General features: G+C 46.8%; 63 protein-coding genes, 4 tRNA genes and 1 pseudogene (1 of these 68 only partly in view). 57 read left to right on the top strand and 11 right to left on the bottom strand.

Annotated features, from left to right (window positions below):
* Positions 1-569, bottom strand: partial view of a YhgE/Pip domain-containing protein gene (locus PPA03S_RS23370; RefSeq protein WP_062326381.1) — the 5' end (the start) only. Its footprint begins 2,107 nt before the window's first position; the window shows 569 of its 2,676 coding nt (coding positions 1-569); it begins with the start codon at positions 567-569; its stop codon lies beyond the left edge, outside the window.
* Between the two features lie 709 nt (positions 570-1,278).
* Between PPA03S_RS23370 and pyrR the strand changes: the two genes are divergently transcribed.
* From pyrR to PPA03S_RS23270, 22 genes are all read left to right on the top strand, one after another.
* The gene (gene pyrR / locus PPA03S_RS23365; protein ID WP_062326380.1) at positions 1,279-1,842 is read left to right on the top strand and encodes a bifunctional pyr operon transcriptional regulator/uracil phosphoribosyltransferase PyrR; all 564 of its coding nucleotides are present in this window, start codon (positions 1,279-1,281) and stop codon (positions 1,840-1,842) included.
* Positions 1,839-2,753, top strand: coding sequence for an aspartate carbamoyltransferase catalytic subunit (locus PPA03S_RS23360; RefSeq protein WP_062326379.1), 915 nt, complete (start codon positions 1,839-1,841; stop codon positions 2,751-2,753). Before pyrR ends, PPA03S_RS23360 begins: the two co-directional genes overlap by 4 nt.
* 125 nt (positions 2,754-2,878) lie before the next feature.
* Positions 2,879-4,183 (top strand): dihydroorotase, encoded by a 1,305-nt coding sequence (gene pyrC / locus PPA03S_RS23355; RefSeq protein ID WP_062326378.1) that lies wholly within the window; start codon positions 2,879-2,881, stop codon positions 4,181-4,183.
* Positions 4,184-4,591: 408 nt separating this feature from the next.
* On the top strand, positions 4,592-5,734 hold the full coding sequence (carA, locus tag PPA03S_RS23350; RefSeq protein WP_062326377.1) for a glutamine-hydrolyzing carbamoyl-phosphate synthase small subunit: 1,143 nt from the start codon (positions 4,592-4,594) through the stop codon (positions 5,732-5,734).
* 1 nt (position 5,735) lies between these two features.
* Positions 5,736-8,954: a carbamoyl-phosphate synthase large subunit gene (carB, locus tag PPA03S_RS23345; protein ID WP_062326376.1), complete on the top strand. Its 3,219-nt coding sequence runs from the start codon at positions 5,736-5,738 to the stop codon at positions 8,952-8,954.
* Positions 8,955-9,065: 111 nt separating this feature from the next.
* Entirely contained in the window at positions 9,066-9,806 is a 741-nt protein-coding gene (gene pyrF / locus PPA03S_RS23340; protein ID WP_062326375.1) for an orotidine-5'-phosphate decarboxylase, read from the top strand.
* Complete coding sequence (gene pyrE, locus PPA03S_RS23335) at positions 9,803-10,444, top strand: orotate phosphoribosyltransferase (protein WP_062326374.1); 642 nt, start codon at positions 9,803-9,805, stop codon at positions 10,442-10,444. Before pyrF ends, pyrE begins: the two co-directional genes overlap by 4 nt.
* Positions 10,445-10,720: 276 nt before the next feature.
* On the top strand, positions 10,721-11,659 hold the full coding sequence (locus PPA03S_RS23330) for an ABC transporter ATP-binding protein (RefSeq protein ID WP_245683708.1): 939 nt from the start codon (positions 10,721-10,723) through the stop codon (positions 11,657-11,659).
* Complete coding sequence (locus PPA03S_RS23325) at positions 11,622-12,743, top strand: efflux RND transporter periplasmic adaptor subunit (protein ID WP_062326373.1); 1,122 nt, start codon at positions 11,622-11,624, stop codon at positions 12,741-12,743. Before PPA03S_RS23330 ends, PPA03S_RS23325 begins: the two co-directional genes overlap by 38 nt.
* Positions 12,743-15,664, top strand: coding sequence for an ABC transporter permease (locus PPA03S_RS23320; RefSeq protein ID WP_062326372.1), 2,922 nt, complete (start codon positions 12,743-12,745; stop codon positions 15,662-15,664). The genes PPA03S_RS23325 and PPA03S_RS23320 overlap by 1 nt, the downstream gene beginning before the upstream one ends.
* A 2-nt stretch (positions 15,665-15,666) precedes the next feature.
* On the top strand, positions 15,667-16,530 hold the full coding sequence (locus tag PPA03S_RS23315; RefSeq protein WP_062326371.1) for an ABC transporter ATP-binding protein: 864 nt from the start codon (positions 15,667-15,669) through the stop codon (positions 16,528-16,530).
* A 21-nt stretch (positions 16,531-16,551) separates the two neighbouring features.
* Positions 16,552-18,003, top strand: a complete 1,452-nt coding sequence (locus PPA03S_RS23310) for an ABC transporter substrate-binding protein (protein WP_062326370.1) — start codon at positions 16,552-16,554, stop codon at positions 18,001-18,003.
* A gap of 131 nt (positions 18,004-18,134) precedes the next feature.
* Positions 18,135-18,299 (top strand): hypothetical protein, encoded by a 165-nt coding sequence (locus PPA03S_RS33420; protein ID WP_167666091.1) that lies wholly within the window; start codon positions 18,135-18,137, stop codon positions 18,297-18,299.
* A 74-nt stretch (positions 18,300-18,373) separates the two neighbouring features.
* Positions 18,374-18,447: transfer RNA gene (locus tag PPA03S_RS23300), tRNA-Met, on the top strand.
* Positions 18,448-18,503: 56 nt separating this feature from the next.
* Positions 18,504-18,577: transfer RNA gene (locus PPA03S_RS23295), tRNA-Ile, on the top strand.
* A gap of 158 nt (positions 18,578-18,735) precedes the next feature.
* Complete coding sequence (locus tag PPA03S_RS23290) at positions 18,736-18,924, top strand: hypothetical protein (RefSeq protein WP_062326368.1); 189 nt, start codon at positions 18,736-18,738, stop codon at positions 18,922-18,924.
* A 138-nt stretch (positions 18,925-19,062) separates the two neighbouring features.
* Entirely contained in the window at positions 19,063-19,485 is a 423-nt protein-coding gene (locus PPA03S_RS23285) for a hypothetical protein (protein ID WP_062326367.1), read from the top strand.
* Between the two features lie 249 nt (positions 19,486-19,734).
* A complete protein-coding gene (locus PPA03S_RS23280; RefSeq protein ID WP_062326366.1) occupies positions 19,735-21,285 on the top strand; it encodes a hypothetical protein in 1,551 nt (516 codons plus the stop codon).
* Between the two features lie 87 nt (positions 21,286-21,372).
* Positions 21,373-21,540 (top strand): hypothetical protein, encoded by a 168-nt coding sequence (locus PPA03S_RS33020; RefSeq protein ID WP_157284336.1) that lies wholly within the window; start codon positions 21,373-21,375, stop codon positions 21,538-21,540.
* 171 nt (positions 21,541-21,711) lie between these two features.
* Positions 21,712-22,407, top strand: coding sequence for a carbon-nitrogen hydrolase family protein (locus tag PPA03S_RS23275; RefSeq protein ID WP_062326365.1), 696 nt, complete (start codon positions 21,712-21,714; stop codon positions 22,405-22,407).
* Positions 22,408-22,502: 95 nt separating this feature from the next.
* On the top strand, positions 22,503-22,628 hold the full coding sequence (locus PPA03S_RS32490; RefSeq protein WP_082704285.1) for a sporulation protein YjcZ: 126 nt from the start codon (positions 22,503-22,505) through the stop codon (positions 22,626-22,628).
* A 166-nt stretch (positions 22,629-22,794) separates the two neighbouring features.
* Positions 22,795-23,124, top strand: coding sequence for a DUF1904 family protein (locus PPA03S_RS23270; protein ID WP_062326364.1), 330 nt, complete (start codon positions 22,795-22,797; stop codon positions 23,122-23,124).
* A gap of 63 nt (positions 23,125-23,187) precedes the next feature.
* On the opposite strand, the gene PPA03S_RS23265 is transcribed toward PPA03S_RS23270, so the two are convergent.
* Positions 23,188-24,426, bottom strand: a complete 1,239-nt coding sequence (locus PPA03S_RS23265) for an MFS transporter (protein WP_062326363.1) — start codon at positions 24,424-24,426, stop codon at positions 23,188-23,190.
* A gap of 144 nt (positions 24,427-24,570) precedes the next feature.
* Entirely contained in the window at positions 24,571-24,759 is a 189-nt protein-coding gene (locus tag PPA03S_RS23260) for a DUF6199 family natural product biosynthesis protein (protein WP_062326362.1), read from the bottom strand.
* Between the two features lie 302 nt (positions 24,760-25,061).
* Here PPA03S_RS23260 and PPA03S_RS23255 point away from each other — a divergent pair, with 302 nt between their 5' ends.
* Positions 25,062-26,210, top strand: coding sequence for a sensor histidine kinase (locus tag PPA03S_RS23255; protein ID WP_062326361.1), 1,149 nt, complete (start codon positions 25,062-25,064; stop codon positions 26,208-26,210).
* Positions 26,211-26,314: 104 nt separating this feature from the next.
* Positions 26,315-26,797, top strand: coding sequence for a NucA/NucB deoxyribonuclease domain-containing protein (locus PPA03S_RS23250; RefSeq protein WP_082704284.1), 483 nt, complete (start codon positions 26,315-26,317; stop codon positions 26,795-26,797).
* A 172-nt stretch (positions 26,798-26,969) separates the two neighbouring features.
* Here the strand turns inward: PPA03S_RS23250 and PPA03S_RS23245 are convergent, their stop codons facing one another.
* Positions 26,970-27,206, bottom strand: a complete 237-nt coding sequence (locus PPA03S_RS23245; RefSeq protein WP_062326360.1) for a hypothetical protein — start codon at positions 27,204-27,206, stop codon at positions 26,970-26,972.
* A gap of 206 nt (positions 27,207-27,412) precedes the next feature.
* On the opposite strand from PPA03S_RS23245, the gene PPA03S_RS23240 reads away from it, so the two are divergent.
* From PPA03S_RS23240 to PPA03S_RS33740, 8 genes are all read left to right on the top strand, one after another.
* Positions 27,413-27,862, top strand: a complete 450-nt coding sequence (locus tag PPA03S_RS23240; RefSeq protein ID WP_062326359.1) for a general stress protein — start codon at positions 27,413-27,415, stop codon at positions 27,860-27,862.
* A gap of 247 nt (positions 27,863-28,109) precedes the next feature.
* A tRNA-Leu gene (locus PPA03S_RS23235) sits at positions 28,110-28,195 on the top strand.
* 267 nt (positions 28,196-28,462) lie between these two features.
* A complete protein-coding gene (locus PPA03S_RS23230) occupies positions 28,463-31,384 on the top strand; it encodes an insulinase family protein (protein WP_062326358.1) in 2,922 nt (973 codons plus the stop codon).
* Positions 31,385-31,522: 138 nt separating this feature from the next.
* A complete protein-coding gene (locus tag PPA03S_RS33745; RefSeq protein WP_217998967.1) occupies positions 31,523-31,690 on the top strand; it encodes a hypothetical protein in 168 nt (55 codons plus the stop codon).
* Between the two features lie 84 nt (positions 31,691-31,774).
* Positions 31,775-32,443, top strand: coding sequence for a uracil-DNA glycosylase (gene ung / locus PPA03S_RS23225; protein WP_062326357.1), 669 nt, complete (start codon positions 31,775-31,777; stop codon positions 32,441-32,443).
* Positions 32,444-32,448: 5 nt separating this feature from the next.
* Entirely contained in the window at positions 32,449-32,883 is a 435-nt protein-coding gene (locus PPA03S_RS23220; protein WP_217998966.1) for a hypothetical protein, read from the top strand.
* 232 nt (positions 32,884-33,115) lie between these two features.
* A complete protein-coding gene (locus tag PPA03S_RS23215) occupies positions 33,116-33,700 on the top strand; it encodes an LOG family protein (RefSeq protein WP_062326355.1) in 585 nt (194 codons plus the stop codon).
* Positions 33,701-33,796: 96 nt separating this feature from the next.
* Positions 33,797-33,925, top strand: coding sequence for a sporulation protein YjcZ (locus tag PPA03S_RS33740; protein WP_217998965.1), 129 nt, complete (start codon positions 33,797-33,799; stop codon positions 33,923-33,925).
* A 169-nt stretch (positions 33,926-34,094) separates the two neighbouring features.
* Here the strand turns inward: PPA03S_RS33740 and PPA03S_RS23210 are convergent, their stop codons facing one another.
* Complete coding sequence (locus PPA03S_RS23210) at positions 34,095-34,433, bottom strand: hypothetical protein (protein WP_062326354.1); 339 nt, start codon at positions 34,431-34,433, stop codon at positions 34,095-34,097.
* Positions 34,434-34,972: 539 nt separating this feature from the next.
* On the opposite strand from PPA03S_RS23210, the gene PPA03S_RS23205 reads away from it, so the two are divergent.
* The 8 genes and pseudogenes from PPA03S_RS23205 to PPA03S_RS23165 all read left to right on the top strand — a co-directional run bounded on the left by PPA03S_RS23205 (position 34,973) and on the right by PPA03S_RS23165 (position 41,495).
* The gene (locus tag PPA03S_RS23205) at positions 34,973-36,028 is read left to right on the top strand and encodes a FecCD family ABC transporter permease (RefSeq protein ID WP_062326353.1); all 1,056 of its coding nucleotides are present in this window, start codon (positions 34,973-34,975) and stop codon (positions 36,026-36,028) included.
* Positions 36,029-36,030: 2 nt separating this feature from the next.
* A complete protein-coding gene (locus tag PPA03S_RS23200; RefSeq protein WP_062326352.1) occupies positions 36,031-37,062 on the top strand; it encodes a FecCD family ABC transporter permease in 1,032 nt (343 codons plus the stop codon).
* Between the two features lie 45 nt (positions 37,063-37,107).
* A complete protein-coding gene (locus PPA03S_RS23195) occupies positions 37,108-38,823 on the top strand; it encodes an ABC transporter ATP-binding protein (RefSeq protein WP_062326351.1) in 1,716 nt (571 codons plus the stop codon).
* A 309-nt stretch (positions 38,824-39,132) separates the two neighbouring features.
* A complete protein-coding gene (locus tag PPA03S_RS23190; protein WP_062326350.1) occupies positions 39,133-39,447 on the top strand; it encodes a hypothetical protein in 315 nt (104 codons plus the stop codon).
* 128 nt (positions 39,448-39,575) lie between these two features.
* Positions 39,576-40,154 carry a DUF3221 domain-containing protein gene (locus PPA03S_RS23185; RefSeq protein WP_062326349.1) on the top strand — a complete coding sequence of 193 codons (579 nt, stop codon included), beginning with the start codon at positions 39,576-39,578 and terminating at the stop codon, positions 40,152-40,154.
* Positions 40,155-40,202: 48 nt separating this feature from the next.
* Positions 40,203-40,588, top strand: a pseudogene (locus PPA03S_RS23180) (DUF5071 domain-containing protein).
* A gap of 288 nt (positions 40,589-40,876) precedes the next feature.
* Positions 40,877-41,056: a ribbon-helix-helix protein, CopG family gene (locus PPA03S_RS23170; protein WP_062326346.1), complete on the top strand. Its 180-nt coding sequence runs from the start codon at positions 40,877-40,879 to the stop codon at positions 41,054-41,056.
* Positions 41,057-41,201: 145 nt separating this feature from the next.
* Positions 41,202-41,495 (top strand): DUF6809 family protein, encoded by a 294-nt coding sequence (locus tag PPA03S_RS23165; RefSeq protein WP_062326345.1) that lies wholly within the window; start codon positions 41,202-41,204, stop codon positions 41,493-41,495.
* A 201-nt stretch (positions 41,496-41,696) separates the two neighbouring features.
* Here the strand turns inward: PPA03S_RS23165 and PPA03S_RS23160 are convergent, their stop codons facing one another.
* The gene (locus PPA03S_RS23160) at positions 41,697-42,599 is read right to left on the bottom strand and encodes a manganese catalase family protein (protein ID WP_062326344.1); all 903 of its coding nucleotides are present in this window, start codon (positions 42,597-42,599) and stop codon (positions 41,697-41,699) included.
* Positions 42,600-42,865: 266 nt separating this feature from the next.
* Between PPA03S_RS23160 and PPA03S_RS23155 the strand changes: the two genes are divergently transcribed.
* From PPA03S_RS23155 to PPA03S_RS23140, 4 genes are all read left to right on the top strand, one after another.
* Entirely contained in the window at positions 42,866-43,165 is a 300-nt protein-coding gene (locus tag PPA03S_RS23155) for an ABC transporter permease family protein (protein WP_157284334.1), read from the top strand.
* Positions 43,166-43,222: 57 nt separating this feature from the next.
* Positions 43,223-43,543, top strand: a complete 321-nt coding sequence (locus tag PPA03S_RS23150; RefSeq protein ID WP_062326342.1) for a DUF3889 domain-containing protein — start codon at positions 43,223-43,225, stop codon at positions 43,541-43,543.
* A gap of 213 nt (positions 43,544-43,756) precedes the next feature.
* Entirely contained in the window at positions 43,757-43,969 is a 213-nt protein-coding gene (locus PPA03S_RS23145) for a hypothetical protein (RefSeq protein WP_062326341.1), read from the top strand.
* Positions 43,963-44,244, top strand: a complete 282-nt coding sequence (locus tag PPA03S_RS23140; protein WP_062326340.1) for a hypothetical protein — start codon at positions 43,963-43,965, stop codon at positions 44,242-44,244. The genes PPA03S_RS23145 and PPA03S_RS23140 overlap by 7 nt, the downstream gene beginning before the upstream one ends.
* Positions 44,245-44,312: 68 nt before the next feature.
* On the opposite strand, the gene PPA03S_RS23135 is transcribed toward PPA03S_RS23140, so the two are convergent.
* The 3 genes from PPA03S_RS23135 to PPA03S_RS23125 form a co-directional block, all read right to left on the bottom strand.
* A complete protein-coding gene (locus PPA03S_RS23135; protein ID WP_062326339.1) occupies positions 44,313-44,549 on the bottom strand; it encodes a DUF3892 domain-containing protein in 237 nt (78 codons plus the stop codon).
* A gap of 119 nt (positions 44,550-44,668) precedes the next feature.
* On the bottom strand, positions 44,669-45,112 hold the full coding sequence (locus PPA03S_RS23130; protein ID WP_062326513.1) for a GNAT family N-acetyltransferase: 444 nt from the start codon (positions 45,110-45,112) through the stop codon (positions 44,669-44,671).
* A gap of 235 nt (positions 45,113-45,347) precedes the next feature.
* On the bottom strand, positions 45,348-45,608 hold the full coding sequence (locus PPA03S_RS23125; protein ID WP_062326338.1) for a hypothetical protein: 261 nt from the start codon (positions 45,606-45,608) through the stop codon (positions 45,348-45,350).
* A 142-nt stretch (positions 45,609-45,750) separates the two neighbouring features.
* Between PPA03S_RS23125 and PPA03S_RS23120 the strand changes: the two genes are divergently transcribed.
* The 10 genes from PPA03S_RS23120 (at position 45,751) to PPA03S_RS23080 (ending at position 51,183) form a co-directional block, all read left to right on the top strand.
* Positions 45,751-45,823 (top strand) — tRNA-Val (locus tag PPA03S_RS23120).
* Between the two features lie 229 nt (positions 45,824-46,052).
* A complete protein-coding gene (locus PPA03S_RS23115) occupies positions 46,053-46,457 on the top strand; it encodes a GNAT family N-acetyltransferase (protein ID WP_062326337.1) in 405 nt (134 codons plus the stop codon).
* A gap of 225 nt (positions 46,458-46,682) precedes the next feature.
* Positions 46,683-47,102, top strand: a complete 420-nt coding sequence (locus PPA03S_RS23110; RefSeq protein WP_062326512.1) for an organic hydroperoxide resistance protein — start codon at positions 46,683-46,685, stop codon at positions 47,100-47,102.
* A gap of 219 nt (positions 47,103-47,321) precedes the next feature.
* Positions 47,322-47,882 (top strand): YdhK family protein, encoded by a 561-nt coding sequence (locus tag PPA03S_RS23105; RefSeq protein WP_062326336.1) that lies wholly within the window; start codon positions 47,322-47,324, stop codon positions 47,880-47,882.
* Positions 47,883-47,952: 70 nt separating this feature from the next.
* Positions 47,953-48,132, top strand: coding sequence for a hypothetical protein (locus tag PPA03S_RS23100; RefSeq protein ID WP_062326335.1), 180 nt, complete (start codon positions 47,953-47,955; stop codon positions 48,130-48,132).
* 188 nt (positions 48,133-48,320) lie between these two features.
* Complete coding sequence (locus tag PPA03S_RS23095) at positions 48,321-48,935, top strand: TetR/AcrR family transcriptional regulator (protein WP_062326334.1); 615 nt, start codon at positions 48,321-48,323, stop codon at positions 48,933-48,935.
* Positions 48,936-48,941: 6 nt separating this feature from the next.
* Positions 48,942-49,682, top strand: coding sequence for an SDR family oxidoreductase (locus PPA03S_RS23090; RefSeq protein ID WP_062326333.1), 741 nt, complete (start codon positions 48,942-48,944; stop codon positions 49,680-49,682).
* Between the two features lie 100 nt (positions 49,683-49,782).
* On the top strand, positions 49,783-49,983 hold the full coding sequence (locus PPA03S_RS32480) for a hypothetical protein (RefSeq protein WP_082704281.1): 201 nt from the start codon (positions 49,783-49,785) through the stop codon (positions 49,981-49,983).
* 230 nt (positions 49,984-50,213) lie between these two features.
* A complete protein-coding gene (locus PPA03S_RS23085; RefSeq protein ID WP_062326332.1) occupies positions 50,214-50,768 on the top strand; it encodes a stalk domain-containing protein in 555 nt (184 codons plus the stop codon).
* Between the two features lie 97 nt (positions 50,769-50,865).
* Complete coding sequence (locus tag PPA03S_RS23080; protein ID WP_062326331.1) at positions 50,866-51,183, top strand: DUF1292 domain-containing protein; 318 nt, start codon at positions 50,866-50,868, stop codon at positions 51,181-51,183.
* A 241-nt stretch (positions 51,184-51,424) separates the two neighbouring features.
* Here the strand turns inward: PPA03S_RS23080 and PPA03S_RS23075 are convergent, their stop codons facing one another.
* Positions 51,425-52,900 carry an aminotransferase class I/II-fold pyridoxal phosphate-dependent enzyme gene (locus tag PPA03S_RS23075; RefSeq protein ID WP_062326510.1) on the bottom strand — a complete coding sequence of 492 codons (1,476 nt, stop codon included), beginning with the start codon at positions 52,898-52,900 and terminating at the stop codon, positions 51,425-51,427.
* A 291-nt stretch (positions 52,901-53,191) separates the two neighbouring features.
* Here PPA03S_RS23075 and PPA03S_RS23070 point away from each other — a divergent pair, with 291 nt between their 5' ends.
* A complete protein-coding gene (locus tag PPA03S_RS23070) occupies positions 53,192-54,484 on the top strand; it encodes an MFS transporter (protein ID WP_062326330.1) in 1,293 nt (430 codons plus the stop codon).
* Between the two features lie 187 nt (positions 54,485-54,671).
* Here PPA03S_RS23070 and PPA03S_RS23065 read toward each other — a convergent pair whose 3' ends face one another.
* Positions 54,672-55,298, bottom strand: coding sequence for a YktB family protein (locus PPA03S_RS23065; protein WP_062326329.1), 627 nt, complete (start codon positions 55,296-55,298; stop codon positions 54,672-54,674).
* Positions 55,299-55,515: 217 nt separating this feature from the next.
* Between PPA03S_RS23065 and PPA03S_RS23060 the strand changes: the two genes are divergently transcribed.
* Both PPA03S_RS23060 and PPA03S_RS23055 read left to right on the top strand, forming a co-directional pair.
* Positions 55,516-56,115 carry a YkzI domain-containing protein gene (locus tag PPA03S_RS23060; protein WP_062326508.1) on the top strand — a complete coding sequence of 200 codons (600 nt, stop codon included), beginning with the start codon at positions 55,516-55,518 and terminating at the stop codon, positions 56,113-56,115.
* A 170-nt stretch (positions 56,116-56,285) separates the two neighbouring features.
* Positions 56,286-56,820 (top strand): NAD(P)-binding domain-containing protein (locus PPA03S_RS23055; protein WP_167666089.1); only part of this gene is annotated, 535 nt, incomplete at its 3' end.

Here is a 56,820-nt window from a genome sequence, read left to right as displayed (position 1 = left end):
AAAGTTGGAAGCTGGGCATTGATTTCAACCCCGGCTTCTTTCAACTTGGTTAGAACAGCCTCACTGACAGCTTCAGTGAAATTTTCATTGATTTGTGTTGTTATTGCAGATACACCGGAGCCTGTAATTTTTGGAGCTATGGCATTCACCTTCTCATTAACGGTATAGATTACTTCTGGACGTTCCAGCTTCCCGTCAACGATACCTGTAATTTTGGATGAAAAATCCCCGGGAATGAGTAGGCTTGCATAATATTCACCTGTTTGCACACCCCGATCAGCTTCAGCCTGATTGACAAAAGTCCATCCCAGCTTTTTATTTTGCTTCAGGCTGGATACCAATTCGTCTCCGATATTCACATTCGTCCCTGCAACAGTCGCACCCTTGTCTTGGGTTGTCACCGCAATTTTGATCCCCTGGGTGTTACTGTATGGGTCCCATACGGATTTCACATTAACCCAGTCATATACACCGGGTAGTAAAATAATAGCCACAATTAGAAAAATACCTGTGGGAACCTTCAAAATATGCAACCAGTCTGTTTTGTAAATGTGCCAAATGTGACGCATGATTTCCTCCTAAATGTAAATAAATAGTGATCTTATCTTATTTCTATGTCGAATATTTGTAAATCCTTATGTATATCGGCTTTATTGCAGCATCTATGAATTGTTTCATGTTTATAAACTTTACCCATTTCACTAGTTACTAATGCAAGGCTTTGATGTATTCCGTGTCTCTGGATGTTGAATTATAAATTAGAAGTTGTCCTGCCTTAACGTTGAATATAGTCAGAGGGTTATTTTGGTTGTAAGATAATCCGCAATTACCTATGGATAAATATGCAGAATTATTGTATAATTATGAATAACCAATGAGATGTAATGTGTTTGGATGATTTTCAGCCTAACTGCTGATTCTAAGAAGAATACAGTAGAAGGATTTCGCCTGTGATGTTGGGGTGTTGACAGGGGGTTGTCTTTCTGTCATAATTCATGAAGACAAACGGACATATTGAGTACAGAACCCTGTGAGGTCCTGCAATATGAACGACATGAATAGCACCTTTAAATCAGTCCCGTGAGACTGGCAAGGTAACGTGAACGATACATCGTTTTTTTTGCTGCGGCAATGAAGCGATGCATCCCGAGAGTAAACTTTCTTCAGAGCGGTCTGAAGGTCGGAGACTCCTTGCCAATAAACACGGCAAGGAGTCTTTTTTGTTCTCCTCGTCACGGGGCCATGATCTTAAAGGGAAATCCTGAGGAGGCTGAACGCATGAGCACAGAGACACATGTCATTATGGATGAAACCGCGATCCGCCGCGCATTAACACGGATTGCCCATGAGATTTTGGAAAAAAACAAAGGTATTGAGGGCTGTGTACTGATCGGTATTCGAACACGAGGTGTATACCTCGCAGAACGGATCGCAGCCAAAATTGAAGAAATCGAAGGTACACCGATCCCTTGGGGAGAGCTTGATGTGACCCCTTATCGCGATGACCGCTTGGATGAGAATAAAGCGAATCGCAAGGAACTGTTGACGATAACACCTGAATCCCTTTCGATTCATGACAAAAAAGTGATTTTGTTCGATGATGTGCTCTATACCGGACGGACGATTCGCGCAGCGATGGATGCCCTGATGGACTGTGGAAGACCACAGAACATTCAGCTGGCGGTCCTCGCAGATCGTGGACACCGGGAACTTCCGATTCGACCTGATTTTATCGGCAAGAATGTGCCGACTTCCAAATCAGAGGAGATCGAGGTTGCACTCATGGAAACGGACGGACAGGACGAAGTCAAAATCATTCAGAACCGGGGGGAACAGGCATGATGATTACACAATCCGCATTGAAGGACCGGAGCTTGCTTGGCCTTAAGGAACTTAGTCGCGATGAGATCGAATCCATTCTGAACAGAGCAGCACACTGGGAAGCGCAGAAGGAGAAACTGGTTCCAGTACTGGAATCCCACTTTGTAGCCAACATGTTCTTCGAGAACAGCACGCGCACTCGCTTCTCATTCGAGATGGCAGAGAAACGTCTTGGTGCACAAGTACTGAACTTCACGGCGGCTGCTTCAAGCGTGGAGAAAGGTGAATCCATCTATGATACGGTACGCACACTGGAGTCCATGGGCATTGACGCAGGGGTGATCCGGTTGAAACCTTCGGGTGTTCTGCAACAACTGGCTCAGAAAGTGAATGTTCCACTGGTGAACGCAGGGGACGGGAATAACGAGCATCCTACACAGGCGCTGCTCGATCTCTACACGATGCGGGAGGCATTCGGTGAGCTGAAAGGCTTGCGTGTGTCGATCATTGGAGACATCCTGCACAGCCGTGTAGCCCGCTCCAATCTGTGGGCATTGCAAAAGTTTGGTGCAGATGTACGCTTCTGCGCACCGCAAACGATGCAGGCACCGGAGCTGGCAGAACACGCGCCTTATGTAGGTCTGGAAGAAGCACTCGATGCGGATGTAGTCATGATGCTCCGAGTTCAACTGGAACGTCATAAACACGGCCTGATTACTTCAGCTGAGGATTATCGCGAACACTACGGATTGACAGAAGAACGGGCGTCACGCCTGAAACCAAGCACAATTATCATGCACCCTGCTCCTGTGAATCGCAATGTCGAGGTAGATGACGCGGTAGTGGAGAGTGCAGCATCGCGGATCTTCCCGCAGATGGCAAACGGTGTTCCTATCCGCATGGCGGTTATGGAACGTGCGATGAAACTGTAACAGGGTCTGGCTCAGGGTCATAGGCTGACGAGACGGAAGTTCTTATAGAGCAATGAGAGGGTACACGATAAGAAAATCATCCGGCTTGTCTGGCAAGTCGGGCAGAACCGAAGCGGAGGGCAATTATGCTACAGATTATAAAGAACGCGAACATCTTGAATCAACAAGGGGAACTGGAACGGAAAACGATCATTATAGATGAGGGGAAAATTCAAAAGATCGCTGGAGTGGAAGACGAAGCGGTATTGAAAGCAGAGCAGTCTGCGCATAGCGTAACCGATGCTTCAGGCAAACTGGTCATTCCCGGTTTGATTGATATGCACGTGCATCTGCGTGAACCTGGATTTGAGCATAAAGAGACGATCGAGACTGGTGCCCGCTCGGCAGCGCAAGGCGGTTTTACAACGATTGCCTGCATGCCAAACACCAGACCGGTAACCGACAACCCGGATGTCGTAAAGTTGGTTTTGGATAAAGCCAAAGAAGCCAACCTGGTTAAAGTGCTGCCTTATGCAGCTATTACGAAGAATGAGCTTGGACGTGAGCTTACGGATTTTGCCGCATTAAAAGAAGCTGGCGCAATTGGATTCACAGATGATGGCGTGGGTGTACAGAACGCTCAAATGATGAAAGATGCTATGAGCCTCGCAGCAAGCATGGATATGCCGGTCATCGCTCACTGCGAAGACGATTCATTGGTAGTCGGCGGATATGTGACGGAGGGTGAGTTTTCGAAGCGTCACGGAATCAAAGGTATCCCAAATGAATCTGAGGCCATCCATGTAGGGCGTGATATCCTGCTCGCAGAAGCAACGGGAGTGCACTATCACGTCTGCCACGTAAGTACGGAACAGTCGGTTCGCCTGATTCGTCTGGCGAAGTCCATCGGCATTAAAGTAACGGCTGAGGTATGTCCGCACCATCTGGTACTTTCGGATGAAGATATCCCGGGCATGGATGCCAACTGGAAGATGAACCCGCCTCTTCGCTCACCACGCGATGTGCAGGCTTGTATCGAAGGATTGGTAGATGGAACGCTGGACATGATCGTTACCGATCACGCGCCGCATAGCGAAGAAGAAAAAGCAAAAGGCATGGAGCTGGCACCATTTGGCATCGTCGGGTTCGAAACAGCTTTCCCGCTGCTGTACACGAAGTTTGTAGAAACAGGGCTTTGGAGCCTGGACTTCCTCGTCAAACGTATGACAGCTGATCCGGCACGGGTATTCCGACTGGATACTGGCAAGTTGGAAGAGGGAGCACCTGCGGACATCACCATGATTGACCTGAGCCAGGAACAAGCGGTAGATCCAGCAGCTTTTGCTACCAAAGGAAGAAATACTCCTTTCACTGGCTGGAAGCTAAAAGGATGGCCGGTACAGACATGGGTGGACGGCAAAAGCGTATGGAGCAGCACGGTACAACAGTAAAACGGTAACTTAGTAAATTGATGAATCAATAAACCAATAAACGTTATATCTTTAACTATTTAATCAACAAGTCTTTATAACTCTAACTTACAACTTTTACACCAGTAACATCTTTACAACTAACTCAAGGCAGATCATGCCGAGAGTTTAAACATACGAAACAAAGAAAAGTTGAATAATGCTTTTGAACATGGACACCAACGTAACTGCGGAGTGGGCAGAAAGAACCCGAAGAAGCAAAGCGTTCGCCTTTATCACCGGATTACTCCATTTGAAGAATGGGATCAAAGTAATCCGGGGATAACAGCGATCAAAGGGCTTTCTGCCCACGGAGCTGCACCAAACGTAACGTCCCCCATGTTCAACTCAAAGTATTCAACGTTGATAAACACAGAGGAGTGAAATGGGATGCAGGCACAGGCAAGATTATTGTTGGAAGACGGCACACTGTTCACCGGGAAAGCGTTCGGTGCTGAAGGTGAAACAACAGGTGAGGTCGTTTTTAATACGGGAATTACAGGCTATCAAGAGGTGCTTTCGGATCCTTCTTATTGCGGTCAAATCGTAACCATGACGTACCCACTGATTGGTAACTACGGTATTACGCGTGACGACTTCGAGTCGATTCGTCCGTTCGTACACGGTTTTGTGGTACGTCGTCATGAGCCGACACCGAGTAACTGGCGCGCGGAATACAGCGTAGACAATTTGCTTAAGGAGTACGGCATTGTAGGGATCAGCGAGATTGATACACGCATGCTGACTCGCCGAATCCGTCACCACGGCACAATGAAGGGAATTCTCACAACAGGATCGAAACCTGTGGAAGAGTTGCTGGAGATGATGGGAGACACCAGCATCGCTGAACTGCGTAACCAGGTTCCTATGACTTCTACTCAACATGTCTACAACAGCCCGGGAACGGCTGAACGTATTGTGTTGGTGGACTACGGTGCAAAAACAGGGATTTTGCGTGAACTCAGCAAACGGGGCTGTGACGTTGTCGTAGTTCCGCATGATGTAACAGCGGACGAAATCCGCCGCATGAACCCGGATGGCATCCAGCTGTCCAACGGCCCTGGGGACCCTAAAGACGTTCCTCACGCGGTTAAAATGATCAGTGAACTGCTCGGTGAATATCCGATCTTCGGAATCTGCCTGGGTCACCAACTGTTCGCACTTGCGGCAGGAGCGGATACAGAGAAACTCAAATTTGGACACCGCGGCGGAAACCATCCGGTCAAAGAATTGGAGAGCGGACGCTGCTTCATCACATCCCAGAACCACGGTTACACTGTAAACGAAGAGTCCGTGAAGAATACGGAACTTGAAGTGACACATATCAACAATAACGACAAGACCATTGAAGGTCTAAAACATAAAACATTCCCGGCCTTCTCCGTGCAATATCACCCGGAAGCTGCGCCAGGACCGTATGATAACAGCTATCTGTTCGACCGCTTCATCGAGATGATTCGGGAACACAAGATCACTCACCCGCAACAGGCGCGTCAAGCCGTATTGGCAGCCGCAGTGAAAGGAGCACAATAACATGCCAATTAACAAAGACCTCAAAAAAATCCTGGTGATTGGTTCAGGTCCAATCGTCATCGGTCAAGCAGCCGAGTTCGACTATGCCGGTACACAAGCCTGCCAGGCACTGAAAGAAGAAGGCGTGGAAGTTGTACTCATCAACAGCAACCCGGCTACGATTATGACCGATACAAATATGGCTGACAAAGTGTACATTGAGCCGATTACACTGGACTTTGTAACCCAAATCATTCGTCAGGAACGTCCAGACGGCCTGCTGCCAACCCTTGGCGGCCAAACGGGTCTGAACATGGCCGTGGAACTGGCACGCGCCGGTGTCCTTGAGCGTGAGAATGTCAAATTGCTCGGAACACAGCTCACCTCCATCGAGAAAGCGGAAGACCGTGACTTGTTCCGTGATCTGATGCGTGAGTTGGAACAGCCTGTACCTGAGAGTGTTATCGTGACAACACTTGAAGAATCTCTTGAGTTTGCGAATGAGATTGGTTATCCAATCATTGTCCGTCCAGCTTATACGCTTGGCGGAACAGGCGGCGGGATCTGTGCGAACGAAGAAGAACTGCGCGAGACAGTCGTAGCGGGCATTCGTTATAGCCCGATCGGTCAATGTCTGGTCGAGAAGAGCATTGCAGGTATGAAAGAAGTCGAGTATGAGGTTATGCGGGACAAAAACGATAACTGTATCGTGGTCTGCAACATGGAAAACTTTGACCCGGTAGGTGTTCATACAGGTGACAGTATCGTTGTGGCACCAAGCCAGACGCTGTCTGACCGTGAATATCAAATGCTGCGCTCGGCTTCCCTGAAAATCATCCGTGCCCTCAACATCGAAGGTGGATGTAATGTACAGTTTGCGCTTGATCCGCACAGCTTCCAATACTATGTTATCGAAGTGAACCCACGGGTAAGCCGCTCTTCGGCACTAGCTTCCAAAGCAACGGGCTATCCGATTGCCAAGATGGCTGCCAAAATTGCGATGGGTTACACACTGGACGAAATCGTGAACCCGGTAACGGGCCAAACATATGCATGCTTTGAGCCAACACTGGACTATATCGTGAGCAAAATCCCACGCTGGCCGTTCGACAAGTTTATCTCGGCGAACCGCAAACTGGGTACACAGATGAAAGCGACAGGCGAAGTTATGGCGATTGGGCGTACATTCGAAGAGTCGATTCATAAAGCTGTTCGTTCCCTGGAAATCGGCGTACACCGTCTGTACCTGAAAGATGCCGAAACGCTGGATGAAGCAACGCTGAACGAGCGTTTGGTCAAAGCGGATGATGAGCGTATCTTCCTGATCGCTGAAGCTTTCCGCAGAGGTTATACCTTGCAGCAGCTTCAGGATCTCACGAAGATTGACTGGTGGTTCCTGGATAAACTCGAAGGGCTGATCCGCTTCGAAGATCGCATTCGTGAGGAATCCGAATTGTCCTCCGAAACCTTGTATCAAGCGAAGCGTCTTGGCTTCACAGACCGTGCCATCGCTGAGCTGCGTGCTCAAGGTCAACCAGGAGGTACGTTGACGAAAGAAGCTGAAGTCAGAGCACGTCGTGAAGAGGAAAACCTTCGCCCAGTTTACAAAATGGTAGATACGTGTGCAGCCGAATTTGAAGCAACGACACCATACTATTACTCGACGTACGAAACGGAGAATGAAGTCATCCCTTCAGACAAGAAAAAAGTCGTTGTACTAGGTTCCGGTCCAATCCGGATCGGTCAAGGGATTGAGTTCGACTACTCCACGGTACATGCGGTATGGGCTCTTCAAAAAGCAGGTTATGAAGCAGTTATCATCAATAACAACCCGGAGACCGTGTCTACGGACTTTAATACATCCGATCGCCTGTACTTTGAACCCCTGTTCTTCGAAGATGTCATGAACGTTATCGAACAGGAACAGCCTGTAGGTGTTATCGTACAGTTTGGTGGTCAAACGGCAATCAACCTGGCAGCACCACTGCGTGCCGCTGGTGTAACAATTCTCGGAACCGATCTGGCAAACATTGATGAGGCGGAAGATCGCAAGAAGTTCGAGCGTCTGCTCTCCCGTCTGGAAATTGCACAACCAAAAGGCAAAACAGTTATCTCGGTAGATGATGCGGTTGAAACGGCTCAAAGCCTGGGCTACCCGGTACTGGTTCGTCCTTCCTATGTACTCGGCGGTCGGGCGATGGAGATTGTTTACTCGGATGCCGAATTGCTAACATATATGGAGCAGGCGGTTAAAATCAATCCGGAGCATCCGGTCCTGATCGACCGGTACATGATGGGTAAAGAGGTCGAGGTTGACGCGATCTGTGATGGTGAAACGGTATTGATTCCGGGTATTATGGAGCATATCGAGCGCGCAGGGGTTCACTCTGGTGACTCCATCGCGGTGTATCCGCCACAGCACCTGTCTCAGGATCTGAAAGAGAAGATTGTAGAGATTACAATCAAGATTGCAAAAGAACTGAAAACAATCGGTTTGGTTAACATCCAGTTTGTTATCCATGGTGGTCAAGTGTACATCATTGAGGTGAACCCGCGTTCATCCCGTACCGTACCTTTCCTGAGCAAAGTAACCAACATTCCGATGGCGAACCTGGCAACACAAGCCATTCTGGGCGTGAAGCTGAAAGACCTGGGTTATGTCGATGGTCTGTGGCCTGAGTCGGATCATGTTTCCGTAAAAGTTCCGGTCTTCTCCTTCGCGAAGCTGCGTCGTGTGGAACCAACGCTTGGACCTGAGATGAAATCCACAGGTGAGGTTATGGGTCGTGATCCGAACTACGCCAAAGCGTTGTTCAAAGGTCTCATCGGTGCAGGCATGAAGATCCCGGCCACCGGAGCAATCGTGGTAACGGTAGCAGACAAAGACAAAGAGGAAGCTGTTCCACTGCTTGCAGGTTTCTATAGACTGGGTTACAAAATCATGGCAACCGGAGGAACGGCAGCTGCGCTTGAAGCAGCAAACATTCCGGTGACGACGGTGAACAAATTAAGTGAAGGTTCGCCAAACATTCTCGATATGATTCGCAGCGGCGAAGCAAACTTTGTGTTCAACACACTGACCAAAGGTAAAACCCCGCAGCGTGACGGATTCCGTATTCGTCGGGAGGCAGTAGAGAACGGCATTGTATGTATGACTTCACTGGATACGATTCGTGCCCTGTTGATCATGCTGCAAACGATCAATTTCTCATCTGAGGCTATGCCGGCACTTGTAAAATAAATAAGACGATTTGTCACTGATCAAGGACATCAGTCAGCCTTCGGGCTGGCGGGATGTCCTTTATATCGGGCAAAAACGGAAAATTGAAGCTTGTGGAAGGAGCGCTGAATGATGAATCACCCGAATTTCAACGAAATGGCTGGCCGTCTGATGGTGGCACTTGATTATCCTGGAGCGGAGCAGGCGCAGGAATTGGTACAGGCCCTCAAAGGCATTCCCTGTTATCTGAAGGTGGGCATGCAGCTCTTTTACGCCGCTGGCCCGGACTTCATTCGAGAGCTGAAGTCGAAGGGATACTCGGTATTCCTTGATGTGAAGATGCATGATATTCCAAACACGGTTCGTGGGGGTGCTGAAAGCATAACCCGTCTGGGAGTGGATATGTTCAATGTGCATGCGGCTGGAGGTACAAGCATGATGCGTGCAGCTCGTGAAGGGGCAGAGGCAGCTTTGGCTGCTGATCCTTCCTTGCGCAGACCTGAGATTATTGCGGTTACCCAGCTGACCAGTACCAGTCAGGAGACGATGAATGCCGAGATCGGCATCCAGGGAAGCGTTGAAGCAGCAGTAGTCCGTTATGCAGGACTGGCTCGTGAGGCAGGTCTCAATGGCGTTGTTGCTTCTCCGCTGGAAGTACCCGCGATCCGCGCAGCCTGTGGCAGTGATTTTCACACGGTCACACCAGGCATTCGTCCTGCAGGAAGTGGCCTCGGAGACCAGACTCGGGTCCTGACACCAGGTGAAGCCATTGCCAGAGGCAGCCATTACATTGTCGTAGGCAGACCCATTACGGGCGCTCCCCATCCGCGTGAAGCGGCAGAAACCATTTTGAAGGAGATGTTGAACGCATGATCGAACTTACTGAGATTCCGAACCATATTGCTTCCCAACTGTTGAAAATTAAAGCGGTGGCCCTGCGTCCGCAGCAGCCATTCACCTGGACATCCGGCATCAAATCACCCATCTATTGTGATAACCGCTTAACGATGTCTTATCCCGAGATTCGTAACGACATCGCTGAGGCATTTGCTGCAATCATTCGTGATCAATATCCCGATGCTGAAGTCATCGCAGGTACAGCAACCGCAGGTATTCCCCATGCTGCCTGGGTCGCCCAGAAGCTGAATCTGCCCATGGCTTACATTCGTGATAAAGCCAAAGGACATGGCAAAGAGAACCTGATTGAAGGTCTGATCACCGAAGGGCAAAAGGTTGTTGTCATTGAAGACCTGATCTCGACTGGAGGCAGTTCAATTAAAGCCGCTGAGGCAGTACGTGTAGCCGGGGCGACTCCACTGGCAGTACTGGCGATTTTCAGCTATCAGCTCGATAAAGGGATTAAGGCTTTTGAAGAAGCGGGAATTCCGCTGCAAACTCTGTCCAATTATACCGCTTTGATGGATGTGGCTTTGGCTGAGGGGACGATCCAGGAGAGCGATTTTGAACTGCTCAAATCCTGGCGTGAAGATCCTTCTTCATTTGGTAAATAATATCATTCAGAGCAGATTGAAAGGTTTGCTTGTGAACGGTATCAAAATTGTAACGATTGCCGCCATAGCGGCAAATTCATGGAATATGCAAGAGGCATCCCGTTCGTTGGGGTGCTTTTTTCGTTTGTTCATCAAAATATTAACTTTTTCACTGGAACGTTGTAAAAAGCTTGTAACTTTTAGTTGTGATCCGTCGTTTATAATGCAGGGTAGGTTGGAATAGATTTCTATTTTTAGTGTCTTGATGAAGTGAATGGGATATGAAGTGAAGAAAGGATGAGCGTGATTGCTGGCATGAAGAAGTTATTTTTCAAAATGAAACCTGCCAAGGGCCAGTCAGGCGAAGGGCATGCAGTCGGGCAAATGGAGCAGCAGGAATCAGTCGGGCAGGATGCCACGACATACATAAGTGAACCGCAGAACCCATCCATTGAGTCGCACGACATAACCAGTGATACTAGCCTGGATGAGATTGCCGTTGCGGCTGCTGAACCAGAAGAGAAACCCGGCTCATCCAAAAGGGATCTGTTGCCTCCATATGACGGACCTGTTCTGGAGGTTCGCAATGTTCACCGCAGTTTTCAAACAGGAAGCCGCATTATTCATGTACTCAAAGGCATTGATATGGAAGTGAACCCGCAGCAGCTGGTGATGTTGAAAGGGCGATCAGGTTCAGGGAAAACGACACTGCTCAATATGCTGGGTGGGCTGGATCAACCTTCAAGTGGAGATATTCTGTTCTCCGGCCAGCCTCTTCAGGACTGGGGGGACCGACGTCGGACCGCTTTGCGGCGTAAGGAAATCGGTTTTATTTTTCAGGCGTATGCGCTGATGCCCTTGTTGTCTGCCTGGGAAAATGTAGAGCTGTCCTTGCGGATGGCGGACGTGCCGCGTTCGGAATGGAAGGACCGGGTAGGTCATTGTCTGGATCTGGTTGGACTAACCAAACGGGTCAAGCACCGTCCATTCGAGATGTCCGGGGGAGAACAGCAGCGGGTGGCTATCGCCAAAGCGATAGCCCACAGACCGAGATTGCTGCTCGCAGATGAGCCGACAGCGGAACTCGATTCCAAAATGGGAGCACAGGTGATGGCTGTATTTCGCAATATTATTGAAGTTGAACAAGTAACCATTTGTATGACTACACACGATCCTACGATTTTGGAGGTTGCGGACCATGTTTATGAAATGGCGGACGGCAGATTTATCAAGTAAAGGGGCCGCTCCGAAGAGGGGGAAGCGCGCAGCGCTTATTGTGCTTGGTGCGATAGTGGCTGCAACGATGTCCGGCTGTTCTTTGCTGCCGGCAGAAACAGAGGAAGAAGTGCTTCCGCCCATTACACCGCCAACGATCTCCAAAAAGCCGGAATATGAAGTTCGGACAGAGACGTTGGAGAAGAAAGTAAGCGGAAGCGGCAAGATGATGAGCCAGCGGGAAGAAAAGGTGTATTTTACGCTGGATGGCATGCATATCAAAGAGTTAAATGTAAAACCGGGAGATAAAGTGAAAAAAGGTCAACTTCTCGCAGTTCTCGATGTAGAGAGCGTGGAGAAGGAAATTCGGGCCAAAAACCTGCAGATTCGCAAATCGGAAGTTCAAATGAAGGAAACGCTTCGCAAACGGGATGAGATGGACCCGGTGGAGTTCGAAGAGTCCACGATTGCCTTTGAAGAGCTTCGTCAGGAACTTGCCGATTTGGAGGAACAATTGGGCAAAGCCACATTGACCGCTCCGTTCGGAGGAACGATCATTGCCGTGCAGGTGGAGAAAGGTGCAGCCGTTAAAGCTTATGACCCGATTGCGACCATAGCGGACACTTCCAATCTGGTGGTGGCGGCTACGTTTGCCAAGGAAGATCTGGAGAAGTTCTCAGCAGGCATGAAGGCGGATGTGGACATTAATGGTGCAGGCAAAGTGGCTGGTAAAGTTAAAGTGATGCCTGTAGCTCAAGCATCCGGAAGTGGCAGCGGCAGTGGCAGTGGCGAAGGTTCGGGAGAAGGCGGAACACCTCCAGCGAAAGAAAGCCTGGATAAATATGTTATCGTCTCGCTGGCGAAGTTGCCCAAGGGTGTTGAACGCGGCACACCACTGACCGTATCGATTGTCACCCAGCGTACAGAGAACGCGATTGTTATTCCGGTATCTGCTTTGCGCTCCATCGGTTCAAGAACGTACGTGCAAGTGGTGGAGAGTGATGGAAGCAAGCGTGAAGTGGACGTGGAGGTCGGGCAGCAGACGTCTACGGATGTGGAGATTCTGAAAGGTCTGACTGTCGGACAGAAAGTAGTGGGCCGCTAATGGGGCTGCCATTGCTTCGACTGTTGTTCCGCAAAATGTGGAACACTCGCTGGATGACGTTCAGCACGCTGATCGGACTGATTGTGGCGGTAGCGTTCACCGTCAGTATTCCGATGTATGCCGATGGTGCGCTGAAGCGGGTCGTAGCCCAGACGCTGCAGGATAACAGTGAGGGCCTGCCAGCCGGCTCGTTGTTGATGAGTTACCAGGCACCTGGGGGTGTGAAGACAGACACACGGGGTCTGGAAGAAGTGGATCGATATATTCGCGAGGATGTGCCTCGTGACATCGGTTTTCCTTTTCATACGTATGTGAACTCCCGTTCCATCCGCAGTACAGAGGTGAACCCGGAAGATCCTACCAAAGTGGATGCCAGCCGGGTCCGCAGCATGAGTCTGGGCACGATGACAGGCCTGGATGCACAGGTCAATTATTCTTCGGGTGTGAAGCCGGGCAACCAGGTCAAAGACGATATCATTGAAGCGGTCATGCTGGAAGAGGGCATGTATCGCAACGATCTGCATATCGGAGATGTTCTGGAATATCCGGTATACAGCGGTCTTGATATTACGTTGCGTGTCAAGATTACAGGTTCCTTCAAGGCGGATAATCCAACCAGCCCGTACTGGGTGCAGGGATTTGACGGCATGATGAACGGACTTTATGTGGATGAATCGGTATTTAATGATGTTTTGCTAAAGGAAAAAGGGATTCCGCTTCAGAATTCCCGTTGGTATTATGCGTTTGATCTGAAAGAGATTCAAACGAGCCAGCTCCCGGGGCTGACCTCTATGCTGGAAAGGCTCGATATCGATCTGTATCAGCGGTTGAAGGATACGAAAGTGGATATTACCTTCGGAGATTTGTTAAAGCAATTCCGCAGTCAGAGTCTGCAATTGCAGACCATGCTGTTCACGCTGGCAGCACCGATGATTGCGATGGTCTTTTATTTTATTGCGATGAATGCCAGACAGTCGTTACAGAAGCAGGAAAGTGACATAGCCGTATTACGCAGTCGCGGAGCTTCAGCACGGCAGATCTTCTCTCTTTATCTGCTTGAAGGTATATTTCTGGGAGCGATTGCGCTTGTCATTGGACCATTTCTTGGATGGTTTATGGCCAAAAGCATTGGTTCAGCCAGCGGATTCCTGTCGTTCGTCGATCGGAAATCCATTCCGATCGGGATATCGAAAGAAGCGATCCTGCTTGGGCTTATCGCCGTCTTGGTGGCCATTATAGCTTCGCTCATTCCGGCCATAACCTATGCGCGAGCGACCATTGTATCGGCCAAGCGGCGGCAGGCCCGTACGGATCGTGCGCCGGTATGGCAGCGCTGGTTCCTGGATATTGCGCTGCTGGGGCTGGCGGGATACGGATATTATCTGTTCTATGAACGGCAAATGTTGACCTTCCAGACGGGAATGACGACAGATCAGCTTCAGGTACAGCCGTTCCTGTTCTTTGTACCGGCACTTGCCATTTTTGCGCTGGGTCTATTCTTTTTGCGGTTATTCCCATGGATTCTCAAGCTCATTCAGCTGATCGGTCGCAAGTTTCTCCCGGTTCCATTGTATCTGACGCTGACACAGCTTTCGCGTTCATCGTCTTCTTACTATCCTTTAATGATCCTTCTGGTGTTGACACTCGGACTTGGTGTGTATAACTCGGCAGCGGCTCGAACGATTGATCTGAACTCGACCGAGCGGACGTTATACCGATATGGTTCGGATGTTATTATGCAGACGGTGTGGGAAGGTACACCTGAGGTTAAGCCGACTGGTTCCGGACAAAATGGCGGTTCAGGTGGTGGGCAGCAAGGTGGAGGTAATGGTGGCGGTGGCTCTGGAGGCGGCGGTTCAGGCGGAGGGAATGGCGGCGGAGGTGGAGCAGGTGGGGGCGGTGGTTCTTCACAACCTACCAAGATGATCTATTCAGAGCCACCTTTTGAAGTGTTCCGGAGCCTGAATGGTGTTGAACATGCAGCGAGAGTGCTGCAAACGAAAGGCAATATTATTGTCTCTGGCAAATCGGGTGGACAGGGAATGCTGGTGGGAATCGACAATGTGGATTTTGCCCAAGTGGCGTGGTTCCGCAACGATCTGTTCCCGGCACATCCTTATAAGTACCTTGACTTGCTTGGAAAATATGAAGGGGCCGTATTGATCTCTTCCAAATTTGCAGACAAATTCAAGCTCAAAACCGGAGACCTCGTCTCCATTGGTGTACAGGGCCAGGCGATTGAATTTGTGGTCTTTGGCATTATACCTTACTGGCCTGCTCAGTACCCGGATCAGATGCCGTTTTTCATTGCCAATCTGGACTATATCTATGATCAGGTGCCTCTGATTCCATATGAGGTCTGGCTGAAGATGGAGCCGGATGCCAAAGTTGCTCCTTTGATGGAGAAACTTGCAGCAGAAGGCATTGAGTTATCGTCTGTTCGCGATGTGCGTACAGAGCTGGTATCCCAGGGCAAACATCCGTCAAGAGGCGGGGTGTTCGGCATACTGAGTCTTGGATTCCTTGTGTCGGTGATTATTTCCTTGATCGGATACATTCTGTACTGGTTCTTCAATCTATCCGGGCGTGTAGTGCAGTTCGGTGTACTGCGGGCAATGGGGTTATCCCGGGCGCAATTGAGCGGCATGCTGCTGCTGGAGCAGGTGTTCACGGCGGGTCTGTCCATCATTCTCGGTATTGGCATTGGTCAGGTATCCAGCCGTCTGTTCCTGCCCTTCCTGCAAACCACGGATAATGTGTCTGCACAGGTACCTCCGTTCCGGATTGTATTTGAAGAGAAAGACATGCTGCAACTGTACGGCGTGACCGTGGTCATGCTGATCATTGGAGCAACGATGCTGCTGTGGCAAATCCGCAGGCTGCGTGTTCACCAGGCAGTCAAAATGGGAGAGGAGAGGTAAACGTGATCCAATGCGAAGGACTTGTCAAAATTTTTAAATCCAGCGATGTGGAAGTCGTTGCCCTTCAAGGTCTCAATCTGACTGTCAATCAAGGTGAAATGATGGCCATTATCGGTAATAGTGGCAGTGGTAAATCCACACTGCTTAACATTCTGGGTGGACTTGATCGTCCAACAGCCGGTACAGCTGTCGTGGGAGACTGGGATTTGCTGAAAATGACAGATGCCCAATTGGTCGAGTACAAACGTCATACGGTAGGGTTCATTTGGCAAAATAACGGCCGTAACCTGCTGCCTTACCTCACAGCACTGGAGAATGTGGAAACGCCCATGATTCTTGGGGGCAAGCGAGATCGTGCCTATGCCATGCAGCTGCTGGAGTGGGTTGGATTGAAGGATCGGATGCACAACAAGCTGCATCAGTTGTCCGGAGGGGAGCAGCAGCGGGTGGCGATTGCCATCTCGCTATCGAATCGCCCCAAGCTGCTGCTTGCCGATGAGCCGACAGGATCGGTGGATTCGGAGACATGTGATACCATCATGGGTATTTTTCGCAAAATGAACAAGGAGCTCGGGGTCACCATTGTGATTGTTACTCATGACTTAACCCTTGCTGGCAAGGTGGACCGGATCGTGGCAATTCGGGACGGCTTGACCAGTACCGAGTTCGTGAAGCGCAATCCGAATCTGGATGATGAACATGATTTGTCGGAGGCGGGAGCCCCGGACATTCATGAAGCCTTTGTCATCATTGACCGGGCGGGACGGCTGCAGGTGCCCAAGGAGTATCTGGAGGCGCTGTCCATTGATAATCGTGCCACATTGGAATTTGACGGTGAACGTATTGTCATTACACCGCCAAGATAATTTTAGAGGGGGAATTGGGAGATGAAGAACAGGTTTTGGGGAAAACGGGTGCTAGCCGTGCTGGCTACAGCCAGTCTGGCATTGCCGCTGCTTGCGGGTTGTACAGCGAGTGAGTCCAAGGATAACGAGCAGCGTGTATTGCGTGTAGCAACGATGTGGGGGGGCCAGGATGACAGCTATTTCCGCCAGCAGTTTACCGATGCTTTTGAATTGACACATCCGAATATCACGATTGAAGTGGTTCCTGCCGTAGATCAGGGCAGCATGTATGGATATGGTAATCAGGAGGAGCAGAAGGACGTTCCGGATACCATGGAAAGCTTGAAGAAGATTATGACAGGGGATAACCCGGTAGACGTCATCGTGGCGGATACGTCGACAATCAAGTCGTTAATTCAGGAAAACATGGTGAAACAACTGGACCCACTGATCCAGGAAGACAAGTTTGATACGTCGGATATTGTGCCAAGTGTTCTCGAAGGAATCAAGGATTTGGGAGATCAGAGTATCTACGCTTTGACACCAACGTTCTCCTCTTCAGCATTGTTCTACAACAAGGGCATGTTTGAGAAGGCAGGCGTGGAGCCTCCAACGGATAATATGACATGGGATGATATTTTCAACCTGGGTACCCGTCTTACAAAAGGTGAAGGAAAAGACCATGTGTTTGGTTTCTCTTTCAGCACCTATCAAGGTGGATCTCCTTACTATACGATGTCACAGTATTATAACTCTCTGCAGCTGAAGATTTTTGATGACAAAGCAGAAAAAATGACCGTTGATTCTCCTCAATGGGAGAAAGTATGGAGTACGATAAGCAAACTTGCCTTGGATAAAGTGATCCCTAAAGGAGACGAACCACAGGATCAGGATGACGGTGGACGTTATAATCCGCTTCAGGGTGATCTGTTCCTGAGTGGCAAATCAGCCATGGTGATTGGAGACTACAGCTACATTAATCAATTGATTGATGCCAACAAAAATGCGGATAAAATGAAAGACTTTACGAAGGTGGATTGGGATGTTGTCACACCTCCGGTTCATCCGGAAGCTCCCGAAATCGGTGGCAATATATATCTGAGCAATCTTATGGCCATTAGTAGTTCAGCTCAGAACCCTGATGATGCATGGGAATTGATCAAGTATATGAACAGTGAAGACTGGGCGAAGATCAAAGCACGCAGCAGTTATGAGATGGTTTCTCGGAAGAGCTTCATTAAACCAAAGGATGGTTTGGATTACAACATCCAGGCATTCTATACACTGAAGCCGGTTCCTCCGACCAATACCAATATGGATAAAATGTATCAAAAAATGCCGAGCCTGTACCAAGTGAGTGATAAGGGAATGGAGTACTTCAATCAAGTACTTGCAAATAAAAAGACCCCAAAAGAAGCACTTGGCGAGTGGGCTGCAAAGGGTAACGAAATGCTGGAGAAATTGAAGAAGGACCCTAAAGCCACGTTTCAATGAGCGTTGAAGGCCTTGTAATATAATTACAGATGTTGCCGCTGGAGATTTATTTCTTTGGCGGCTATTTTTATGGAATTGGGGTATTCTACGAAAGCAGGGATAAATGATGATTTCAAGAAAGGACGAGTGGAATGCACTGGGTATATTTCAGTAAATTGTACGCAACCAAATTTCAGGCAGGATGTCTTGCAAAGCGGATGGAGCAGGATGGTTGGATTTACGGCCATAACGAGCCAGCTGAAGTGGAAGTATATCGTTCAAAAAAAGGGCGATATGGTGTGCGCTTTATTCCCTAAACATTACCCCTTGACTTATTGGGTAGGTATGGTGTATATTAATTAAGTCGCTGTTTTAATATTTTTTTTACTGACGCGGGGTGGAGCAGCCCGGTAGCTCGTCGGGCTCATAACCCGAAGGCCGCAGGTTCAAATCCTGCCCCCGCAATTTAGTTTTACTGGATGATTCACAGCCATCATCTGAACGTTATACATTTTTGTTCAGGGCCCTTAGCTCAGTTGGTTAGAGCGGTCGGCTCATAACCGATTGGTCACAGGTTCGAGTCCTGTAGGGCCCATTCTCTCAAAACCCTTGCGAAGCAGGGGTTTTTTTCTGTCTTCTTATAATGTACATAGCGGAGTAAAGTTTTGATTATTTATATATTGCATTCCAGTAATTGTTAATATTATGTTATCATGTATAAAAACTACGAAGGAAGGGTGACCACTTAACGATATGAATGGTGTTGGTGTTGTAAATTTTGCAGGGATTTTGGTCATATTCATTTTCATTGCTCTTATTGGCCTGATGTTATATCTGGTGTTTTCATTTGCTATCAAAAGGTCCGGCTTAAGAGAGGAAATCTTGGGTTTGAAGAAAGAGATACGATTATTAAAAGAAGCATTGAAGAAAAATGAAATCTAAAAGAGAGAGGCGCTGCCAGGAACAATACGGGCAGTGCCTTTTTGATATGCCCTTTTTTACAGAATATCAGTGTCTGTCCATGCCATATTACAAATCTCACATATACTATCATAATCCAAACAATAGGAGGTAGATTTCATGAGTCAATTTATTGATGCGAGAACGTCGCAGAATGCCAGTTTGGCGAACTCCATTGCAATACCCATCCTTGTTGTTAACACGCCACAATTATTTGGCCAGATTGGACTTGTAACTGCGGGCATTGGTGCAAATCCACGGGTGCAATTCAAAGGCACGGTTTCTGTACAACTTCCCTTAGCCCTCGTAGGAATAACAATACGGATTGTCAGAGGGACTTTGGCAACGGATCCTGTGATCTACTCTGCAACGTCCACGTTCAACTTGAGCATTCTGGCGCCTCAAATCATTACGTTCTCTGCGGATGACTTCAACCCTCCAATTACCCCTCAATTGACGTACACCGCGTTCATCAGCTCTAACTTGCTGGGGACGATCCGTGTAGGCCCTGAGAACTTTGATGGAGCTGTGTATTCGGACTAATGTATAGAGCCACTCTCCCGGCTCACAACTTCGTTACAGAGCAAGCATTAACCTATTAACGGATCGTTTATCTCCCTGCCTTGAGAAAGGCAGGTTTTTTCTAATGATGAGGGTACATATAGCACTTTCATGGATCTGGCATCGTTTGTGATATAATGCGTTAGAGATTAAGGGGACGGTCTAGGAGCATGAGAAATGGAAAGTCCAAGAGGCCGATGAAATTTTGAATGGAAAGCAGGTTTACAATTCATGATGCAAAATGAAGGACAGCGATACCGCTTTAGCGAAGCCCCTGTATGGGATTGGCAGAGAGCCTACTATGAACAGAAGGGGTTAAGCGCCTGGACGGATAATCAGGTACCGCAATATATTACGAGTAATCCGATGATTGCCACGGCGTATGCCGAGATGATTTTTGGTTTTCTTCAAGACCTCGCGAGCAAGGGAAAGACAACCGAGACGGTGACCATTCTCGAACTTGGAGCGGGAGTAGGGCGTTTGGCGCATCAGATTCTTATTAAACTGATGGAATTAAAGGAGTTTGCAGGGATAGAGTTCCCTGCTTTTCGATATGTAATGACTGATCTGGTAGAGGATAATGTAATGGGGTGGAAAGAGCATCCTTCCATGCAGTCTTTTATTCAACAAGGGATACTGGATTTTGCACGCTTTGACGCGATACAGGATACGGTATTGCATCTGGTGGTAGCGAATACGGTTATCCGACCAGGTGATCTGAAGCAGCCGTTGCTACTGATTGCGAATTATTTTTTTGACAGTATCCCTCAGGAGTTGATTTACATCAGTGAGGGGGAGATCTATGAGTGTGACATACTCCTTCAATCGCCAGATCCCTCATTATATTCTGAGCCTGCTCAATTGCTGGAGAACATGACACTGAGTTATGAGTACCGCCGCGCACCTGAATACAGTGCAGAGGGTTATCCGTATCAGGAACTCATTGAACTGTACAAGGAAGAACTGGAGGATTCGCACATCCTGTTCCCGGCGATCGGCCTGTCCTGTCTTGACCGATTAAACAGGCTCTCGGAGTCTGGGTATGTATTAATTACGGCGGATAAAGGAGATCACCGATTGGACAACTGGAAGTTTTCCGAGCCTCCTGAATTCGTTCTTCATGGGAGTTTTTCATTGACGGCCAATTATCATGGGATTCAATATATATTGGAAGGCCGAGGGGCGCAGACTCGTTTCACAACACATCACTACAAGGATCTGAATATTGGATATATGTTAGTGGTGGACGAACCGATGTCGTATGTGAATACACGACTCGCTTACCATCGATTTGTTGAACGCTTTGGACCAGATGACTTTTTCAGTATAAAAGAATGGATGGATCAACAGGTAGGCACAATGCAGCTAAAGCAGATTTTACCGTTTTGGCGTCTCGGCGGATATGATGCAGAGTTCTTGATTCATAGTGCTAACCGAATCTCTAATCTTCTTCCTGAAGCAAGTGATGAGGAGATGCTTGATATTCAGTATGGAATTCACACCATGTGGTCTTCTTATTATGTAATGAAGCATCAAGGAGACGTGGCATTTTTGGCAGGGCAATTGTTGTATGAGATGTATATGTATGAGGATGCCAAGCGGTTTCTGGAGCTTTCTTTGGATACGGATGCAAGGAAGCGGAATACAGCTGTACTTTATGACTTGGCCGTGTGCTGTTATGAGCTTGAACTGGAAGAAGAGACGCTGACGTACACCCGGAAAGTTCTGGCTCTGGAACCGGACCATGAAGAAGCGATGGATTTACTGAGAAGCTTTGAGTAGTATTTACTTGGAACCTTCTTCTCTAATTAACGTATTAATGGGATAATCATACATTAATTTCCGGTTAACGGAAGAGGAGTTGAGTATATGAAGAAGGTTCTGACTATTTTGCTATATCCATTTGCGTGGGTATTGGGGGCATGGGGGATTTTGTCCGGGAATGCGGATAGTGCACTTTTTGCGAAGGATATCGCTACAGATCGCGGCTATGATGGGCGAGAACTATATGATAGAATTGAACACAGAAATGCCTAATTACATACCATTTGAACTGTAAAGGTAATGGTCTTACAGCGCGATGCGTGAAGTCAGTTACTCTTTGAAGCGAAGTGCAATGAACAGCTAAGCTGCCTGTACAACCTTTAAGCCGGTTTCGTACCTTATCCGGGTATGAACCGGCTTATATGTATGAATGGGGGATGAACGTTGAAGATTATTATTGGACAACCCAAGCTGGAGCAGCAACTGTTGCAACTGGAAACGGAGTTAAACCAACATCCGGAAGCAGATCTGTTATTTTTCCCGGAAGGATATTTAAATCAGAATGTAGACGAAGCGAGCCGTCTGGCGGCAGCATACGGAACGATGATTGTATCAGGTCATCGCAGATTGGATGAACGTCCCAAGGACCGCTCAATCATTATTAATAAGACAGGAGAGACTGTACTGGAAAAGGCAAAGTATACACCTGCTGAGGTGGTTCAGGAGCAAGATTGGACCATAAGTACTTTATTATGCGACGAATTGGTGCAGCAAGGTTTTTGCAACGAGAAAATAGGCAAAGTGGATATGATTATGCATTCGATTGGTGTAGGGATGTTCAGTGAGGAGCAGTATGCTGAATGGATAGAAAAGGCACGACAGATTGCATTACAAAATCAATGTATCGTAATGGGCACCAGCCACGCGGACGGCTCGTATCGTGACAGTACAATTTCAATACCGATCGCTTATTGTATCGCTCCTGACGGAGAGCTGGTTCTGGCAGCCAAAAACGATACCAGGACGCGATTAATCGTTTTGAACAAGGGGGGAGTAGTTAGCGCACCTCATGGAGCGGAGCCGAGACAAGTGCAAATTCAAGTAACTCCTTACCTGAAGCCAAACCGGAAGAAAGGGTAATGAAATGGGCTGGCGAGCTTGCCAAATCGCCCGGTCATTTGGATAGATAGCACATATATTATGGCATACCTTGAAATTCAAAGGAGGCCAATCAAATGAGTGAAGTTGGATACGGTTGTAATAATGTTGGAGGAATTGGAAACGGTGTGTGTACTTCCACTGCCGCAATTCTGGTGCTCTTCATCCTGCTCGTTATTATCACGAAATCTTTCTGGTGTTGAGTCGTATCTAGTTAAGAAAAGGATAATTAAACAAGGCTCCGCTGAAATTTCGGCGGGGCTTTCCTGTGTGAACAAGATGAGCAGCAACGAGTCTTTCATTTGACAAGCGAAAACAATGTGCTTAAAATCACATAAGAGACTAATAACAGAGATTGAAGGGATAGCAATGCCGTTTATTCGCTTTAAAGGATTCACAGGGCCTCAGCTGGAGGAAGTGGTACCCCGCATTACGGAGCAGTTTTCGTTGATTACCAATATACCGCGGGAGAGAATGAAGGCGGAGCGTCATGACGTACAAGCCCTTACCCCTTCTCCGGCTTCAGTAGAGATCCTTATGTTTCAACGTGATCAGGAGATTCATAATCGGATTGCCTCATCCATGCAAGATATTTTGGAACAAGCAGATCTGCCTGATGTGCATATTTTCTTTAATATACTGTCACCTGCGCTGTATTATAAACAAGGCAAGCCGCTGACAGATTATCGTTTGGATTAAGAAAAATAGCTGCACCGAAGTATTTCGGAAGCCGCTTGGGACGAGCAGATGACTGCTCGTCTTTTATTTTTTGAATCCAGAATCTTGCGACGGTATTGTCGTATCCTTGCTTCGTTTAATTCGGTTTAACGAGAATGAGCAGAGCGCTGACACCGTGAACAGGACGCCGCCAATCACATATACCAGTCGAACCCCAAGCTGATCCGCAATAAGACCGAAAATGACTGTAGATATGCTCATGGCGATAGATAGGACGATCTGATGTGCCGCGTATACCTTGGAGAGGGATTCGACAGGTACACTGCTCTGAAAAGCCGTTTGCTGAGCGACATCACGAACCTGGTAAGCGGGGCCCATAAGGAGGCACAGCATCAGAGCAAGCCAAGGAAGGCTGTTTAAGCCGTAAACGATGGTCAGCAGGCTGAATACAAGAGAACCGATGGCCATGCTGGATACCAGATGTCTCTGTATGCGAGTCGCCAGTGCGATAGCCACAATACCTCCAATGATGGTACCGGCAGCATAACTGGAGTTGATAAGCCCCCACCAACCTTCTTCTTGGCCAAGAGCTTCTTTTACAAAAGCAAGCGTGATCGCACCGATCCAGATGGAGTTGGCCAGACCTTCAACCAGATCCATGAACGTAATCAGGCGCAGTGACCGATTTTGCCAAAGAATAATCCAGCCTTCCTGTAGCGCATCCCGTTTGGATGTGGTTTTTTCCATGTGTTCCTGATTTTCGCGGGTAAGCGAGCTAATCATACTCATTAGAAGCAGTACAACCCATGATAAGGTTGCAGCCGCCCAGAATGTCTGAGAAGCTCCCCAGTGCATCACGATGAATCCTGTCATCGCATAACCGATAATAGTCACCGTTTGATTGGAGAAAGAGAGCAGGCTATTTGCTTTTACGAGATCTTCTCCTTGGACTAATCGCGGAGTTAACGTGTTTAACAACGGAGATTCCCAGCCGTCCATAAACGAAAGAATCGCCACTCCCACAAGAAGTAGAGGGAGATGAGCAGTGAGATCGGTAAATGCGATGGCGATACCGGTGATCAGTAACGTTTTGGCTAAAGGAACGCTGATGATGAGCCTGGAGAAAGTAAAACGGTTCGTAAGCAGCGGAGCAGTAAGTCCTGCTACGATACGTGCGCTCATTTGAATAAATGGAAACAGTGCAGCATACAGGACCGAGCCCGTCTGTCCGTAAATAAAGGTTGTAATAACCATGATATATATGACATTAATGAGAGAGAGCAGCGTTTTGGCAGCCCAGTATGGATAAAATGCGATGTTCATGCTTAGGTGTCCTTTCCACACGACGTTATGTATATATTACGAGTACCGTTGTGAATGCACCACAAACAAAGTTGTCATTTTCCCATCATTGAAGCACCAAAAAGCAGCTGCCCGCCTGGGCAGCCGTGTTCTTATTCCTATGATTCAAGCTACAACCAGTGTAAAAGCAACAAGCAGCATCAGCAGACTGGTCATTCTGGTCATGGCCATATAAGGTCTGCTGGGCTCACTTTCGCCCCGGGAAATCCAGCCGTAACGCAGGTACCAGCCGAATTTCGGAAAGCATAGATTGATGATACAGAGTGTCATGAATATAAAAAAGAGGGTTTTCATACCCGATCTTCCTTCCTTATTTTACATGACCGGCTCAAAATTAACGCTTACGTCTCGTGAAGAAGAAAACAATCAAAATAATAATAATGACGATTAACAGAAATTTCATAAGGGTTCCTCCTGATGACATGATCAATTTTGTTGTAAATGATAGTTAACAGACATTACCCAAGGAACACATGAATTGAATAACTATGTTACAATTAATTATATTGCCATTATATAATCACATACCATCGGGTTACCTATAGCTTCATTCGGAACATGAACACTAAAGAGTGGTGAGAACGAAGGAGGAAGCTATGACCCAATATAATCAACTTGCTATACAATGGGAATTTATTATTTCCAAAATTAAATCTTCCGTGACCGTAGTCGATGCCACCTTACCTGAATTTCCACTGGTGTTTGTAAATGAGTATTTTACTCAATTGACTGGATACAGTGCGGAGGAGTCCATTGGACAGAATTGTCGGTTCCTGCAAGGGCCGGAGACAGACCCGGATACCGTTGAGCAGATTCGCGAAGCATTGAATAAGCAGCAATCCATGAAAATAGAACTCTTGAATTATACGAAAAATGGACAGAAGTTCTGGAATGAACTAAATATCGATCCCATCTTCAGTGAATCAGGAGAATGTCTCTTTTTTGTAGGGATTCAATACGATATTTCAGAGCGGAAATATGCTGAACAACAGCTGCGAATGGCCGGGTCACTGGCAGAAATGAACAGCAGGGGACAGCTGGAATTCATCGGCAAACTGAATCATGAGCTCCGCACACCCTTGAACGGAATAATGGGAATGATCGAACTTATTAGTATGGGTGAAAACAGCGATGAGCAAAAAGAATATTTGGAGCTGGCACGTGAATCAGGTGAAGCGCTCTTAAACATTGTCAACAATAGTCTTGATATGGCTAAGCTGGGCAGAGGGAAAATGATGCTCGAACAAATTGAATTTCAGCCGTTGAAACTGGTTCAACAGATCATCAAAACACATGAACCCGCCGCGCAGAATAAACAAATCCGCTTACTCTGTCACGCAGACCTGCATATTCCAGACGTACTCACAGGAGACCCTCTCCGTCTTCGGCAAGTGTTGGATAACCTGCTGAGTAACGCCATCAAATTTACGGAACAAGGTGAAGTGCAATTACAGATGGATGTGGAGGAGCATCTCGGGGATATGGTTACCATAATGTTCACTGTACATGACACCGGGATTGGTATTCCGGATACTCAAATCCATCAATTGTTTGAAGCCTTTACTCAGACGGATGTCTCTCATTCGCGGAAATATGGCGGCACTGGACTGGGTCTCACTATATGCAAAGAGCTTATTGACCTGATGAATGGTCACATTTCGGTAGAGAGTGTGGAAGGGAAAGGTACGAAATTTGAGGTCACTTTGCCGTTGCTTCGACAACAGGCCATTCCTAACGTGGGTTAGTAGTAGCAGAACAGCCGGAGATTTCGGCTGTTTTTTTATGTTTTCCATTGTTTCACGAACGAACGTTCTGGTATAATGCAAGAGTTGAATGGGGGAGAGACAGCATGAGCAGAAGACGCAGAAGGAACAAGGGCAAGGGGAGCCAGCGAATCAAAAAGCAGATATTCACGCTGGTAGCCATGTTAATGGTTGCACTCTATGCCTGGGTTGGAGGAGAGTGGTCACTGGATCTTCCATCCCAATTAGGAGGAAGCAACAAACATGTGGATCATACGATCACATTCCCGTCAGAGCGGTATCCCGAAACGGCCAAACACATCAAAACGGCAATTAATGCAGGGCATTCGGATGTATGTACCATTGATCGTAGTGGGGCAGAGAGCAATCGGGATCTATCCCTCAAAGGTGTCCCCGTCAAAAAGGGCAAAGATCGGGATGAATGGCCAATGGCGATGTGTGCAGAAGGTGGGGCGGGTGCAGATATTCAATATATAAGCCCCAAAGATAATCGTGGTGCAGGCTCATGGGTTGGAAACCAGTTAAGTACATATCCGGATGGGACACGAGTGAAGTTTGTAGTGAAGTAAGTGATGGGGAAGACAGTGAGAGGCACGAGTACCGGAATATATAAAGTACATTGTAAAGTGCAAGTTGTGAAAAAAATAAAACCAGACGTTGATGCGTCTGGTTTTATTGTGGGATGGAAGATATGAACACATGTCTGGATTGCATATAAATAGAGAGGTACTTAAACTGGAATTACAGATCAGCTGTACACAGATGCATTCCGCTTGAATGATGAGAACGAATGCTTAACAGGCGTGTCACTTGTTCAACTTCGTCGAATGGAATCCACAGGCTTCCGTGAACGGTACGCAAGGAGAGAATGGACGCATCGGCTGTGCGTTCCGGGAATCCAGTCACGGTTTGCCCGCTTGTATTGCGGACGATGATTTGCTGTTTACGGCGAATGGCAATTTCTACCTCTTTTTTCATAAGTCATTGCTCCTGGTTATGGAATATGAATTCGATATGTCAATAATTCAATGGTTAATTTGTCTTCTTTATCTAGTCTATCAGAACTAGGTATAGATTTCCAGATCAGAAATGATATTTTACATAGGTGATTGGGCTTAGTATGTACTATCGGTTTTTGAAGAAGCTGCTGGGGTTATATAAGGATTAAAAGGGGGGGGATGCAAGTGACACAGTTACTGATCGGTCTTGCACGTACGGAGAATGAAGCCATTATCCTGTTAAATAAACTCAAAGAGGAAGGCGTAGCGGATAAATATTTGGGAGCGGTAGCCAAAGAACAGGTTGATCTTGAAGTAGTAAGCGAGAAGACAGGGCTGCCTATGCCACTGAAGGGTGCAGGGACGGATGGAGCCTTAGGAGCGCTTAAAGGTGTACTTGCCGGACTGGGCAAGCGGATGGATCAAACGATGACCATAGGAAAAGCGGTACGCAAACTCGCAGGCAACGAGATTGGAAGCGAGACGGATGATCTGGTGCTTACCTTGACAGAAGCTGGGGTCTCCGAAGAAGATGCGAATTATTATGAAGATTGGCTGGTGCAAGGGCACATCCTGGTGGTAGTGGAGTGCAGCGACGAAGAGGCGGACCGGATTGCACCTATTCTTCTTTTTTAGTTTAATTTAAGCCTGATTTTAGGTTTCTTTAATGTTGGGGAGGTATTCTTACTTTACACCTCCCTTAATATAGATGGTTTATAGAAAGTTCGGGACCGCAACTCGAACTTTCTAGGCACTGCTCGCTCACGCTGGCAGTGCCTGTTTCATTTTTTATAAATTATTTATGGTTAGGGTATTGCAAAGTTATAAATTTCATGGTAAGATATTTCTTGTCGCCTGAAGTGATGAAGAAATAAATACATATGCCGGGGTGGCGGAATTGGCAGACGCACAGGACTTAAAATCCTGCGGTAGGTGACTACCGTACCGGTTCGATCCCGGTCCTCGGCATCCTAAAGAAAAGATCGCATGACGCTTGTTAAACAAGTTGTTCATGCGATCTTTTTTTGTTCGGATTTTTGAATTCTCCCGTACAATCCAAGTTCATAAACATAATCACATCATAATACATATCAGGAGACGCCCCAAGGGGTGCCACATTATGAATTATCAGGAACGATGGTGTATACTATCCATAGGCATAAATTACCTTTGAACTTGAAGAATTCATGGTTTGCACAACAAAATAAATAATCGTATGGACGGAGGACTCAGCCCATGTTGAAACAGCTTAAGCCATATAAGGTGCTGCAGGAGCGCAGAATCGAAGAGTTGAAATCAGTCGCGTATCTCCTGGAACATCAGAAATCCGGTGCCAAAATCGTACTTTTGTCCAATCAGGATGATAACAAGGTGTTCAGTATCGGTTTCCGCACGCCTCCAGAAGACAACACAGGTGTGGCTCACATCCTGGAGCATTCCGTGCTGTGTGGTTCCAAGAAATTTCCGGCCAAAGACTCCTTTGTAGAATTGCTCAAAGGTTCACTCAATACATTTCTCAATGCGATGACATATCCTGATAAAACGATCTATCCCATTGCAAGCCGCAATGACCACGACTTTCATAACTTGATGGATATTTACCTGGATGCGGTACTCAACACGAATATATATGATAATGAAAAAATATTTCTGCAGGAAGGTTGGAATTACAACCTGACCTCAGCTGAAGATGAGTTAACCTATAACGGTGTTGTATATAACGAGATGAAAGGTGCCTTTTCTTCACCGGAACGTATTGTACGCAGGGAAGTTCTGAATTCGCTCTTCCCGGATACTACATATTCCTGTGAATCCGGTGGATTCCCTGACGAGATCCCCGATCTGACCTATCAGGGATTACTGGATTTCCACTCGAGATACTATCACCCATCCAACAGCTTCATTTATTTGTATGGGGATATGGATATGGAAGAAAAATTGCAGTGGCTGGATGAAAACTATCTGAGCGAGTATGACCGAATCGAGATTGATTCTGCCATTCAGCTCCAGCCTGCATTCGAAGCAAGAGTCGACGCAGTCAAGACATACTCTGCCGGCAGCACGGAATCGGAAGTGGATAACAGCTTCCTGACCTATAATGCCGTTATTGGAACAAGTTTGGACAAGGAATTAAACATTTCTTTTCAAATTTTGCTGTACGCATTGCTTAATGCGCCGGGAGCGGTTCTGAAGCAGGCGCTACTGGATAAGGGGATTGCGAAGGATGTATACGGTACGTATGATGACAGTCTGTATCAGCCTGTTTTCACCATCGGACTGAAGAAGAGCAATCTGTCGAGCAAAGAAGATTTCCTGGGGACGGTACAAGACGTGCTGGAGCGTGTGGTAAAGGAAGGATTTGATCCAAAGGCGCTGCTCGCAGGCATTAATTCCTATGAGTTCAATCACCGGGAAGCAGACTATGGAAGAATGCCTAAAGGGTTGATCTATGGCTTCTCCTCATTGCAAAGCTGGCTGTATGATGAAGAGGCTCCTTTCACTTATTTGGAAGCCAATGACGTATTTGCCGAGCTGAGAACGAAGATGAACGAGGGTTATTTCGAGCAGTTAATTGAGCAGTATTTATTGAAAAACCCGCATACTTCTTTTGTAGCCGTTACGCCGGATAAAGGGTTGAATGCTCGCAAAGAGGAAGCGTTGAAAGCACATCTGAAATCCGTTCAGGCTGGGTTGAGTCAGGAAGAAATTCAGCAATTCATTCAGAGAACCGAGGCACTCGCGGAATATCAGAATGCACCTTCAACCAAGGAACAACAGCAGGTCATTCCAACCTTATCCATAGAAGATATTGATCCGAAGGCATCGACGCTGTATCAGACGTTAAATCAGGTCGAAGGTACGACTGTTCTGCACCATAACATCTATACCAATGGGATTGGCTATCTGAGACTGTTGTTCGATATTAAAGAAGTTCCACAGCGGTTGCTGCCATATGTCGGGTTGCTAAAAAGTGTGCTGGGTTACGTCGATACGCAAAACTTCTCATTTAATGAATTATCGAATGAAATCCATATCCATTCCGGGGGCATTCACAGCGGGATTGGTGCGTATGCAAACGCGCACGAGCACAATGATTTCAGGGCTACGTATGAATTCAATGCCAAAGTATTGTATGACAAACTTGAATTTGCGTTTGATATGATCAAAGAAATCGTGTTCACGTCCAAATTCAACGATTCGAAGCGTTTATATGAAATTATTTCCCAGCTGAAAGGCAATTTGCAGCGCAACATGATCAGCGGGGGGCATTCCGCAGGAATTGGCCGATCGACTTCAAAACATTCGGCTGTTGCGAGCTTTAGGGAAGCGGTTAGCGGTATTGCTTTTTACCAGTGGCTTGAGGATCTCCAGGCGAACTTTGAGGCAAGAAAAGAAGAGCTGTCAGCCAGTCTTCAATCGTTGACCGGTTTTATTTTCAGACCGGAGAACTTGCTTGTGAGTTACACTGCGGATGATCAGGGATATGCGGGCTTGGAGAAACAGGTATCCGATCTGAAAGCGAAGTTATTCACCCAAGACGTGACCAAGGAAAAAGCGGTATTCACACCTGTGCAGCACAAGGAAGGATTCAGATCACCATCTGAAGTCCAATATGTCGTTCAAACGGGTAATTTTATCGATAAGGGTTATGCGTATACAGGCTCGCTTCGTGTCTTGCAGGGAATTCTGTCCTTAGATTACTTGTGGAACAATATTAGAGCCAAAGGCGGAGCCTACGGCTGCATGTCAGGCTTTAGACGTAATGGAGACAGTTATGTTGCTTCTTACCGTGACCCGAATCTCGAGAAAACATATAAAGTATATGAAGCGATGCCACAATACTTGAAGGATTTCAAAGCAGATACACGGGAGATGACAAGGTATATCATTGGTGCCATCCAGGACCTGGATACGCCGAGAACTCCGCATGGTGAAGGTTCTTTCTCTCTGGAGTGTTATCTGTCCAATGTCACCGAGGCGGATCTGCAGAAAGAACGGGATGAAGTACTGAGCACAACAGAAAGGGATATTATTGGTTTTGCCGAACTAATATCCTCAATATTGGAACAGCAGCAACGCTGTGTCATCGGCAACGAAAACAAGATAGAGGATCAGAAGCAATTGTTCGACGAGACGCTTGATTTAATCAAAAACTAGGCTTGAATCGAATGATGCATCCATGCTGAAGGCTTAGCAGGGAATGTAACAAACACCTGATCCAAAGGGCGCTTTTATGAGCTGTAGTGGCTGATAACTGCCGCCCTTTTTTTGTTTGTGAAACATAGCCTTCAAAGAATGATATTTTATCGTCTATATGCTGTATGGATCCGTGTGCTTCAAATGGATGCAGCATGCGGACGCAAGGTTCAGGTGACAGCAGAGCAGGATGTCAAACACGTTCTTCCACAGGCACACTTCTGGTCTGCTGTCCCCGGTTATGTTAAAATGGTGGATAGTCTATGAGTCGCGTGATGCGGCTCTCGCAGGTGGCAGTCCGTTATGAGGGCTGCACGGGTATGTATTCATCAGGGAAAGGAGCCTATACATATGTTTGATAATGATTGGGACATGGTGCTCAAGGAAGAGACTGAAGCCGAGTACTTCAACCGTATTCGTTATGAACTCGCCGCTGAATATAAAACACAGACCATTTTTCCTCCCAAGGAGGATTTGTTCTCGGCGCTGAAACTGACACCGTATCATCGGGTGAAAGCCGTGATTATCGGTCAGGACCCTTATCATGGAACGGGTCAGGCTCACGGATTAAGTTTTTCAGTTCGACCGGGGGTGCGTACGCCTCCTTCTTTGAAAAATATATACAAGGAGCTTCACGCGGATTTGGGTTTGCCAATTCCCAACCATGGATCACTGGTTCATTGGGCAGAGCAGGGTGTGCTGCTGCTTAATGCCGTTCTGACGGTACGGGAAGGACAGCCGAATTCCCATCAGGGCCTTGGTTGGCAGACATTCACCGATGCTATCATCCGGGCATTGAATGAACGTTCTGAACCGATGGTATTTATGCTATGGGGCAGTCATGCCCAGAAGAAAGGCGCATTCATTAATCGGGATAAACATCTGGTGCTGGAATCTACACATCCAAGTCCGCTCGCGGCGCATCGTGGCTTTTTGGGTAGTCGCCCCTTTTCCAAAGCCAATGACTTTCTGACCTCCAAAGGTATTGAACCAATTGATTGGACGATACCGGAAATCTAGACAAAATGGAGGTGGAAGCATTGCGACATTGGGTGGGACGAAAAGTAGCCGTATACCGGGCAACTGGCATACGAGAGCCATTAAAAGGAACGCTGGTGGAGTGGGATGAGGAAGCGGATTGTGTACGAATCGGACCGAAAAGGATCAAAGTATCGTTCGACAATATCGCAATGATCCGGCCGCTGCCTGAAGAGAGTCTTCCCTTGAAACAAGCGCGTTCTGAGGTGCATAAGGTTGGTTATGTGATGAAGAAGGCCGTGCAATTTGAAAATGCCATCTATTTTAAATCACAGGTTATGATTTGGCGCCGGGCCAAGATTGTAGCGTTATCCACAACGATTTTACGCCATGATGATGATCAGGTTGAGCTTGCAGACGGCCGGATTCTTCGTAAGGACAAGCATATGTTTGTTGTGCGCTCACGACGTGGAATACGATAAGTACGCTGATATTTAATATTCATTTCATGTAAAGATCATACGGATTTAATGTTAGGCCATTATAGTAAGTAGTAACAACCCCTTCTAAATGATATGTACTGATATGGGAGCCCGGCCGGCTGCAAACGGTCGGGTGTTTTTTTGTTGAGCGGAGCCTGTCGGTGATGTAACATAGGTTTTACACTCATGGTATACACTAATGAAATAGATAAATGAGAAGGAGTGAATTCCATTGAAACGTATATGTGTTTTTGCAGGTTCTAACCCGGGGAATCACCCCGACTACACACAACAAGCTGTCACATTGGGGAAACAGATCGCAGATCGCGGATACTCCCTTGTCTATGGCGGTTCGCGCATGGGATTAATGGGTGCAGTTGCGGATGCTGCTCTGGAGCAAGGTGGGGAAGTGATTGGTGTCATGCCAACGGGTTTGTTTCGGGGCGAGGTTGTTCATGCTGGTCTCACCCAACTGATTGAAGTGGGAACGATGCATGAACGCAAGGCGACGATGGCTGAGCTTTCTGACGGATTTGTGGCACTTCCTGGTGGGATGGGAACGTTTGAGGAGTTATTCGAAGTATTATGTTGGGCCCAAATTGGCATTCATCGTAAACCGGTGGGTTTATTAAATGTGAACGGATATTACGAGCCGTTAATGAGAATGGTGGAGCATAGTGTGCATGAAGGTTTCTCAAATACTTCACACCTCAGTCTATGGAGTCTGGAAGCTGACCCGGCCGAACTGCTGAATCAAATGTCAGCCTATATTCCGACAGAGTTGACCCCAAAGTGGTCCCAGCTTCAAGATAAATAACTAGCCACTCCTGCGGAAAACTTTCCGAAGTGCCCAAGCAAGTTCCCTCTTCACACATAGTCTATAGTGTACTTTCTAAAGAGGGGAGTGTCACTCATGAGCGAAATTAAGGGCACAGGCTACGGGTACGGCGGAGGATTTGGCGGCGGAGCATGGACATCGACAGGTGCAATTCTGGTGTTGTTCATCCTGCTCGTTATCATTTCCCGCACATTCATTATTTAATTTAGTCAGCCATTCCGGGACGGTGTCAGAGTCGCTAGGGCGACGCCCGATGAAGAAATGGCCTTTCCAAAGAGACGCCGGTGCGGCCGGCGTTTCAGGGGAACGGTTTTTTTCTGTCTAAAAAAAGAACCCTGTCTCAATGGATAAGAGACAGAGATTGGACAGAGCATTAGACTGGGACCACAGTATCCACATCTCCGGGCAGGCTCAATGTTTTCCAGGCGATGTATAGTCCAATGGCGGCAGCTATAAGAGCCAAGATGGCAGCGACAAAAGCTAACTGATCCAGTGCATGCTGTGCATCCGATGCAGAGGATTGATTACCTGTTTTGTTAGGCACGGCCAGACCCCGAACGGATGCCTTTTTCATGTTTTGGCGTGATCGGGGGGGAGTTCGTGTTTTATAGCCGGGCTTGCCTGATCTGCTTTTTGCAGAAATTCCAGGCATGGAAGCTTTTTTGGAGGATGATTTGGGAGATACATATCTCTTCTTCGTTAGGGGTTTCAATGGGCAACCTCCTTACAGCGGAGTGCAGTTGTCTATGACTGATACTATATTATGTCTGCTTTACAGATTGAGTTCGCAAAATGAGTGAATCCCCAGCCCCCTAAGGTGTGGTCCTGTATATGGATAGAGCATGCCATTAAACGCACTGTTAGTACAGGGAGGACAAACGTCGTTTATAGTGAGAAACATAGAGTGACTGTTGAACTCAGGGGACGCTGGAATGGGTGTACAGGGGATCATTACCGATGTGCCTGATGTACTGGCAGCGCAAACCGCCGTACATACCCGTTAATTATAGTAGTGAGATCATGCTGCTGCATCGGATCTGTTATGATTCGATGCAGCCTTTTTGCGTACAAAAATTCATTTATGCAATAAACTTGTCCCATTTGTCCATTGCCAGAGGCCGTTAGTTGACATACAATGGTCTATGGGAATGATAATCAATATCATTATCGTTATTAGTTTGGTATAAATAGAGAGGTGATTGGGATGTACATAGGATATGTCTGCTCCACTCATAACGAGGGTGGATGCATATGAGTTCGAAAGCTTCACCGGCAAGTCACAACACGGAATCACCGACTGCCAAAATACACACTCGTCCCTGGGCTGCCACATTGATCCTGACCGGGGGGATTTTACTGCTTGCTCTGGGCATGGCGTTGTCGATCTCATTTGGAGCCGCGGATATTAAGCTGAGCGTAGTATGGCAAGCGATCTTTAAGTTCAATCCGGAGCTCACACCACACCAGATCATATGGGAGATTCGGTTGCCGCGTATTCTGGGAGGAGCGATGGTAGGCGCTTGTTTTGCTGTAGCTGGAGCCATCATGCAGGGGATGACACGTAACCCGCTGGCGGATTCCGGGTTGCTTGGACTGAATGCCGGCGCCGGGTTTGCGCTTGCTGTCTGCTTTGCCTTTTTCCCAGGCATGCCGTATATGTATATCATTATGTATTCTTTTCTTGGAGCAGGATTGGGTGTTCTGTTGGTCTATGGCTTCGGTGCAGCGTCCAAATCAGGACTTACGCCGCTCAGGCTGGTGCTGGCAGGAGCCGCCGTATCCGCAATGCTCTCTGCATTCAGTGAGGGAATAGCGTTGTACTTTAAAGTTGGACAAGATATTGCATTCTGGACAGCCGGTGGTGTCGCCGGCACGAAGTGGTCCCAACTCGCGGTGATGTCCCCTTGGGTTGTGGCTGCGCTTATAGCTGGTCTCATCATCTCTCGTTCCATTACATTGTTGAGCCTGGGAGAAGATATCGCTGTTGGACTGGGTCAACGTACCGGGCTGATTAAGCTGGTTGGTCTGATTGTTGTACTGATTCTTGCGGGTGCAGCTGTATCTGTCGTTGGAGCTGTTGGTTTTATCGGACTGATTATCCCCCATCTCACACGCAAATTGGTCGGGGTCGACTATCGCTGGATTATTCCATGTTCCGCTGTGATGGGAAGCCTGCTGCTTGTATTCGCAGATCTGGCTGCACGTATGATTAACCCGCCATACGAGACGCCAATTGGCGCTCTGGTTGCCCTGATTGGGGTACCTTTCTTCCTCTATCTGGCGCGTAAAGAAAGGAGGAGCCTGTAACGATGGAATCCTCAACGCTGGTTCAAACAGAACGCAAAAAGAGAACCAAAAGCACCATTGTATTAATAGTACTCGGTGTGTTAATTATTACGGCTTTTATCATCAGTATGAATACGGGATTTACCAAGCTATCGCCGCTTGAAGTGGTGCGTACGTTGTTTGGTGGAGGAACGCCCAAGCAGGACCTGATTCTGTTTGAATTCCGACTACCGCGTATCGTCATATCGATTATGGTCGGTGCAGGACTTGCATTGTCCGGTTGTATTCTGCAGGGAGTATCCCGAAACCCGCTCGCTGATCCAGGTATTCTCGGAATTAACGCCGGAGCCGGATTGGTTGTCATGTTATTTGTATCCTTTTTCCCGACAACGACAGCAGCTCCCATATTTTTGCTGCCTGTATTGGCCCTGATCGGGGCAACCTTTGCAGCTTTTCTGATCTATGTACTTTCCTATAAAAAGGGAGAGGGCCTCCTGCCCACCCGCATGCTGCTGACCGGTATTGGTGTAGCGGCCGGGATCAGCTCGGCCATGATTGTGCTTACGCTGCGGCTTAGCCCGGAGAAATATCAATTTGTGGCCACGTGGATGGCAGGAAGCATCTGGGGCTCCAACTGGAAATTTGTTACGGCATTGCTGCCGTTTCTCGTTGTCCTTGTACCTCTTGTTATATATAAAGCTCGTGTGTTGAATGTACTGAACCTTGGAGATCAGACCGCCAGCGGTCTCGGAGCTCCCGTAAACCGGGAGAGGCTGATCCTGTTGGCTATAGCCGTAGGTCTGGCCGGATCTTGTGTGTCCGTCAGCGGAGGGATCGGTTTCGTGGGTCTGATCGGTCCGCATCTGGCACGTCGTCTGGTAGGACCCAAACATCAGTTTCTTTTGCCTGCGTCCGCACTGGTCGGTTCATTGCTTGTACTTGTGGCAGATACGCTGGGACGTGTCATTCTGCAGCCATCCGAGATTCCTGCAGGCATTCTGGTTGCGATCATTGGTGCGCCATACTTCCTGTTTCTTTTGAGCAGAACGAAATAAAAGGTAATCAACACGGATTGGTTGCTATAAGGAGGACGTTAGTCCATGCTTCGCCGTTTCTTTGCCTACTACAGGCCATATAAAAAGCTGTTTATTCTGGATTTTAGCTGCGCGATTTTCGTAGCTCTCCTGGAACTGGCCTTCCCGCTCGCCGTTAATCGAGTCGTGGATGACCTGTTGCCCGGAGGACGTTGGGACTGGATTTTATGGGCATGTCTTGCACTGCTCGCCATCTATTTGTTAAACTCATTCCTCAATTTTGTCGTTACCTACTGGGGACACAAGCTGGGGATTAACATTGAAACGGATATGCGCAAGGCACTCTTCAACCATGTACAGAAGCTATCGTTCCGTTTCTTTGACAACACCAAGACCGGACACCTGGTCTCTCGCATGACCAACGACTTGATGGATATCGGTGAGATTGCCCACCATGGTCCAGAAGATGTATTTATTGCGGTGATGACTCTGATCGGTGCATTCAGCATCATGATGAGCATTAACGGAAATCTGGCGGTGTTAACATTTATCATCGTACCGCTCATTATTTATCTGTCATTGTATTTTGGCAGCAAAATGTCCAAGGCGTTTAGCCGAATGTTCGGCGATATCGCTGACTTCAACGCACGTGTCGAAAACAATGTAAGTGGTATTCGCGTTGTTCAGGCTTTTGCTAATGAAGAGCATGAGAAAGCACAGTTTGCTGTAAATAACAGCCGTTTCCGCCAAACGAAGCTAATTGCATACAAAATCATGGCCTGGAACTCGTCCATCAGTTATATGCTGATGAAGCTGGTTTCCCTCTTTGTATTGGTGTGCGGCACTTGGTTTGTCATTAAAGGCAGCATGAGCTATGGTCAATTTATTGCTTTTATTATGTTGTCCAATGTGTTCCTGACCCCAATCCAGAAGATCAACTCCGTGATAGAGACGTATCCCAAAGGGATTGCCGGCTTCAAACGTTATACGGAACTGCTCGATATGGAGCCGGACGTTGAAGATCGTCCAGATGCCGTTAAGGTATCACACTTGCGTGGAGATATCCGCTACGAGCAGGTGACCTTTGGCTATTCGGATCAGGAGCCTGTTTTGAAAGGGATTGATCTGAATATTCAAGCTGGCGAGACCGTGGCCCTTGTTGGACCATCCGGTGCAGGGAAAACCACGCTGTGCAGTCTGCTGCCTCGTTTCTATGATGTGCTGGAAGGTCGCATCACAATCGATGGTCAGGAGATACAGGACATGACGCTGGATTCCTTGCGCAGTCAGATTGGAATCGTTCAGCAGGATGTGTTCCTGTTCGATGGGTCCATCCGGGAGAATATTGCCTACGGCAAGCTGAATGCATCCGAAGACGAAATCTGGATGGCAGCTCGTCGTGCCCAGATGGAAACATTGATCAATTCCATGCCGGAAGGGCTGGACACGTTGATCGGGGAACGTGGTGTTAAGCTGTCCGGAGGACAGAAACAGCGCCTGTCGATTGCACGGATGTTCCTGAAAAATCCTCCGATTCTTATTCTGGACGAAGCGACTTCTGCGCTCGATACCGAGACAGAAGCAGCGATCCAGCAATCCCTTGCGGAATTGTCCGAAGGGCGGACTACACTGGTTATTGCCCACAGATTGGCAACGATCAAAAATGCGGATCGCATTATTGTTGTTGCCGAGCAGGGAATTACGGAGCAGGGCAGACATGAAGAATTGCTTGCAGCAGGTGGCGTATATAGCCGTCTGCATTACGCACAGTTTGGCGCGTAACTGATCCGATATGGGTGTAACAGTGTGAATATAAGAAATAACGCCATTATCCATGACTTGGAAGGAGTCAGGATAATGGCGTTTGTTTTTTCTTTTTCATGATTAGGGTGTGAGCCTGGGATACTGCCATGTTGTCACAGTCTGATCATGGACCACCAAACGGGGTAATTATAGTCAAGCTTACATTTTCAATTATATAATATGTTCATCATGATGAGATCTCTCGCATATCCTTCCTGTGGAACGGAACGTGATATAGAGGGAATGCTTTGGCGCAAAATGGATTAAAAGACGTAGGAGGCGAAGAACATGCTGAAAATTCTCATAACCTGCCTGATATTCATTCTGATTTTACTGCTATTGAATCAAGGTATACGCAAGCTTTCCAGTACTGGAGGGGGGGCAGGCTTTAGACGCTGGGGTGGATGGCTCATCGGACTGTTCATTGTGGGCGCTGTGCCACTCGGTTTTGCATTATATACAGAGATCGTGGATGTACGTCTGGATGCCAACATCGGGTTAGGGCTTGCGATGCTATTTGTGTGGGCCTATTGTGCTCTGTTGTTGTGTGCGGCATTCGTGATCTGGGGAAGGTATCTGTACAAAAAGAATATAAAGAAATGAAGTATGCAGGTTGAGAATACCTGCCGTTCGTCGGGAAAATCAGCATGAGCCAAAGGCTGTATTTGCAACAATGACCTGATATGTAACGTTAAATTTAGAAAGAGGTGTTAATAAAGGGGGAGTTACATATGTCCAATCTTCGTCGAGTCTTTATATTGCTCTCAATCTTGATCGTGTGCCTTACGGGATGTTCAGGACATATCGAGTGCAACTCTGTGCAGACTCAAGCGAATGAACCAAGTACAGATGGATTCAAGGGTTATGTTGTTGACCGTAAAGTCGATTCCATTCTAGTGGTTGATCCTGCATACAAAGATAACAGCGCCAATGGAGGGGACGATCGGTATTATCCGGCAAAATGGTTCTCCAATGCGCCTGATCCGCAGATCGGCGCTTACGTAGAAATCTGGACTGATGGCGGGCCGGAAAACGAGCCGTATCCGGGACAAGCCAGAGCAGAAACGATTACAGTATCCTGTCCAGTCAATCCAGAAGGGGCTCATCTCAGTGAGGCGGATGCAATTCGGGGTGGATTGTATTCATCAGATGGAGAGAAGGTTCGTATTCCCGTGATTGAAGACGTCCAATTTGATCAGGATTCAGGAATGTGGACCATTCGTATGCGAGACGCGATGTCCACGACGGAGAAACAGAATGAAATTGAAGTGAAGGTAGAAGACATAGGACTAGTGGAGCAGCAGGAGTAAGGCTGAGGAAGAAGACATTTTATATATAGATGAAGAGAGGGGATACATATGGATGTTAGAGAATGCCTTCCCCGCGACAAGCATGATTTTGAAGCAGTGCGTAAGTTAAGTGAATTAGGTAATGAGGAGTTAAAGGACATTATCCCCGAGCTTATGGAATGGTTACAAGACGGAAATTGGCCATTTCGAAATCCGTCGAAGATTTACTTTTAAGATTTGGAGAAGAACTGATTCCTCATATTCAAAATGTATTTCAAACCAAAGATCCACAGTGGGAATATTTTATGTTGGTCGGCTTGATTAGTAGATTACCTATATCACATCTGAGTATGTTGCAGCACGATTTGTTAAGAATACTGGAATCTCCTACACAAAGTGAGATACTTGAGAAATTAGATGAGGTTATAATACCATTGCTGAATAAAATACAATAACAAGCAGTTCAGTGATTCAGAAAAGTCCATACTGAGGAGAATCCCTTAACAACCTTAAACGGCTCAATGCCTTTCAAGGTTGTTTTTTTTGTCAAAAACAGATCCATACTTTAAAGTACAAGCCATAGCTACATATAACATGAGTGATATTTTTTCTGAGTTGAACTGACGATCCACTTGTGTTTTAATTTGGAAACCACAAAAAACGAACGTATGTTTTACAAATAGATTGACTTTTTGTCCCGACAATAATATATTATTGTCAGGACAAAAAACGAGGTGAAGCAAATGTCCTCCAAAAAGATGGGGCGTCCTCTATCTGACAAACCCAAAAGCAAAACGATTGAGATACGTGTCGATGAGGAAATTATGAGCAAGCTTGATGCTTCTGCTGAAAAGCTGAAGACGACACGTTCAGACATCGTTCGCAGAGGGATTGAAAAGGTGTTCGACGAGCTCCAAAAATAAAAAAGGAAGCAGCGTGAGTCCCTCGAAGAACACCGCTACTTCCTATCCCGCAATCACATGAATGAGCTGACTGCATAAATATCCTACCATGTGCAGAACGCTCATTCAAGTCGATGCGGCGATTCCATTTCTGGGAGGAATGCACATGAATTCAATTCTGGAAGCACTTTATAGCGGGCGACTTCGCCCGGATGAGACGATGATGCCAACTCATCCTGAATATCAATTGTTGGGCCGACAAATTGCAATTATGACAGAACAATGGAAAAATCGATTGAGCGAGGAAGAATTCCGTGAGCTTGAACAGTTGTTCGACTTGTGTGGTCAATGTGATGGCATGCACAGCGAAGCTGCATTTATTCAGGGATTTCGGTTGGGGGCTAATATGCTGATCGAAGTATTGAGTCAACGTGAGGAGTCAGTTTTGGCGACTTCATAGGCTTAATAATGTGATAATGAGTCAAGTATACTTATATATAACATATACGCAATAAAAATAAGCCCTCGGTCCTGCTGACACTAAAGCGGCAGGATTAGAGGGCTTTTATCTATTTTTCATGCCAAATGACTAACAATCAACAGTCACTCACTCAATTCATTCATTGTTCCATCTATCCATTCAACAAAAACACAGCTCAGCTTAGTCCGTAATATTCCCCGCCATCTTCAGACGACGTGCAATTTCCTTAAAGTCTTCTTGCGATATACCTGGTGCAAATTCTTCCTCCACTGCTGGAGCCTCGGGAATCGGGAACCCTTTAGGCACACCTTGAATGACTTCCAGAGGTTGCCCATCTTCAGGATGGGTGCCTTTCCAGATCTGATTGATGGCGTTGAAGTCCTTATCGCTATAGGTATACAGCTTGGTGTGTACACCTTTTTCTTCATATTTGCGGGCCTCATTAAAGGCTTTATTGTCCAGGGATGGGATCGGAACCAGTTTGGTCACGTTGACACCTGTAGCGATTTCAAGCGCTTTGGCATAAGCAACCACATGCACGCCGCCGCGGACCAGCAGGAAACCAACGACTTCCCGTGCTGCCGGGTGATCCGTCATCTCATATACTTTCATTTTATGGGTACGGGCACCACATTCGAGGAAAAAGTTATGCAGCAGATCCTCGACCAGATTGCCGCTGTTAAATACATTTGCCCCTGTCCACGGGTTGCCCATGGAGTCGAATGGCATCGCACCTTGTGCTCCTGCCAGATAATGATAGGAGAGACGTGCGTCTTTGACCGAACCCAGCGGTGTATCGTCCGGTTCTTTGTATTCTGTAGAACCCCGCAGACATTGGTTGATGCCGTGAGACACCAGCTCCACATGACCCAATTCCTCGGCCGTGATACTCATCACTAGATCATAGAAGGGCTTCAGCTTCTCTTTGGAACGAAAATTAAAGGATTGGTAGAGGTAGTTGTTCAATGTAGACATTTCTCCAAATTTGCCACCCAGCAATTCCTGAATGGAAGCAGCTGCATTGGGGTCAGGCTTCTCGACTTTGGGAATCTCGATCAGGATTTCATCCATGCGTTTGAACATTGGAATATAACCTCCTCAGAATGGTGTTTCAGTCCTTAGCTATTCCAGATAATGGAGTCATTCTATCATGGCCTATTACACATTTAATGGATTTTTTAAACAAATAAACAACCAAATGGGACTAAAGGATGGCATCACAGATACCTCAACTTTTCTCATAACTTCTCCCCTTGGTTATTTCCAATGCGGTAAATTTTATGTATAATCAAACATTCAAATGAACCCTTCGGTGATAAGAGAATCATGAAATGATAAAGGAGCAAGAGATGAACAGACGTTGGATAAAAATGGCATGGATCATGGTGATCCTGATGTACATAACTAGCTTTCCTGTAATAGCGTATGCTACGAGCGAGGTCCAAGTGGATGAACAAACGAGGCAATTGCTTGAAGAGAAGTACAATCTGGACCGGCCTGAGGAGCCTCGGATGCAAGACAACTTGTTTTCGGGGGATTGGGGTATGAGTTTCCGTTACAATACGGAGCTGGATGCGTTCGACAGGCTTATGCAGATCGTTCCCTTTTCATGGTTGCCGTTAGCCTGGGTCTTGCGTTTATTCGTGTAAAATGAAACCCCGACGGGCAGGATAACAGAAAACCTATTGCCCAAGGAGTGAGTGCACATGAAAAGGCTGATAATTACACTGATGACAGTGGTTTTAACTTTAACCGGATTAACAACAGCATCAGCTACCGCAGTTCCCGATTATGCAAAGTGGGGAATTATTGCAGTCAAAGAGACACAAACGAAGTACAACGCGGATATTTTGGATTACAAACACATTGGCCGCACCTCGTTAACAGCAGACCAATCCCGGGAACAGTTCAAATTATGGGTGCGTAACAAAGAGGGCAGACAATTTGCAGTATATGTAAATGTTGATTTTAATCCGTCTACACAACAACTGAAAAAGGTAGAATTCACTGAATCGGATCGACGTTGATCATACGTCTAGTCATGGAACTGAAGTGATGGGTTGATCGAGAGCTTCAACATTGAACAGAAGAATAGAAGGACAGAAGAACCAGACCTTCCCTTTACAGGTGATCGTCTGGTTTTTTTATTTTAATAAAATCCTTTTTTTAGTTATTGAATAAAGAACTTATGTTCGCATATAATAATAAAACAAACACATGTTCTTATTGGAGGGATGATTATGCTAGGGAAATATATTGGTCAGTTGGTGGAGCTCGTCTACATGGATCGTGCAGGGCATATTACACAGCGGCAGATTCGAATCAACAGTGTACGGGGAGGGAAGATTAGAGCATCCGCAGGGAAAGAGGGGGCACCCCGAACATTTCTGGAACAAGGTATTCTGGCATGGCGTCCCGTACTCCATAAGGAAGGGAAGGAAGAAATATGCTGAATGATTTTGAACGCAAAATTCTGCGGATTATTGTCAACTATGTTGGACAGCGCCGGCGTGTACCGCGAATGGATGAGCTCGAGAACAAGACGGGGAGAACCAAAGCAGTAATTCATGAGTCATTGCTGGAACTTGAGCGCAGGCAGCATATTGTGTGGGAGAACAAGTCTACACTGGAAGGCATACAAATTCTGCAGGCCTGGGAGCAGGAATCACAGCCCATTCGCAAAAGTCAGCCTGCTGGCGATGCCGTAAAATATTTTACGGATTACTAAGATGCAATAAGAAACGCCAACCCGGAATTACCGGATTGGCGCTTGTTGTGAAGCAACGTGCATCTATTTTAGAACATAGGAAGTTGATCGAGGTTATTGGTTGGGTCGCCGTCTGCGTCACCCCGAATGTACATTTCGCCATCTCTGCCTTTAAATACGTTCACACCGGCTATAGCTCCTGCTTTTACTTCTGCCAGTGCTTGTTGGTAATCCAGTACACGGCCTGCTGAAGTTTGGAACGCCGTTAGATCGCCGTCACCGTTTTTTTGTACTGCTGTGAAGCTTTCGCGTGTCGTTTGATCCATGATGTCACACTCTCCTTATCTGACCAAATAGGAATCTGGTTTCCTCTTTAGCCTGTCCAAATGCTAAGAAAGTATGTACCACATGACGATTTTACTAAGCCAAGACTAGGTTATAACGTTTATAAACTTTTTTTCATACGAACATGCAGAATGTCAGCATCATAAAAAGGCTCTTCCGAGATCACTTCATATCCCAGCTTCTCATAGAACGCCTGTGCCTGGCACTGAGCATCCAAAATAGAGTAGGCCAATCCCAGTTCGCGTGCCCGTTCTTCCATGGCTAACAGCAGCACACGCCCGTAGCCGAAAGCGCGATGAGATTCGAGTACAGCAATGCGCTGCATTTTCGCGGTATCCTTGGTGTAATAGATCAGACGACCTGTGGCTACGGCCTGCCCGTCTGTACTTAACAATACATGGTGCACATCAGGGCTAATGATATCATATTGATCAATTTCAATGTCAGCAGGCACTTGCTGCTCGATCACAAATACACGATTGCGAATTTCCAGCGCTTTCTGGAGTTGTTCTTCAGTCGTTATATAACTAATTTCAGCTGCCAATTCCATTCCTTCTTTCTGCTCTACGCTATCAGACTGAATTATACAAAAAAATGCTTTTCCTGTATAGTTAGTCTGGAACATACTGGGAGAGGTGGTGAGGCTCATGGGCATGGCAGGCGTGATGACAATCACACTTTTGATGTCGGCCGGGATGATTGCTTTGTTATATTATGTGACCAAGAAGGCGTACTCCAAAAAGTGGGACGAAGAAGAGTGAAATGCAACGCTGAATTCCTCAGGGTAAGACTTCAACGTTGCCTTGTGGGGAGTAAACGTCATGCACGACAGACTTGGAATACACATCCAGCCAAACAGGCAGGTCATCATTAACCTCATTGGGCTGCTGCATTTGTTGAAATTGTACGGTATGTTCATCCCGTTCTAAACTGCATCCGACCGCAGCGCTGATTAATATAACAAGCGCAAGTAAACAGGCTGCGTTTTTAGCTGCTATGTATGAACGTACCTTTACCTTGCCTTCTCTCATGTTCCTCATTTGGAATTCACCTCGTAGTTAAATGGTAATCCTTCTTTATTGTGCACCAATTCGAATAAAATATTACCAATAAAACGATTGACAATGAACACGGTTACTTGGTATGATACTGTTACTTGATTGGAAAACAATTAGATATCATGATCTGTTAGCTCAGCTGGGAGAGCACTATCTTGACAGGGTAGGGGTCAGTGGTTCGAGCCCACTACAGATCATACGCAAGAAGCCTTACGATGTGAGGCTTCTTTTCTTTTTTTCGCCAAGCGGGTAACGTTGTGTCTTTTGGTAAAGGTATAAACAGCTTGTCATTCATTTTCTGCGCGGAGGGTTACCCGTCTGGGTAGAGGTCGTGGGTGATACATCTTCGTTCAGGCTTACTTCAATGTGCCCAGATGAAAGTGATATTTGGAGCAACTGATTACAGGGAAAGAGGGAGAACAGGCGATGAATACGATCATTTATTCAGTGGAACCACCTAAGGATTTCGAACAATTGCTTGCTCTATATGAAGCTTTGGACTGGAACTTGTTAAATCTGACTCTCAAAGATTTGGAACGCATGTGCATCAATAGCTGGTATGCCTTATATGCATATGAGAAACAACGCCTTGTCGGCATGGGACGCATCATTTCGGACGGAGTGATCACAGGCGTGATATGCGGAGTATGCGTCCTGCCTGACTATCAATCTCAAGGAATCGGCAAGACATTGATGCAGCAAATGGTAGAGCATTGCGAGGCTAACCAAGTGATTCCACAATTGCTATGCTCTGAGGGGTTGGAATCCTATTATGCACAACTGGGATTTGAGAGATTTACGATTGGCATGAAGAAAAATATAAATCGATAGTGGCTGATATCAGCCCAAAAATAACGTCTGTTCAGGTGCTGTCCATGCACGTGTGGGATGGCATCAGAATATTACAAGAGTCGCTTAAGAGGCTGGCTCTTTTTTTGTTTTTCTAAAACAGTTTACAAACAAAATTAAATTGTGTACAATTAATTTGTTAACAAATAGAAAACGATAAATGAAATTTAACCAATACATTTCAATGATGAAGAGGAGCCAATGATTATGAAAACATTATATGAAACTACAGTCATCAATACAGGTGGACGTCAAGGGATCGTACAATCGCCGGATAATGTGTTTATGCTCGATGTTGCTGCACCACCTGAGTTGGGAGGCAAGGTGACGACAGCTACGAATCCGGAGCAGTTGTTTGCAGCAGGATATAGTGCTTGCTTTAATTCAGCGTTGGAATTTCAATTGAAGAAACATCAAGTAGAAATTGAAAGAAGTACCGTAGCTGCAACAGTCATGTTGGTGACGGACCCCGAGGATAATGGTGTGAAGCTTCAAGTAGAGCTGGAAGTTAAAATTCTTGGTCTGGATGAAGAGACGGCACAAAAATTTGTCAAACTTGCGCATGACTACTGCCCATATTCCAAAGGGATCAAAGGTAACGTCAACGTTACTGTAGGACTTGCGTAATCATTTTCATACCTTAGCGTTTTGCATGATTCGCTCTTTGGATTTATAGCAAATGCTCACCTATACAAAGCCTTCGAGAAATCGGAGGTTTTTTCGTTTTATCATTTACTTTTCCAAAATATCGATATAGACAAAGGTACCTAACTTGATTAAAATATACCCGCATGGGGTATATCATAGTATTGAAGTTAAAGCGGAAAATCCAAAGGAGAGTAACCCATGAAAAAATACGTAATGATATTGCTGACTACGGTAATCACGGGCAGTCTGATATTAAGTGGATGTGGCAAAAATGCTGAGCAGAATAATAGCAGTAGTGACAGTCATATAGCGAGCACAGGAGAGATGCACCACTCTGATTCGGGAGATTTACCGGAAGGGCTTCAGGAAAAGAAAAATCCTACATATCCAGTAGGCAGCCATGCTGTTATGAACACGGACCATATGGCTGGAATGAAGGGTGCAGAAGCAACGATAGTGGGGGCCTATGAGACAACGGCCTATGCGGTGTCATATGTACCTACCACGGGAGGAGATCCGGTTAAAAATCATAAATGGGTCATTCAGGAGGAAATTCAGGATCATACGGATCAACCGTATGCAGCAGGAGCAGAAGTTGTGCTGGATGCTGACCACATGCCAGGAATGAAAGGTGTCAAAGCAACCATTGATTCGGCGGAACAGACTACTGTATATATGGTGGATTACACACCAACAACAGGTGGAGATCCGGTGAAAAATCACAAATGGGTCACGGAAGAAGAATTATCTGTCAAATAAGAAAAATTCTTATTCAATTATAGGTTATAATGGAAAGATAAAACTTAAGCTGCTGGAAAGGGGAATGTATATGATGGACTTCAGCAAGCCACCCCATGCCTCCGAGTCACATACACACAAACAGCGTCATGATGAACATGAACAACAGCTTTTATCCGGAGGAAAAAGCATGTGGTGGGAAATCAGTAACTGGCTAATCCTCGGCGGGATTCTTGTGGTCATCTTTGTATTGTTTAAATATGTATTCTAGAAAAGTGTGTAAAAACAACAATAAGAAATGGGCCCGGAAAATGGGCCCATTTTTTTATGCGTTACAGACTAATCCTCAAAACACAATAAATAACAAATGACAAAAATCAATTATTGTCATTTGTTATTTATTGTGTTAATCTAATTTCAACGGAGGTGACTCGAGGATGGTGTAACCATCTCATTCGTATGGACAAAACACAAACTTCTGAATTCTTAACCAAAGAACAAATTATTGCGGCAACGCAGGAGACCCTTCGGCGCTATGGAGTTGCCAAAACATCGGTTACCGATGTCGCTAAGTTGCTCGGGGTCAGTCATGGAACCATTTACAGACATTATAAAAGCAAGAAAGAATTACTGGAGGGCGTAACCGCAAAATGGCTCGAAGATGAGATTATTGCACCTCTGACGACGATAACGCAGGATCAGCACTACATCGGAGAAGGAATCCAACATCTGAAGGTATATATAGAAGCATTAATGGATCGTAAACGTCACCATGCCGAATCCGATGCAGAGTTGTTTGCGATGTATGCACGTGTTACACAGGAATCCGCAGATATTATCAACAAACATGTACAACATCTCGTAAGTCATTTGAGCGAGATCATCCAGCAAGAGCGGCAATTCAATTTCAATCACCCCGATCAGGTAGCAACGGCAATTCTACAAGCTACAGCTCGTTTTCACCATCCGGCACACGCCTATGAGTGGCAAAGCCCTAACATTGATGCAGAATTTGCCCAAGTATGGTTGTTGATAGAAAAGGGATTATTACATTTGGATGAAGAGAGGAAGTAATTGAAAATGAAAAAGCTAACAGGTAAAGTGGCCATTGTAACAGGCTCATCCCGGGGAATCGGACGTGCCATTGCGGAGCAACTCGCTGAATTGGGCGCGGATGTCGTCATCAATTACGCGAATAGTCCAGACAAAGCGGAGCAAGTGGCGGATATCGCTCGCCAAAAAGGAGTTCGTGCCATTACGGTTCAGGCCGATCTTGCACGGAAGGAAGATGTGGAGCGTTTATTTTCCGAAACGATCAGCCAGCTTGGTAAAATCGATATACTGATCAACAATGCAGGCATCATGAAGACATCGCCTCTGGCAGATGTAACGGAGGAAGAATTTGATCAGCAGTTTGCAATCAATGTGAAAGGAACATTCTTTGCTTGTCAGCAAGCACTGAAGCACATGGAGATGCAGGGCCGAATTGTTAATTTTTCTACCTCAGTAACGGGACAAATGTTTCCGGGATACAGCGTATACGCTGGAACCAAAGGAGCAGTGGAGCAGATTACCCGTCAGCTTGCGAAGGAGTTTGGCTCCAGACAGATTACTATTAATTCCGTAGCACCCGGTCCGGTGAATACCGAACTGTTCTCCGTCGGGAAGACGGAGCAGCAGCTCGAAGGGCTTCGTAAAATGAATGCATTTGGTCGTCTGGGCGAACCGGAAGACATCGCGAATGTAATCTCCTTCCTCGTTAGTGAGGAGTCTCAGTGGATTACAGGACAGACACTGCGCGCGAACGGCGGCTTCATTTAACGAACTCGTGTACGAAGTTTATTCCTTTTGACACACAACTGGGCGAATCCCCATATGATGCATGATATCAACAAGCACTTGGGGAAATGGGGAATCCGGGATGGCAAAAGCGAAGGGAAAGAAGGCTCCCGCGTTAAAGAGTGACAAACTCCGTGTATCCATGAAGTTGGTCACGTCGGATGTATGCGAGCGCTGCAAGACACCCTGTACACGAGGAATGGATTATGCAGCACGGATGCGAACAGAAGGTGCTGTGGGCAAAGGCGTCCCATGTATACTGACGCGTCATACTTCTTCGTAGGTATAGTTGAACACTTTGATTAACCGGGAACAAGTTCGTATAATTACGCATTTCCAATAACCATACTATAGGGGCATCCTTTCCCAAGGATTGCCTCTTTTTGATCGTTCCAAGGGGTGGAAGAAATTCTGGATAAAAAATGAAAAATGATGAAAAACAGCGCAACTTTGTGGATGAACCTGCAGTATAAATGTACAACAGCTAGCAGCAGGGGAGGGAATATTGACGGAATGAAATGGAAAAGAATTTTGCTGTGTGTCACGGTATTCTCCTTGCTCGGCGGGTCTTTATTGTTTGCGGATTCAGTGAACGAGAAGATTCGGGTTCTCATAAACGGCAAGGAAGCAGCTGACGGTGGTTATCTGATTGACGGAACGACCTATGTACCTGTAAGGGAAGCGGGCGGAATCGCCAAATGGGATAGCAGCAACAAGAGAGTAACGGTGATCAAACCGAATGTACATATTTTTCTCTTCAAGGGAGATACCGTATTTGGTAATGTTAATGTGGGCAAGCTTAAATTTAATGTGTTCTCACAAGTGGACAGTTTAACAACGGATATCGCTGCTGTGAAGGTGACGATTACCAATCCAAGTGGTGAGGTTAAGGATATTCAGTCCCAGGAACTAAAGACACAGAAGGACAACTTCTGGTTCCGTACGTATGATTTTACGTATGATTTCAGCCGGGCTGGAAAGTACCAAGTTGGTTTTTATATTAAAGAAAATGCAAACAGTAACTATGTGCTTGTAACCGAGAAAATCATTACCGCGCTGAACGATTGAGGCGAAAATAACCTTGTCGGTTAAATTGACCTGGGTCATTGAACATGTTACGATATGCAAGGTTACACAATTTCTATTTATAAAGCGAGGTATTTCAATGAGCGATCACACACATGAACACGGCGATGCCTGCGGATGCGGTCAAGACCATGACCACGACCACGAGCATGAAGAAGTTCTTCTGACACTGACAGACGAGAACGGAAATGACGTGGAGATGGTTTTGGTGGAGACGTTTGACGTGGAGAAGCATGTTTATGCGCTCCTGCTGGAACGTAACAATCCTGAAGCTGACGGTATCATTCTGCGTATGGAAGAAGAAGACGAAGAAATGGTGCTCTACAATATTGAAGACGAAGAAGAGTGGGCCCGCGTTGAAGCGGCGTACAACGAACTCGTTGCAAGCCAAGAGTAGTCAACCTTTTGGAATAAAGCATGAAGGCTCCTTGTTATCAAGGGGTCTTTTGTTTGTTTTTTCACCATTTTATATGTTTTTCTCTTCATAAGAAACGATAAAATAGGTGGGAAAATGCAAATGCGTCAACGTTAATAATTCAAGTCAGGTCAAAGACAGGGCCATGCTGCATTCGAAAAATAAAAGGACCAAGCACAGGCCTGGTCCCTTGAAAAATCATCCACAATTGGAAGTGGGTGATTTAGAAAATGGCATCTGCTTCCACAATAACCTTGACGTTGGTTACGCTGCGGTCTTCGGGTCCTTTTACAGGAAGTCCAACTTCTACATGATCAATAATGTAGTCGATATTCTCCTGGGTAATAACCTCACCTGGCAGCAGAATTGGAATTCCTGGTGGATAGACGTAGATGAATTCCGAGATAATTCGGCCCGCGGATTCCTTGAAAGGAATGACTTCGGTATCCCCATAGAACGCATCACGCGGAGTCAGCATCAGCTGAGGCACATCCGGAACCTTGACTACCAGTTCATGGGCAGGATTCACCTGATAATAGGTACGGGATAGATCTTGCAGAGCGCTTAGCAAGATATCTACGGAATCATCCGTATCTCCAGGCGTAATGAGGCACAGAATATTATACATATCACTGAGTTCCACCTCGATGTTGTAATGCTCACGCAGCCAGTTCTCTGTTTCGTAACCCGTAATACCGAGGTGACGCACATGAATGGTTACTTTGGTTGGGTCGTAATTAAAAGTTGCCTCTGTGCCCAGCAGCTCTTTGCCGAAGCAATACAGGCCGTCCATATCGTTAATGGAGCGTCTTGCAAACTCAGCCAAATCAATGGCTTTCTGTGCCATCTGATGGCCATTCAGCGCCAGATTGCGTCTCGACGTGTCGAGTGAAGCGAGCAGAATGTAAGAAGTCGACGTTGAAGTCAACATACTTAGAATGGTTTGTACACGTTGCGGATTCACGAATCCATTCTTCGTGTTCAGGTTGAGTACGGAACTCTGAGTCATCGAACCACCCAGCTTGTGTACACTCGTTGCGGCCATATCAGCCCCTGCAGCCATGGCAGAGAGCGGCAGATCTTCATGGAAATGAATGAGGACGCCATGCGCTTCATCCACCAGTACAGGAACTTGATAGCTGTGTGCCAGTTCAACGATTTCTTTCAGATCGGTACATACACCGAAGTACGTTGGGTTAATGACCAGTAATGCCTTGGCGTCGGGATGACGCTCAAGTGCACGTCGGATGGCCCCCGTAGTGACACCGTGATCGATTCCCAGGTTGGCATCCTGCGCAGGAGAGACGAACACGGGCTTCGCTCCTGAGAAAATAATGGCAGACATGACCGATTTGTGCACATTACGGGGCACAATAATCTTGTCACCAGGTTCACATACGGACAGAATCATAGTCATGATGGCACTGCTTGTGCCTTGTACACTAAAATAGGTATAATCGGCTCCGAAGGCATCGGCTGCCAAAATCTGCGCTTCCTCGATGACACCGGTTGGTTGATGCAAATCATCCAGTGGTGCGATGTTAATCAAATCTATGGAGAGGGCATTATCGCCGATAAATTCACGAAATTCGGTATCCGTTCCCAATCCTTTTTTATGTCCCGGAATATGAAATTGCACCGGATTGAGTGCCGCGTGATTTTTTAAAGCGGTAAACAGCGGCGTACGGCGGTGATCCATCAGTGCTGTCACAACCTTTCCTAATTATGATTTGTAAGAAAAACGTCTTTCGACGTAAATTCTATGAAGATAGACCGCATTAGCGGAAGTTTTTCTTGCGATCACGGAATAGTTCAGCTTCGCTGAAACTCATCATTTTGTAATCTCAAACAAAGATGAGTATAGCAAATGTAGAACGATATGCAAGCAGTATTGCTTGACAAATTTTCGAATTGCCGAGATTTGGTCACATCCTCTAGGGTTACAGTAAGGGTAGGAGATGGGCAAGCAAGCACCGAAAGGGGAAAAAGAATGCAAACCAATACAAAACCAGCCAAAATCCTGCGCTCACCTTTTTTTATCGCCATGTGGCTAACACTTTTTCTAGTTGAAATTATCAAAGGGGCCCTGCTGGTCGCTATTCTGCCCGTCTATATGGACAATATTCTGGGCCTGTCGGCTGGTGTGATTGGTGTGGCCTTTGCCCTTCAATATCTGGGGGATAATCTGTTTCGGGCTCCCTCCGGCTGGGCAGCAGAACGAATCGGGTTCCGTGCGACTATGGTGACGGCACTCATCTGTACTTTGATTGCTGTAATTATGATTATATTTTTCAAAAGTGCATTCGGACTTGCCGTGGCTTGTCTCATCCTCGGTATCGGTACGGCACCCCTTTGGCCTTGTGCCATGACAGGCGTAACAGCGATGTCGGGGCCGCAGAATAAGAACGGTACAGCAATGGGCGCGCTGGAAATGGCGGCTCTTGGGGGAACCGGACTTGGGCCGATCGGCATGAACTGGCTGCTGGAGCGGACGAATCACGATTATCGCACCATTTTCCTGGTGTTGATGGGTGTTGCAGTTCTGGTCATTCTGGTCGCCTTGATACTTCCCGGACGTGTCATTGTAGAGGGTGAACATACAGAAGAAGATTCCAAGCGGGCAGATATGAAATATCCGGCCAAACCAAATATTCTTACGCCTTTCATCCGACTCAAAAATAGTGTCCAGGGCACATTGCAGCGGGTACGCAGTACCCTTAATGTGAATCCGCTCGTATATCCTGCATTGTTCATGCAGTCCTTTGTCATAGGTCTGCTCAGCCCGGTGATAACGCTGTACACTCGCACAGATCTTCACATCTCACCCAACTTGTACAGTTTGTTGCTGATCGCGGGTGGAGGCATTACGGTCATTGCACTGCTGCCTGTGGGGAAAATGGTAGATCGGTTCGGAACGGCCCCGTTCCTGAACATTGGTTTTTTGATGGCAGCAGTGAGTCTGTTTGCTTTTTCCTCCATTACGTCCATTCCTGTCGTGTTCGGTGTCGTCATGCTGGTGGGTGTCAGCTATGCGATGATTCTTCCGGCCTGGAATGCGTTTGTGGCCACTTTGATTCCCAAAGGAGAGCGCGGAGCGATCTGGGGATTCTTCCTGACCCTTCAGGGATCAGGCATGGTCGTAGGGCCGATTGTATCCGGGCTGTTATGGGATCACATTAGTCATCCGGCTCCATTTATCGGAAGTGCAGTCGTTATGGCAGGACTTGCGGTTGTGCATTATGTGTTATCACGTAAACCGTATCGAACAGCGCCTGCCAAATGATTTGATTGAACATTTAAGTTGATAAAGATCATGTAGCCGGAAAAGGGAGTTCCACCAACGATACAGGTGGGGGAACTCCCTTTTTGGTGCAGCATGGCGCATACAGGTAGTTGACGACAGAAACGTAGTCTGCCCGCCGAGCAGATCCTTTCTGAATCAAACGGTTATCGTCTCCCGCAATGTCCACTTACGATAAAGACATCTTGTACAGTGGCAGCAGCGTTTTAAACGTGGAACGAACCGTTTCCAGAAATTTGTCCCCATCGGCAGTAAGCGGATCATCCCGATCAATTCGCAGTCCGCACATGACCTCTGCTTTTTTCACTGTTTTTAGCTTGGTGATGATTTTGTCATAATCCTCACCCTGCATGTCCTTTTGCAGTGTACCGTGAGGAGCCATATGATCCATGGACCAATAGTACTCCCCGGGCAGATTGCTGCGTACTTCATCCAACTGTCGTTCGAGCCCTTCGGCAAATGTTGTTTTGTTCGGACTTTCGTAGATGATGGCGAAAATAACAAAAACATGTGTATCGAACATGCCCACTTCAAAGTGAGGCAGTGCTTTATAACCACGCTTGGACGAAGCCCAGGCGACCCATGTATCTTTCGGAGGATTGACGGTACGGCGCGCGTGTTTCGCAACATGCACAAACATCTCTTCTCCGCATAATTCACTCAGATAAGGCGTAAGTTCAGCACCGAGCTCTTCCAGCTTTGGTCGAACACGTTCGATTAGCATTTCCATACGCGGTTCCAGTCCCGGAATCTGAAATACATCGAAATCATTACTTTTAAAGCCTGAGAAAGTCATCTGCAGCCCTCCATTTCGCGTCCATTATATCATGAAAATCGGGGGCTTGCCCCTGTGCTCCTGCGGAAACGTACGGTCCTTTGCTTCATTCGGTGAAAAATAGTCAAATAACCAAGTACCCTTACATAAAATGAAGTATAAAATAGGGTAAGCCGATTGAGAAGAAGCGATGGAAGAAGATGGCCGGAGCACATCCGGTACAGATGGAGGGAGTGCCGTGAATAAGAGTTATGAAGTTGAATATTGCAATCTGGAGCTGCGGTTCAACCGTCGGCATATCCAAAATTTGATCAAAGACCTAATTCGTGAGGGGTATTCACTATATTGGAGCGAGGACGAATCCTTTTTTATCCTGTCAGTCCGCACCGGACGCAAGCTGGTAAAGCTCCGTTTTCAACAGACACGCAGTGGGAATTACAAGATGACGGGAGATTACATTATCAAGGACGCGAAGCTTGCGGAATGGCTGGAGAAGCTGATTGGGGATACTCGTGGGCATGCGGTGGTCAAACGGTTTAAGGATCAGCAGATGACCGTGGAGAATATTTTGTTTGGGGAAGTCATTCGTCTTGTGGAAGTATCCGGGTTCAAACAGCGTGTCATTTTTCAAAAGGAACCTGCGCCGACGGCGGAAGAGATGGAAGAAATGTTCCTCTCGCGCGAAGGCGAGGAGCGGCTCATGCTGCTTCGCATGGAAGTGGACGATGAATTGGAGCGTCTGTACGCAGCCATTCAACTAAATAACGTCGAAAAGGCGAATGCCTGTCGTGAAGTTTTAAAACAGTTGTCAGGGCATATGTTAATGCTGGAAGGTTGAATATCATGCTGTATTTATGAAAATACGATGAACACCTCGGGAGATTGGGGTGTTTTCTCGTTGTGCGACCAAGGTCCGGGGTTCACTTCTATGCATAAAACCGTTAAAATGGGGGTATTGTTGAGAATTCATTTCAATAAAATTAATTGGAGCAAAGGATGGAGGACCAGATGGCAAAACAACAGATCGGTGTCATTGGACTTGCAGTAATGGGCAAAAATTTGGCCCTTAACATTGAAAGCAGAGGTTTCACGGTATCGGTATTTAACCGTTCCCCGGAGAAAACCAACGATCTTCTGAAAGAAGCCGAAGGTAAAAATCTGACAGGCACATTCTCCATTGAAGAGTTTGTGGCATCCCTGGAATCCCCACGCAAAATCCTGATCATGGTACAAGCGGGTAAAGCAACAGACGCAACCATTGAACAACTGCTTCCTCATTTGGATGAGGGTGACATCATCATTGATGGTGGTAACGCCTACTTCCCTGATACCCAACGTCGCAGCAAAGAGCTGGAAGACAAAGGCATTCGCTTCATCGGTACAGGTGTATCCGGTGGAGAAGAAGGCGCACTGAAAGGCCCTTCTATTATGCCAGGCGGACAGGAAAGTGCGTACAAGCTGGTTGAACCGATCCTGACAGCCATTTCGGCCAAAGTCGGAGACGATCCTTGTTGTACATATATCGGACCAGACGGTGCCGGGC

The sequence above is a fragment of the Paenibacillus pabuli NBRC 13638 genome, from assembly GCF_001514495.1.
GTDB lineage: Bacteria > Bacillota > Bacilli > Paenibacillales > Paenibacillaceae > Paenibacillus > Paenibacillus pabuli.
This window is presented reverse-complemented; position numbering and strand designations above follow the sequence as displayed.

Excerpts from the sequence above, each read along its gene's own strand:
- pyrR (WP_062326380.1), top strand. The coding sequence starts at position 1,279 with ATGAGCACAGAGACACATGTCATTATGGATGAAACCGCGATCCGCCGC.
- PPA03S_RS23360 (WP_062326379.1), top strand. The coding sequence starts at position 1,839 with ATGATGATTACACAATCCGCATTGAAGGACCGGAGCTTGCTTGGCCTT.
- pyrC (WP_062326378.1), top strand. The coding sequence starts at position 2,879 with ATGCTACAGATTATAAAGAACGCGAACATCTTGAATCAACAAGGGGAA.
- carA (WP_062326377.1), top strand. The coding sequence starts at position 4,592 with ATGCAGGCACAGGCAAGATTATTGTTGGAAGACGGCACACTGTTCACC.
- carB (WP_062326376.1), top strand. The coding sequence starts at position 5,736 with ATGCCAATTAACAAAGACCTCAAAAAAATCCTGGTGATTGGTTCAGGT.
- pyrF (WP_062326375.1), top strand. The coding sequence starts at position 9,066 with ATGAATCACCCGAATTTCAACGAAATGGCTGGCCGTCTGATGGTGGCA.
- pyrE (WP_062326374.1), top strand. The coding sequence starts at position 9,803 with ATGATCGAACTTACTGAGATTCCGAACCATATTGCTTCCCAACTGTTG.
- PPA03S_RS23330 (WP_245683708.1), top strand. The coding sequence starts at position 10,721 with ATGAGCGTGATTGCTGGCATGAAGAAGTTATTTTTCAAAATGAAACCT.
- PPA03S_RS23325 (WP_062326373.1), top strand. The coding sequence starts at position 11,622 with ATGTTTATGAAATGGCGGACGGCAGATTTATCAAGTAAAGGGGCCGCT.
- PPA03S_RS23320 (WP_062326372.1), top strand. The coding sequence starts at position 12,743 with ATGGGGCTGCCATTGCTTCGACTGTTGTTCCGCAAAATGTGGAACACT.
- PPA03S_RS23310 (WP_062326370.1), top strand. The coding sequence starts at position 16,552 with ATGAAGAACAGGTTTTGGGGAAAACGGGTGCTAGCCGTGCTGGCTACA.
- PPA03S_RS33420 (WP_167666091.1), top strand. The coding sequence starts at position 18,135 with ATGCACTGGGTATATTTCAGTAAATTGTACGCAACCAAATTTCAGGCA.
- PPA03S_RS23290 (WP_062326368.1), top strand. The coding sequence starts at position 18,736 with ATGAATGGTGTTGGTGTTGTAAATTTTGCAGGGATTTTGGTCATATTC.
- PPA03S_RS23285 (WP_062326367.1), top strand. The coding sequence starts at position 19,063 with ATGAGTCAATTTATTGATGCGAGAACGTCGCAGAATGCCAGTTTGGCG.
- PPA03S_RS23280 (WP_062326366.1), top strand. The coding sequence starts at position 19,735 with ATGATGCAAAATGAAGGACAGCGATACCGCTTTAGCGAAGCCCCTGTA.
- PPA03S_RS33020 (WP_157284336.1), top strand. The coding sequence starts at position 21,373 with ATGAAGAAGGTTCTGACTATTTTGCTATATCCATTTGCGTGGGTATTG.
- PPA03S_RS32490 (WP_082704285.1), top strand. The coding sequence starts at position 22,503 with ATGAGTGAAGTTGGATACGGTTGTAATAATGTTGGAGGAATTGGAAAC.
- PPA03S_RS23270 (WP_062326364.1), top strand. The coding sequence starts at position 22,795 with ATGCCGTTTATTCGCTTTAAAGGATTCACAGGGCCTCAGCTGGAGGAA.
- PPA03S_RS23265 (WP_062326363.1), bottom strand. The coding sequence starts at position 24,426 with ATGAACATCGCATTTTATCCATACTGGGCTGCCAAAACGCTGCTCTCT.
- PPA03S_RS23260 (WP_062326362.1), bottom strand. The coding sequence starts at position 24,759 with ATGAAAACCCTCTTTTTTATATTCATGACACTCTGTATCATCAATCTA.
- PPA03S_RS23255 (WP_062326361.1), top strand. The coding sequence starts at position 25,062 with ATGACCCAATATAATCAACTTGCTATACAATGGGAATTTATTATTTCC.
- PPA03S_RS23250 (WP_082704284.1), top strand. The coding sequence starts at position 26,315 with ATGAGCAGAAGACGCAGAAGGAACAAGGGCAAGGGGAGCCAGCGAATC.
- PPA03S_RS23245 (WP_062326360.1), bottom strand. The coding sequence starts at position 27,206 with ATGAAAAAAGAGGTAGAAATTGCCATTCGCCGTAAACAGCAAATCATC.
- PPA03S_RS23230 (WP_062326358.1), top strand. The coding sequence starts at position 28,463 with ATGTTGAAACAGCTTAAGCCATATAAGGTGCTGCAGGAGCGCAGAATC.
- PPA03S_RS33745 (WP_217998967.1), top strand. The coding sequence starts at position 31,523 with ATGATATTTTATCGTCTATATGCTGTATGGATCCGTGTGCTTCAAATG.
- ung (WP_062326357.1), top strand. The coding sequence starts at position 31,775 with ATGTTTGATAATGATTGGGACATGGTGCTCAAGGAAGAGACTGAAGCC.
- PPA03S_RS23220 (WP_217998966.1), top strand. The coding sequence starts at position 32,449 with ATGGAGGTGGAAGCATTGCGACATTGGGTGGGACGAAAAGTAGCCGTA.
- PPA03S_RS33740 (WP_217998965.1), top strand. The coding sequence starts at position 33,797 with ATGAGCGAAATTAAGGGCACAGGCTACGGGTACGGCGGAGGATTTGGC.
- PPA03S_RS23205 (WP_062326353.1), top strand. The coding sequence starts at position 34,973 with ATGAGTTCGAAAGCTTCACCGGCAAGTCACAACACGGAATCACCGACT.
- PPA03S_RS23200 (WP_062326352.1), top strand. The coding sequence starts at position 36,031 with ATGGAATCCTCAACGCTGGTTCAAACAGAACGCAAAAAGAGAACCAAA.
- PPA03S_RS23195 (WP_062326351.1), top strand. The coding sequence starts at position 37,108 with ATGCTTCGCCGTTTCTTTGCCTACTACAGGCCATATAAAAAGCTGTTT.
- PPA03S_RS23190 (WP_062326350.1), top strand. The coding sequence starts at position 39,133 with ATGCTGAAAATTCTCATAACCTGCCTGATATTCATTCTGATTTTACTG.
- PPA03S_RS23185 (WP_062326349.1), top strand. The coding sequence starts at position 39,576 with ATGTCCAATCTTCGTCGAGTCTTTATATTGCTCTCAATCTTGATCGTG.
- PPA03S_RS23170 (WP_062326346.1), top strand. The coding sequence starts at position 40,877 with ATGTCCTCCAAAAAGATGGGGCGTCCTCTATCTGACAAACCCAAAAGC.
- PPA03S_RS23165 (WP_062326345.1), top strand. The coding sequence starts at position 41,202 with ATGAATTCAATTCTGGAAGCACTTTATAGCGGGCGACTTCGCCCGGAT.
- PPA03S_RS23160 (WP_062326344.1), bottom strand. The coding sequence starts at position 42,599 with ATGTTCAAACGCATGGATGAAATCCTGATCGAGATTCCCAAAGTCGAG.
- PPA03S_RS23155 (WP_157284334.1), top strand. The coding sequence starts at position 42,866 with ATGAACAGACGTTGGATAAAAATGGCATGGATCATGGTGATCCTGATG.
- PPA03S_RS23150 (WP_062326342.1), top strand. The coding sequence starts at position 43,223 with ATGAAAAGGCTGATAATTACACTGATGACAGTGGTTTTAACTTTAACC.
- PPA03S_RS23145 (WP_062326341.1), top strand. The coding sequence starts at position 43,757 with ATGCTAGGGAAATATATTGGTCAGTTGGTGGAGCTCGTCTACATGGAT.
- PPA03S_RS23140 (WP_062326340.1), top strand. The coding sequence starts at position 43,963 with ATGCTGAATGATTTTGAACGCAAAATTCTGCGGATTATTGTCAACTAT.
- PPA03S_RS23135 (WP_062326339.1), bottom strand. The coding sequence starts at position 44,549 with ATGGATCAAACGACACGCGAAAGCTTCACAGCAGTACAAAAAAACGGT.
- PPA03S_RS23125 (WP_062326338.1), bottom strand. The coding sequence starts at position 45,608 with ATGAGGAACATGAGAGAAGGCAAGGTAAAGGTACGTTCATACATAGCA.
- PPA03S_RS23115 (WP_062326337.1), top strand. The coding sequence starts at position 46,053 with ATGAATACGATCATTTATTCAGTGGAACCACCTAAGGATTTCGAACAA.
- PPA03S_RS23110 (WP_062326512.1), top strand. The coding sequence starts at position 46,683 with ATGAAAACATTATATGAAACTACAGTCATCAATACAGGTGGACGTCAA.
- PPA03S_RS23105 (WP_062326336.1), top strand. The coding sequence starts at position 47,322 with ATGAAAAAATACGTAATGATATTGCTGACTACGGTAATCACGGGCAGT.
- PPA03S_RS23100 (WP_062326335.1), top strand. The coding sequence starts at position 47,953 with ATGATGGACTTCAGCAAGCCACCCCATGCCTCCGAGTCACATACACAC.
- PPA03S_RS23095 (WP_062326334.1), top strand. The coding sequence starts at position 48,321 with ATGGACAAAACACAAACTTCTGAATTCTTAACCAAAGAACAAATTATT.
- PPA03S_RS23090 (WP_062326333.1), top strand. The coding sequence starts at position 48,942 with ATGAAAAAGCTAACAGGTAAAGTGGCCATTGTAACAGGCTCATCCCGG.
- PPA03S_RS32480 (WP_082704281.1), top strand. The coding sequence starts at position 49,783 with ATGGCAAAAGCGAAGGGAAAGAAGGCTCCCGCGTTAAAGAGTGACAAA.
- PPA03S_RS23085 (WP_062326332.1), top strand. The coding sequence starts at position 50,214 with ATGAAATGGAAAAGAATTTTGCTGTGTGTCACGGTATTCTCCTTGCTC.
- PPA03S_RS23080 (WP_062326331.1), top strand. The coding sequence starts at position 50,866 with ATGAGCGATCACACACATGAACACGGCGATGCCTGCGGATGCGGTCAA.
- PPA03S_RS23075 (WP_062326510.1), bottom strand. The coding sequence starts at position 52,900 with ATGGATCACCGCCGTACGCCGCTGTTTACCGCTTTAAAAAATCACGCG.
- PPA03S_RS23070 (WP_062326330.1), top strand. The coding sequence starts at position 53,192 with ATGCAAACCAATACAAAACCAGCCAAAATCCTGCGCTCACCTTTTTTT.
- PPA03S_RS23065 (WP_062326329.1), bottom strand. The coding sequence starts at position 55,298 with ATGACTTTCTCAGGCTTTAAAAGTAATGATTTCGATGTATTTCAGATT.